Origin of the sequence: Streptomyces sp. NPDC001594, from assembly GCF_042893675.1 — a bacterium.
Lineage (GTDB): Bacteria > Actinomycetota > Actinomycetes > Streptomycetales > Streptomycetaceae > Streptomyces.
In genome coordinates, this window is the sequence record NZ_JBIAVB010000009.1 from 1 (window position 1) to 55,316 (window position 55,316).

Genomic DNA, 55,316 nt, shown 5'->3' on the forward strand with positions numbered 1-55,316 from the left:
CCCGCGGAGCGGGTCCCACAGCGCTGCGCGCTGTGCCAACGAACCGCTTCGCTTCGCTCCAGCGGGAGGGCGCTTCGCGCCCTCAGAGCCGGCCCTTCGGGCCGGTGTCCTGCGCTGCGCTCCGGACGGTTCGAGGTTCCGCTTCGCTCCACCTCGAACGGCCTGCTTCGCAGGCCTGGGTGACCCCGTTTCACGGGGTCCGGTCCTTCGGCCCGTTGGGCGGGTCCGCTCCGCTCCCCCCACCCGATCCTTCCGGCTCCGCCTCCAGGACCAGCCCGCTATCGCGGGCGCCAGCAGCGGAAGGGACTGGTGGCTGGCCTCCCTCAGAAGTACCAGCAGTACAAAGGGTGGCGGAGGCCTGCCGCCGTGCGGGCCAGATCAGCCACCTCAGTCAGGACCTCGACCGCCGCCTCCACCGGAACCCCCTCGTCTTTCATACTGGCAAGTCCGACCCAGGCACCAGCGGCCTCAACGAGCCGGCTCGTGCTCGCCTGCGCCAGGGTGGAACACAGTCTCTCGGGGAGCTCGAACACCGTGAAGCCGTCATTCTTCATCGGCACAACAACACGCGACTCTGTGGCCGCACCCCCTGCCAGCAGAACCTCCCAGTCCCCCACCGCATCGTCGGGGTAAAAGTCCACACACGCGAAAGCCGGAAGACCATGATGGCGATGCCGTGGTCCCATCCCGGAAGCCACCCCGTCATCCGGGGCCACGAAGAACTCAACAGCAATAGGCATGGCCCGATCATGCCAGCTCGCATCCCAAGAGATGCTTCAAAACGTAGTTCGGCTTGATACGGGAAGTGGCGGCATGGTGCGCTCCAGGTCCTCCGACTGCTGTCGTGGACCAGTGAAACTGCGCAATGCTCAATCATCTGCGCAGTTGAATCCCGGCTCGCGGTTCGCGGTGGGCTCGCCGCGGGTCGCAGTCGCATCGTTGCCGGTCTGCGACGCGGTCGTTGTGGGTGCATGAGCGATTCCGCTGCGGAGCTGCACGCGCTGTGTGTCAGCGCCGAATGCCGATGTCAGCTGTCGGTGTGGAGGTGGGCTCGCACGGCGTCGACGAACTCGTCGACGTGTTGGAAGACGCCGCCGTGCCCGGCCCCTGGGTAGATGATCAGCGTGCTGCCGGGAATGCGGGCGTGCATGTCGTGGGACAGCTCGGGGGGGACCATGCGGTCGTGGTCGCCGTTGGCGATGAGCGTCGGGGCGCCGATGCGGGAGAGGTCCTGCGGCTCAGCCCGGCCCCAGCCCCGGATGGTGGTGATCTGGCGGTGAAAGGACGACAGCGTGATGGGGGCGTCGCGGTCCATCACGCGCTCGCGCAAGCGCGCGAGGTAAGCCTTGGCTGCCGCCTTGCCCGCTGGAGTGCGGGGAAAGAACAGGAACTCCTTGGCATCGGTGCGGGCCATCGCGGCACGAGCCATGTCCCAGTAGACGTAGGCTCCACCTGTCGGACGGTCGATGCCAGTGCCCCCGGCGGGGCCGGTTCCGGCCAGGACGAGGCGGCGCACGAGCCCCGGCGCATCGAGGGCCACCTGCTGGGCGACGAAGCCGCCGAGCGAGAATCCGAGCAGGTCCATCTGGGTCAGCCCGAGGGTGGTCACGAACCCCTCCGCCGCACGCGCCATCGCGGCGACGGTGCCTGGGACACGGCCGGTGGATCCGCCGACCCCGGGGAGGTCGAGCGCGACGATGCGGCGGTCGCGGGCGAGCGCGTCGACAAATCGGGGATCCCACTCGTCGAGCGTGGCGCCCAGGTGAGTGAGCAGGACCAGCGGGACGCCGTTCTCGGGGCCGAGGTCGCGGTATACGAGCGTGTTCGAACCTACGACGATGCGGTGGTTGGGCGCCGTGGCCCACGTGGTCGGGCGGGGACGAACGTTGGACTCAGCCACGGCTGGTCACCGCCTTCGGGTCGGTGGTGACCAGGACCTTGCCGCGTGTGCCGCCGGCGAGCGCCTCGTCGAGAGCCCGCGGGGTCTGGTCGAATGGGAGCACCCGGTCGATGATCGGGCGCAGCACCCCGTCGTCGACCAGCCCGGCGACCTGGCGCAGCGCGGCGCTATCGGGTGTGATGAACAGGAAGCGGTAGGTGACCCCGAGGGCGCGTGCCCGGCGGCGGGTATGGGCACTCAGGGCCCGGATGGCGAGCCGGACGACGGGGTTGACGCCGACGCGCCGCGCGAAGGCCGGGTCGGGCGGGCCCGTGATGCCGATGACGGTGCCGCCGGGGCGCAGCACCCCGAGGGAAGCCTGCAGTGTGGCTCCGCCCTGGGTGTCGAGGACGAGGTCGACGGGCGTGCCGGCGAGGCTCTGCGCGAGGTCGTCGTGGCGGTAGTCGATGACGATGTCGGCACCAAGCTCTCGGGCGGCTGCGATGTTCGCCGTCGAGACGGTGGTGGCGACGGTGCAGCCCAGGTGCTTGGCGAGCTGGATCGCGACCGATCCCACGCCACCGGTCCCGCCATGGATGAGGACGGTCTGGCCCTTCTTCACCTTGCCCATCTCGACGAGGGCCTGCCAGGCCGTGAGCGCGACGACTGGAAGCCCCGCGGCCTCGACCAGGTTCACAGACTGGGGCACGGGTGCCATCGTGGCGGCGTCGACCGCGGCGAACTCGGAGAAGGTGCCCGTGGCCGCCAAGTCGACATAGCCGTACACGTGGTCACCGACGGCGACGTCTCGTACCGCGGAGCCGGCCTCCACGACCTCGCCGGAGAGCTCACCGCCCATGACTTTGGGTAGCCGGAACGGGAAGATTGCCTTGAACTCGCCGGAGCGGAGCCGCTCGTCGGCATGGTTGACGCCCGACGCGACCATGCGCACGAGCACCTCATGGGGGGCAGGGACCGGTACGGGCATCTCGACCTCCCGCATGGGGGAGCCGTACCTCTCGAGGACGAAGGCCTTCACGGAGTACTCCTAGTAAAGCGTTTCTGGGGGCGGGTATCTCGGCGGCGGGCGCACCCCGAATGGCCGCCGTACTTTTTGAAATAGTTTGTGTTGTTCTGGCTGTGGCGCGGGCGCGTTGCGTCCTCAGCCGCGTTCACTCATCAGGCGACCGGCAGGGCTGGGGCGATGACGCGGTCCTCGACAGCGCCGACGGCTACCAGTTCGGCGAGTCGGAGGGGGTGGGAAGGCGGCCGCGCCGGGGTGGAGGGGTGGGCGTCAGCCCGCGTTCGGCTGGGGTGCCGCGGACAGGGTCTGCTTGACGTACCGGCTGGTCTCGTCGGCGAGGATCTCGGGCAGGCCGGTCTCGATGCCGGACAGGGCCTGGGCCGCGACGTCGGCGGCGGCGACCTTCTGATCGGCAGGTACGCCCGCGGCCATGTCGGTGTCCATGTAACCGACGTGCAGCGCCGAGACGGTGATCCCGCGCGGTGTCAGCTCCTCACGGGTCGCGTCGCTCAGCGCCCAGGCGGCGGCCTTGGAGGCCGCGTAGGAGCCGAGGCCGGCCGGGTGGAACCAGGACAGGGCGGACAGGACGTTGAGTACGGCGCCGCCGCCGTTGCCCTCGATCACGGGGGCGAATGCGCGGGTCGCGGCGAGCGGGCCGAAGAAGTTGGTCTCCATCTCCCGGCGCACCTCAGCCACGTCGCCTCCGATCAGCGTCACGCCGGTGGAGATGCCCGCGTTGTTGATCAGCAGTGTCGCGTCGGACGCCACGCGGGCGGCCTCCTGTATCGATGCCTCGTCCGTGACGTCCAGCCGCAGCGGGATGACGCCCGGCACGTCAACCGCCTCGGGGCGTCGGGCCGCGCCATACACCTTCGCGCCACGCTCGACGAGCTGGGCTGCCAGGTGCCGCCCGAGTCCCCGGTTTGCGCCGGTGACGACCGCGACTGCGTTCTTGAGATCCATGCCTGCTCCTGCTCCTAACGGGTGCCGACGGCAACCCACACAATTTAGATTACGCACTCAATCTAAACATGGAGTTATGATAGATGCCAGTCGACATCCAACGGGAGGTGGTCATGGGCCGCGTATCGCAGGCGCAGGCGCAGGAAAATCGCCGGCGGGTGGTGGACACCGCCTCCCGGTTGTTCCGGGAGCAGGGCACGCAGGTCAGCGTCGCCGACCTGATGAAGGCAGCCGGTCTGACCCACGGCGCCTTCTACAAGCAGTTCGCCTCCAAGGAGGCGCTCGTCGACGAGGCCACCGCCCACGCCTTCACCGGGCTCGCCCGGCGCTACACCGAGGGACTTGAGCGGTATGAAGGGCGGAGCGACGCCGCCCAGCAGGTGCTGATCGACACCTACCTCTCCGTCGAGCACCGTGACGGCCCGGCGGACGGCTGTCCGGTCGCCGCGCTCGCCTCCGACATTGCGCGCGATGGCGGGGGACGTGAGGCTCGTCGCGTCTACACCGAGGGGGTGGCCGACTTCGCCGACTTCCTCGCCACTGATGACCAGGACGGCATCGTCCGCCTCTGCACCCTGTTCGGAGCGCTGGTCCTGTCCCGGGCCACCAACGGCTCCCCGCTCTCCGAGGAGATCCTGGCCGCCGCGCGCGCAGCCTTGACCGAAGCAGGCTGATCAAGGGCGTGGCGCGGGCGCACATCGACGGCACTGGGCGACGAGGCGTCCGTGGCCGGGCGGAGGCGGTGGGGAGAAGGCCGCCGACGCCTGGCGCACCGGCCTCACCGTGCGCCGGACAGCTGGTCACGCAGGGCCGCTGAACGCAGCCTCCCGAAGAGTCGAGGGTGCGACCTCGCTGGTCGATTGGTCCCTTGAACTTGATCACCCGGGACGGGAACCGCCGGACGTGGAGGCGGCCTTCGTTTGACCCTGGACGCGCGACGGCCCCGACCAGAGGTGTCTGGCCGGGGCCATGTACGGGCCGGGCGCCAGGCCCGGAGCGCATGGCACGGCTGGTGATCTCGGGCGGCCGTGGCGGCGATCCACGACAACGCGCGGATCCCGGCGCACTTCCGGCTCTACCTCACCGCGACCCCGCGGATCCTGACCAGGGCCCGGCCGGCGCGGCGCGCCGGTAGCCAGGAGGCGGGAATCGTGGCATGGCCGACGACCCGAACGGCACGTACGGCGCGTGGCTGGCCGAGCCAGGGCTGTCGGAGGCGATCGAACGGGGCATCCTCGCCGACTTTGAGATCGACGTCCTGGAGATCCGCAACCCCTCCCCCGCCCTCGGCGAATCCGAGGAAGCGCAGCGGGGCCGGCGCCTGGCGCTGCTGCAGACCGCACTCCTGGAACACGCCGCCGCTTACAAGCTGCGCAGCGTCATGACCTTCCACCAGAAGGTCGAAGAGGCGGCCGCGTTCGCGGAGAAGCTGCCGGAGACCGCGGCCGAGTCGTACGTAACCGACGCCTCCGACGCCGACCTGGCGGCCGCAGAGAAGCTCCCCACGTCGTCGATCGAAGCCGAGTTCTACGAGCTGGAGGCCAGGCCGTCACATCGCGCTGGGCCGGGTGTGGTCGGCGTGGCTGTGCGGGGACCACCTCGTGTCGGAGCGGCGAGAGGCCCTGCGGCAGTTCGCCTACGGCATCGACGCTAACAACCGGCGCGTGCACCGGGCGTTCCTCGCCTCCGTACGCGTCCTCGACGAGGGCGTCGACATCACCGGCGAGCGGGGCGTGGAAGCGATCTGCTTCGCCGACACCCGCGGCTCCCAGGTCGAGATCGTCCAGGACATCGGCCGGGCCCTGCGGCTCAACAAGGACGGCTCCACGAAGATCGCCCGGATCATCGTGCCGGTGTTCCTGGAGCCGGGTGAGGATCCGACCGACATGGTGGCCTCCGCGAGCTTCAAGCCTCTTGTAGCGGTCCTCCAGGGCCTGCGCAGTCATGACGACCGTCTGGTCGGGGACTGTAAATCGTTCGGTGTAACTCCCGATCAAGGAAGATGCATCGATGACCAGTGAGAACGTGACCGAGACCGTCGAGCTGTCTGAGCCGAAGCCGTCGAGGGCGGTGGACGACCGGCTGATCGACGAGCTGGTCTCCCGTGCCCAGGCCGAGGGCCTCCAGCTGACCGGCGAGGGCGGGCTGTTGCAGCACCTGACGAAGCGGCTGCTGGAGTCCGCCTTGGAGGGCGAGATCACCGACCACCTCGGCTATGACAAGCATGATCCGGCCGGGAAGAACGGCGGCAACTCTCGCAACGGCGCCCGCGCGAAGACCGTGCTGACGGACGTCGGCCCGGTGGAGATATCCGTGCCCCGCGACCGCGACGGCTCGTTCGAGCCGAAGATCGTCAAAAAGCGGCAGAAGCGTCTGTCCGGCGTGGACGAGATGGTGATCTCCCTTTCCGCGAAGGGCCTGACGACCGGTGAGGTCCAGGCCCACCTCGCGGAGGTCTATGGCGCCGAGGTCTCCCGCCAGACGATCTCAACGATCACCGACAAGGTCATGGACGGCATGGCCGAATGACAGAACCGGCCCCTGGACGCGGTTTATCCGGTTATCTTCATCGACGCGATCCACGTGAAGATCCGCGACGGCGCGGTGGCTAACCGGCCGATCTACGTGGCCCTGGCCGTCACCACGGAGGGCCGGCGCGACATCCTCGGGCTGTGGGCCGGCGACGGCGGTGAGGGCGCCAAGCACTGGATGCACATCCTCACCGAGATCAAGAACCGCGGCGTGAACGACGTGCTGATGCTGGTCTGCGATGGCCTCAAGGGCCTGCCCGACGCGGTCGAGACCGTCTGGCCCCGCACCACCGTCCAGACCTGCGTGGTCCACCTGCTGCGAAACTCCTTCCGCTATGCGGCCCGCCAGGACTGGGACAAGATCGCGAAGGTTCTGAAGCCCGTCTACACCGCCGCGACCGAAGACGCCGCCCTCGAACGGTTCGCCGAGTTCGCCGAAGCGTGGGGCAAGAAGTATCCGGCGATCGTCCGGCTCTGGGAGAACGCGTGGGAGGAGTTCACCCCGTTCCTCCGGTTCGACACCGAGATCCGCCGCATCGTCTGCACCACCAACGCGATCGAGTCCGTGAACGCCAGGATCCGACGGGCGGTCAAGGCCCGCGGGCACTTCCCGAACGAGACCGCTGCCCTGAAGTGCGTCTACATGGCCATCATGTCGCTCGACCCGACCGGCAAGGGCCAGGCCCGGTGGACCATGCGCTGGAAGACCGCACTGAACGCCTTCGACATCACCTTCGACGGCCGACTCTCCGCAGCCCGCCAGTAACCCCAACCACCCTCGCTACACCGTTCGATTGACAGACCCCCTACCGGCCTGGCTCGACGCCGTCCGACAGGACGATCTGCCTAGCCTCCATACCCTCGCCGCCGGCATCGACCGCGACATCGACGCCGTCACCGCCGGATTGACCCTGCCCTGGAGCTCGGGCGCGGTCGAAGGGCATGTCAACAGGATCAAGATGTTCAAGCGCCAGATGTTCGGCCGTGCAGGGTTCCAACTTCTTCGCAAGCGTGTCCTACTGGCGTGACGGAGGGTGGCCGCGTCCCGCGCGTTGAGTCAGAGTCTTCACAGTGGACGAAGCCGAGGGGGTCAGATGCCGGCACATTCGTCTACAACGGCGCAGGCCAGGCGGATGCCGCCCAGGTAGCTGGAGATGCCGTCATCGCCGTGCATGTGGGGCGCGTCCTGGAACCACTGCCGCCACAGGCCGCCCTCCTGGAGGAGGTGGCTGGCCCGGTCGCCGTGCAGGACGGACTCCGTGTAGGCCAGGGCGCCCATGGCTGTCGGCTGGTCGTAGGCGAGATCGGGCCGCCGCAGGTAGCGATCCAGGTAAGCGGCAAGCAAGTCGGCGTCCCGTGCGGTGCCGAAACTCGCCAGTGCCACACAGTAGGCCCCACCCGCACAGCAGACCTCACTCTCCAGCAGCAGCGCACCCAGACGCTCACGGAAGTGGTCACGGCGCGAGACGGCGGCGAGCCATGCCGCGGTCCGCCGCTCGCGCCAGCTGCCTTCGAAGAGGATGGTGAGCTCGGCGTCGGTAACAGCCCTCGCATCAGCGGCCAGGTGCTGAACGAACGGCTCGTACTCCTCGCGCGACATGCGAAGTACCGCTCCGCCGAGCTTCAGGTAGCGGCGCGCGGGGAGGCAATAGCGGCGGTACAGGGCCTGTATCTCGGTGTCGTAGCGGATCACCACCCCATCCTCTCGCGACGAGCATGCAGCTGAGGGCGTGGGGCGAAATACGCCTGCAGTGGTCCCGAGACGGGTGGGGCGCCATCTGGGCCGGGTCGGGTGCGCAGGGGTTTCGACAGCACGCAGGGTTACTGCTCCACAGAAGTTGTGCCAGAACCATTTCTCATGAACAAGCACGAGCGAGTTGATCACCGAACGCTGCTGAAACTCGTCAACAAACGCTGTCGCTGGAGATGAACGAAGCCAGGCGCATCCACGTGCCTGCGGACGCGACGGTCTGCGGGACGCGGATCGTGGTCTGCGTGAGCAAATTCGGCTCCCTCGCCGAGGTCTGCGCCGACAATCCAGGGGCCTTCCTCAGCACGGACGAGGCCAACGAGGAGGGGGCGCTGGACCTCGGCGACCTCGCCACTGTGGAGCAGGCGCTGGCCGACCTCGGCTACGTGAGCGTCCCCGAAGAACTGCTGGAGAGCGACTACGAGGGCCCGAGCGCACTGGAGCACTTCGCGGCACGGCCCACCTTGTGGACACGGTTCTTCGGCCTCTGGTGACCCACCCGCCCGGCCTCCACTCTCAGCCGGCCTCTGCGCGCCGGCTGGGGCCTAGGAACGGACCTGGGCAAGATCTGAAAGGGACGGCCTAACACCTCACGGCTTGACGGCTTAACTGATTCGACGGTGCCGAAAAGGCGCAGCACATACCCCGGGAGACCTCTGCGTGCGGCTTCCGCTCGTGCCTGTTCAGCCTGATCAGCGGGCAGACCCTTCAACCGAGCCTCATCGTCGACGACGAGAGCCTTCGCGTCGCTGTCCTGGACCAGGTACTGCCGATGCTCGATGGTCAGCTTCGAGAGTTCCCGGTTGACCTGGGCCAATTGCGATGCCTGCTCCGGCACCACGGTGGACCCCGCCCGGCGGAACCGCCGCTGCCACAGCTTGATCAGCCTCCGTGACTGTGGAGAACGAGCCTCGGAGACGTCCAGGGCATCGACACGTGCAGCCAGCCGACGGTTACCGGTGATCCGCTCCTCGTGCTGGGTGAGCCGAGCGGTGATGCCCGTCTCCATCGCCACCAGGTCCGGGGCATCACCGGCCATGAGCTGGTGGAAGAACGCATCCGAAACGCAGGTGACGAGCCTTCCCGATACTTCCAGCGGCTCGATCGTGTTGTGGAAGTCAGGCTGCTGCTCGTCGACGGTGATTGCATCGACGACCTCCGACTGCTGGGGCGACAGCGACGTCGAAAGCCTCAGGGTAGTCCGCGCTCCGGATCACCCCGAACGGTGGCATCCCATATGGTCCGTGCCGCCGGCGAGCAGTGGATTCGTCCGGATCCTGCTCATGAGCGTCCCAGGCGGATGGCCAGCTCGGTCAAGGCCCATTCACGCAGGGGCGCCAGGGCAGAGCCCTCGCAAGTGGGATCACTCCAGCGTGGAACAGCCCCGCGCTGGCCGGCTGGCCGCCCGGGCGCCCAGCCGGGGTCAGCAGCGGTATCCGTGGGGAACCTGGAGGATGGCCACGAAGATCCAAAGCATGGTCGCACTACCGAGAGTGCCCACAAGGAGGGCTGCCGCAAGGCTCCGGCGTCCTACATACCCGATGAGAACCCCCCACCATAGGGCCGCCGTGATCGTAAGCAGGGCTCCGTAGAAGATCAACGCGAGGCCATTGGCCGCACCGTTCAAGCCAACATCACATGCCCGCCAGGCCGCTGACAGCAGCAGCGACCCGAGCACGCCAGTGATCACACCAGCAACAGGGCCGGTCACACAACCCCACTGTCCGCGCGTCACTTGCGATTCCTGACCTGCGGGACGTTCTCGCCTCTGTGCTGTGCTTGCTCCATTTTGTCTATCGCGTCGTTGATTCCGTGCCGGAGCTGTTCCTCGGTCAGGTCTTCGCCGTACCTGTCGTAGAGGTCGATCCCGACCCGCATGGTGATCTGGTCACCTTGGTCGTCGTCTCCAGTAAGCAGCGTTTCGCCGAGGGAGGCTCCCTTGATCAGCGTGTCGGCGTCGAAGCCGGCGGCCCGGCCAACGTAACCGTAGTGAATGTTGGAGTAGATGTCGTAGAAGACTTCGCGGTTCGTTCCGGGCTGCTTGAAGTAATAGTCGTCGAGCGTCTGGAGGTCGTAGCGTGCCTGTAGCTGCGGCTTGTGGTCCCAGTCCTGCCCCGGGCCCACCTTCACGCCCCACATCGCCAGAGCCGCGCTGACATCGGAGCCGTAATTCCGGCCCAGTTCATACCATTCCGGCTTGTCGAGTAGAGACTTGATCTCGCGGACGGTGTCGGACTTCGAGTTCCGCTTCATCTCCTCGAAGATCCACTCCCCGGCATCGCTGAACTTCTGCTCGCTGCGCGCCGAGCCGGTCGGCGGGATAATGGGAGTGGCCGAGGCGTTGAAGCCTCCGATGGTGCCGTCAAGAATGTTCCCGTCCACGACGACGGATTCCAGCGCCTGCCTGACTGCCTTGTCGAACTCGTCGACAGCCCGCACTGCTGCAGCAATGTGCGAGGTCCAGGACTCTTCCACAACCTTCAGGTCCGGATCGTGACGCAGGGTCCTCGCCTCCCCTGGATCTTGGACCCGGGTAAAGTCAAAAGTCGCGCGACCCGCTGTCGAGACCGCCATGCCCGCGGCCAACGCATCATCCCGTGCCGATTCGACCTTCTTCTTCAGATCTGCAAAACCGCTGTGCGCATCCCTGAGAAGTTTGGCGACCGCCTTCGCCTCAGTCTGGGCGGAGGTATACTCGCGCCGGGTCGTCGCGAACTTCGTGTGCGCCTCTTCCATGCTGAGCCCGAGCCAGTCCTGGCCGAGGGTTATCTGCTGGACCGTGTCCCCGTAGCGCTCTTCAACCTTAGCCAACTCGGCTGCCATGGATTCCCACTTTCCGGCAGCTGTTGTCAGTACGCCGAGATTTGTCATCATCACTTCCTGGTACGTCAGCACGTGCCCGCCCCCTACATTCCACGCTTGTTGTTCCGGCAAGGCGCACGGAGTTCTTCGCCGCTCCGCATAAAAGGACGCCGAGGTCCCGCGTAGGCAGTCCTTTCCGCGCTGAGCCGTCCCCACCGCACCCACATCCGTTGATCCCTGGTCTCATTCCCTCACAGCAGCCACACCAAGATCATCTCAGTGGCGACCAGGTGGTCTTGACGGGTGAAGCTACAGCTTGATCTGCCCGGTAAACCACCATTCGAGGTATTTGGCTAAGACGTTGTTTCCTTTGGCTGAGGTCCGTGCCGTTGACCGGCGACGATGTATGTCAGTGCCCTGTGAGAGCCTCCGGGCATGAGCTACGACTTGGCTGTGTGGGAAGGCGAGAGGCCGGCGGATGACAAGTCCGCTGGCCGGGTCTTCAGCGACCTGTACGACCGCTATATCGACAGCGAGGTCGAGGAGCCTCCGTCCGAACGCATAGCGGCATACGTCGCGGCGCTTCTTGAGCGGTGGTGCGACCTCACCGAGGACGAGGAGGACACTTCGCCCTGGTCGACGGGCCCGTTGATCGACGAGGCGAGTGGTCCGTTGATCTACTTCCCGATGAGGTGGAGCATGGCCGAGGAGGCATCGGCCTATGCGGTAGCCGTGGCGGAGTCCATGGGTCTGGTCTGTTTCGACGTGCAGCAGGACCGGCTCAGGCCTTGAGAAGGGTCGCCAACCGGCGATAGCCGATGAGAGCTGCGGCTATGCCGACGAAGGCGAGGAAGTGCTCGGCCTTGCGCTCGTATCGCCGGTGGAGCCGACGGCAACCGGCGAGCCGGGACACGGTCCGTTCGACCACCCACCGGTGGCGGCCGAGACGTTGTGAGGACTCGATGCCCTTGCGGGCGATGCGGTGGCGGATGCCACGTTCGCGGAGCCACCGACGGAGGTGGTCGTAGTCATAGCCCTTGTCTCCGTGAAGCTTGTGGGGGCGCCGTCGACGAGGTCCGCGTCGGGACCGGATCGGCGGGATGCCTCGCACGAGCGGTTCGAGAGCGAGGCTGTCGTGCATGTTCGCACCCGAGATGCCCAGCGAGAGCGGCAGCCCATTCCGGTCAGTGATCAGGTGGATTTTCGATCCTGGCTTGCCACGGTCGGTCGGATTCGGTCCCGTCAGAGGCCCCCTTTTGCAGCCCGCATGCTGACGGAGTCGATCGCGCAGCGCGACCAGTCCAGCTCCCCGCAGGCGCCGAGTTCGTCGAGGATGACGCGGTGGAGCCGAGCCCATACGCGGGCTCGGCTCCAGTGGGCGAAGCGTCGGTAGACGGTCTGCCAGCTCGGACCGAACACCGGCGGGAGCTGCCGCCAGGTACAGCCCGAGGTGGCTACGAAGATGATCGCGGCCAATGCTTCACGGTCACCCGCCCTACGCCGGCCGCCGCCCTGCGGGCGTATGACCTCTGTCGGCGGTACCACTCGCCGAAACAGCATCCACAACTCGTCCGGCACCAGCCGCCCGACCAAGTCCGTCATGCACGGACCAACGAACGATCACGCCATAAGAAACGACGTCTAAGCTTGTTCTTTATGGTCTGACCTCGAACGATGCCCCGAACGGGATCGCTCGTCCGGGAGTTCGCCGGACGTGGGAACGGCCTTCGTCTGATCATGTGCTCCGACCAAGGACGCACCTGAACTCGACGAAGGCCGCGGGGAATGAGTCTGCTGCACCACGATGTCCAGCGGGAGCCGTTCGCGGAAGCGTCACACTTCCGGGAGGACTTCTTCGCGTGTCTGACCGCGCGGCGTGACGAACTGTTCGAGCTCGCGGACGCGCTGCTGTGCGCGGAGGGGCCAGTGACCGCGCCGGTGGACCTGACACTGTTGGCCGAGCACCGCCGCGGGCACGGCGCCCTGTACGACGCTCTCAACCACGGCCGCATCGACATCGACGGGCTCCGGCGCACGCTGGCCGCGCTGCCCCAGCCAGGAGCGGCCGATGGCCGGCTCGTCCTGGCTGTGGACGTGACCAACTGGCTGCGGCCGGATGCCGAGTGCAGCGCGGACCGGCTGTTCTGCCACACCTTCGGCCGCGGCCGGGACCAGCACCTGATGATCCCGGGCTGGCCGTACTCGTTCGTCGCCGCTCTCGAAGCAGGCCGCACCTCCTGGTGCCAACTGCTGGACGCCGTCCGACTCGGCCCCGAGGACGACGTGGCCGAGATCACCGCCCGCCAGGGCCGCCGGGTAGTCGAGGACCTGGTCGCCGGCGGACGCTGGCGCGAGGGCGATCGGGACATCCTCATCGTCTTCGACGCCGGCTATGACGCCCCGCGCATGGCCTACCTTCTCGACGGGCTGCCCGTCGAGGTCCTGGGACGGATGCGATCGGACCGAGTCATGCGACGGCCGACACCCACACAGCTGGAGTACGCCCTGGCGTATCCCCAGGGCGGCCGGCCACCCAAGCACGGCAAGGAGTTCCGCTTCGCCAAGCCCGCCACCTGGGGCGAACCAGACGCGGCGACCATCCAGGTCACCGACCGCTATGGTTCCGCCAGGGCGATGGCGTGGGATCGCATCCACCCAAGGCTCACTACCCGCTCCGCGTGGATCGACCACGACAGCGAACTCCCCATCATCGAGGGGACGCTGATCCGCCTGGAGGTTGACCGCCTGCCCGGCGGCGGTGACCCGCTGCCGCTGTGGCTGTGGTCCTCCGCCACCGGCATGGCGGGCCCCGACGCCGATCTGCGATGGCAGGCGTTTCTCCGGCGCTTCGACCTGGAGCACACATTCCGGATGATCAAACAGACCCTCGGCTGGACCCGACCGAAGCTCCGCACCCCACAAGCCGCAGACCGGTGGACCTGGCTGATCGTCGTCGCGCACACCCAGCTCCGTCTCGCCCGGCCGCTCGCCGAGGACGTCCGCCGGCCCTGGGAGCGACCGGTGGAACCGAACAGGCTCACCCCGGCCCGGGTCCGCCGGGGGTTCAGGAACCTCCGCCCGGCCTTGCCCTGCCCGGCCCGTGCGCCGAAACCGTCGCGGCCTGGCCCCGGCAGGCCACTCGGGTCGAAGAACCAGCGGCCAGCCATCCGCTACGACGTGGGCAAAACCGTCCGGCGCCCGGAGACCATCAGCGAACGCGACCAGATCAGACCGTGAGGGGCACGATCAGACAACCCTCACGACATCCGACAAGGGGATGTCGATCCTGGTCGCGTCGCCGAAGATGTCTACCGTCAGCTCGACACGGCCCCGAACATGGTCAACAGCCACGACGGGGCTCGTGAAGTCTGTGAACGGTCCACCGGTAATCCGCACGTCGGCCCCGACATGGAAATCCATCTCGTGCGTCACGCCAGCCCCCTTCGCGCCGTTACGTCAATCAGCCACCGCCGACAGAAGCCAACCTACCTTCGGCGGAGGGGGCCGAACCGCCCGGGGCCGGCTGCGATGCGGCCGTTGGTTAAAGCACAAGTTGAGTACCTGTTCCTGATCCGCACATGACAGATGCTGCACCGCGAGGGGCTTGGCCCTGTCCTGTGGATCATGCGACGACTAGGCTGCAACGATGGAACGCTTGGCCGACGTGCCCGAGAGCTTCGACCAGCCTGCAGATCCCGCCCAGGTGAACGACTACGACAGTTTCGCCGAGGCGTACTCGGCGGAGAACGAGAACAGCCTCGTGAACGCGTACTACGAGCGGCCGGCGATGTTAGCCCTCGCCGGAGACGTGGCCGGCCGGCGGATCCTGGACGCCGGTTGCGGCTCGGGTCCCCTGTCCGCCGCACTGCACAACCGCGGTGCGGTCGTCACCGGCATCGACGTCAGCGCCGGGATGCTGGCGCTGGCCCGGCGGCGGCTCGGTGACGACGTAGCCCTGCATATGGTCGACCTGAGCGACCCTCTACCGTTCGCCGATGGTGCGTTCGATGACGTGGTCGCGTCGTTGGTGCTGCACTACCTGGAGGACTGGGGGCCGACGCTTGCCGAGTTGCGACGAGTGCTCAGGCCCGGCGGCCGGCTGCTCGCGTCGGTGGAGCACCCTTTCGTGGCCTACACGTTCCAGGACCCTCGGCCGGACTACTTCGCGACCACCAGCTACACCTTCGACTGGCCGTTCAACGGGCAGTCCGTGCCGATGAGGTTCTGGCGCAAGCCGCTGCACGCGATGACCGATGCCTTCACCACCGCTGGATTCCGCCTATCTGTCATCAGCGAGCCACAGCCCGACCCGGCCGCCCGTGAGCTGTTCCCCGACGACTTCCATGATCTTTCGACCAAGACCTGCTTCCTGTTCTTCGTCGTCGAGGTACCGCCGTCGGCTTCCGGCTTGGATGAGACGCCGACAGACCCTTCACGAACCTGAGCGACCCTCTACCGTTCGCCGATGGTGCGTTCGATGACGTGGTCGCGTCGTTGTACATGACCGGCACCGCCCGGTCGGTCGTCAGGGCGCAGCCCTCGGCGTGCCCGGTGGCCGCCCGGGCACTGGTGCGCCCGTCCAGCACCCACACCCACGGCGTTGCCGGAGCCGCAGCCGCGCCGTCCTCGGGTGCGGGCTGCTCGCCCGGTGCAGTGCCTCCGACGATCCCCACCCGCCGCCCACCGGGCCGCGACACCACTGGACGACCTCCCGCGCCGCCGCCCTCCTCAGCGGTCCCGTGGCTCCTGGCTCTTCCTCACAGGGCACTACGGGGAGGCCGGCGCCGGGCCCGCGGTGGACTGGCAGGCGGTGTACGCCGCTCCGGCGGGCGCCCGTTCCCCGCTCGCCGCCCTGGAGCCGGTGGTGCCGGGCCGGGACTGGATGCTGCCGGCAGAGGTCGCGCGGATGACCCGGGTGGGCCGGGCCGCGGTGGTCGCCTGGCGGCGCCGATACCCCGACTTCCCCGCCCCCGCCGGTGCCCCCGTGCGTGACATCGCGGCCGGGTGGCCCGCCGAGGTTGCGAACCCCCGCACCGTCGACGCAACCCGCGCATGGGCCCAAAGGGAATCCGCCACCCCTAGTCGCAATTCCCTCCCGCATTGCCAGGGTCGGACCACAGCTGCCAGCGGCCCGGGCCCGACCCAGAGGGCGAAACAGCGAGGCATCAGGGGCGGCCGGTCAGGGCTTGGCGGCGATCCGCTTGCTCACGTCGCCGCGGATGGTGGCTACCTCTGCGGCGAACGCGTCGAGGCTGACGGAGGCCGGCGGAGTGTCCGAGGGGATGGTTCCGGCGAAGCCTCGCGGGGCGAGCGGCTCCGTAGCCGCCCCCACGGGTCGCAAAGCCACCGTTGGCTGCTGCTCTGTGCCCGCCTGCCGGTCTGGCGAAGCGCGGGCCCGCCATCCCCCTATGGCGTGATCGTTTCTGCGGTGAACCGGGCCGCCACCGGAGTGAGGGGCACCCGCGAGTCCCGACCCGACGTCGGCGCCCACCGGTATCCACGACCAGCACTCCCCGATCACGCCGAGGCCGGCGGGCGGGCGCACAGGACCAAGACAGCGAGCCGGGCGCACGCGTCCATTGGCGCAGCAGACAGTGAACGCGTTCTTCAGGCTTCAGATCCCCGACACCCTCACCGAGGCCCTCATCGAGCTCCAGGAGCAGCATTGCGAGCAGGTATCCGCAGGAGCGGCGGCACATCCACATCACGCTCGGGTTCCTCCACGACGCCGACGCGGCGCGCCTGGCCGACGCGGCCGCGCTGCTCTCCGGCCGCGACTGGCCACCCCGAAGATCGCACTGACCGGGTGCGCCACGGCAGCTGGAAACTGTCCAAGGAACCCGGCTACCGCTACCAGGAAGACCTGGTCCAACAGCAGGAGCAGGTCCGTCTCGGCGTCGAGCAGTCATCCGAGCTCGCCGACGTCTACAGCGGCATCACCGAACACCTCCAGATCGCCGAGGACGGCTTCCGGCCCCACCTCACCCTGGGCCTGGCCCGCAAGGACCTCCCCCTGAAGGAGGTCAAGAACCTGCCTCTGCCCACCGTCGGCGCAGCCGCACCGGCCCTCAGCCTTCAGCAGGAACTGACCGCCACCGACTTCCGCGTCCTGGTCCGCAAATAACCTCACGAACAGGGTCTACCGGGTACGCATCCCGGCCCCGTCCTCTTGCGTAGGTAGAGCCGATGGGGGTGCGGCGGGCGGCCGTCTGGCGGGGGCGTGGGCGTGCCTGGCCCGTAGGCGGGTCGTCGCGGTGATGCTGGAGGGGTGACCGAGCCTTCCCTTCCTGTTCGCCGTGTGTCTGCCGGCCAGCTTCCGACAGTGGGGGTGGAGGAGGAGTACTTCCTTGTCGATCCGCGCACGCGCTCGATCGTTCCCGCCGGCCCGGCGGTTGCCGCGCGGGCCGCCGGCGAGGTGGGTGATCTGGTGACGAAGGAGTTCGCCCTGTGTCAGGTCGAGGGGCGTACGCCCCCGTGCCACTCGGCCGGCGAGCTGCGCGGGGAACTCGAGCGGGTGCGTACGGCGCTGGTCGCGGCGGCGCGTGCGGAGGGGCTGGAGCTGTGTGCCTCGGGCACTGCGGTGCTGCAGGAGCCTGGTCCGGTCCTGGTGGCGGATCATCCGCGTTATCAGGCCGGGCGTGCGCAGTACGGGAGCCTGATGGACGACTTCGCCATCAGTGCCCTCCATGTCCACGTCCATCTCCCCGACCGAGGGCTGGCGGTCCTGACGGCCAACCATCTGCGGCCCTGGCTGCCGCTGCTGATCGCGCTGAGCGCCAACTCTCCGTTCCATCGGGGGCGTGATACTGGCTATGCCAGCTGGCGCACGGTCATCCGCAGCCGCTTCCCGTGCCTGGGTCCGCCGCCCTACGCCGGGTCCTTGGCAGAGCATGAGCGGCTGGCCGTCGTCATCGCCGGCACCGAGGCGATGCTGGATGCGGGTATGCCGTTTTGGGACCTGCGCCCCAATCCCAGGCTGCCCACACTGGAGATCCGGGCGATGGACGTGCTGCAGGACGTGGACGACGCCGTCGCGGTGACCCTGCTCCTGCGTGCCCTCGTCGTCACCGCAGCCGGCAGAGCACAGGGTGGGGATCCGGGGCCGGCGTGGGCGGGTGAGGTGCTGCGGGCTGCCTGCTGGCGGGCCGCGCGGGACGGCTGGAGCGGCCAGGGGTTCCATCCGTGGACCGGCCGGTCCCGCCCGATGGCCGACCTCGCCGAGGAGCTGGTGGCGTTCGTGCGGCCGGCGCTTGAGGAGTTCGGCGACCTGGACAACGTCACGGCCCTGTTCCATCGGCTGGCTGCCCGCGGGGACGGCGCTTCACGCCAGCGGGCGTGGGCGGCGGGCGACGGCGGGCAGGCAGCGGTGGTCGACCAGCTCGTGCTCGCCACCGCCCGCGACTGCGGCACCCGCCGGTGAGGTCAGCGGGCGGCGAGCGTGGTCACCAGCACGTCCCGGTATCCGCTGCGGCCGGCATCCTGGGGCTGGAGGGGGGATACGGCGTGCCAGGTGGCCTGGTCATCGCTCAGCAGCAGGCTGCCGGGCTCGCTGAGGGTCGTGGCCGCGATCTCGCGGCCGTCCGCGTCGTAGACCGTGCTGCGGCCGCCGGTGACGTTGTCACGGCCGATGAGCAGTGAGGTCACCAGGGTGACCCCGTCCTTGTGCCGGCCTTCGGGAGTCGGCTCACCCAGGCTGCCTGCCCGCGCCACCACTCTGAACGGGTGCACCCTGACGATCCACTCCCCCGCGACATCCAGACCCGCGGCGACCTCGCCCAGCGCCCGCATCAGCGCCTCCAGGAGCGGCTCAGCCCGGAAGGCGGCGGTGAGCGGCTCGAAGCGGCGCTGGACGTCCACGTAAAGGGGGTTGCTGTCCTGCGGCTGTACGAACACATCGTGCGGGAGCGCGTTGATCTCACCCGACCTCGACAAGAGGAACTGGCCGAAGCGACGCAGACGGTGTGTGCCGCTCTCAGCCGCGTACGCGTCCACAGCAAGGTCGTTCCAGTGCGCGGCGAACCCCTCCCACACATCAGGCGCCACGCCCAGACCGTGGCAGACCGCGGCTGGGGGCATCAGGTGCCAGCCCTTGGCGGCAACCTCTTCACGAGCCCGGTCGAGCAGCTGTCGCCGCCCGCCACCAGCGGGGGCCAGCCGGTCGGTGTCCGCGTGGTGCAGCCCTGACCGAGGGCTGGCGTGTCCTTCGTCCATGACCTCCATCCTCCAGCCGTTCAACATGCCCTGCATCCGCTGAGCACCGTCCGGCCAGCCGTCAGAGGGGCGCCCGCAACGCCCGGCCGGCCCTGTCCCGGAGGTGCCGGCACCCGGCCCGCCGTGCCCGGCCGCCGGTGTCTTCGCCGACGTCCGGGTGCGGCGGCCGCTGTCAGGCCTGGACGCGGCGCAGGTGGATCTGCTTGCTGTAGTAGTCGCCGAGCCAGTCGCGGCGCTGGTCGTTCTTCCCGGCCAGGCGCTGCTTGTCGAACTTGTGTTTGGTGCCGTCGGAGGCGTGGACGTAGACGTGGGCGCGTTCCAAACCAGGGGGCGCTGCTGCCTGATTCCTCCAGGCGCAGGTGGACGGGGTAGGCGGACGTAGGTGGTCTTCGATCCCTGGGCGAAGTCGTCGATGTCCTCGGAGTCCAGGAGGAACTCCCGGCCGCCGATGCCCAGGTAGATGAAGGAGCCGGTGGAGGCTCCGTCCACGTCGGCGGTTTCGATCTTCGCGCGGATCCGGGTGATGTCAGTCCTCTCGCGCCTTCCTGCCCCGACTCAACGGGCGGCTTGGGGGCGTGCCCGCACCCTGGCCGGTCCGCCGGACGGGGATGAGCACCGGCATGGCGGTGCGTGGGCAAGGTCGTGCGGGCACTGGAATCCGGCATGCTTGCGGCACGGCTGGGCGTGTCCCCATCAAGCCCGGCCAGGGGATCGTTTCCCCCTCACCCGGACAGCGCAGCCCCACCGCCAACCGGGGCGGGTCTGCCACCGGCGTGCTTCGCCGCAGGCAGCGCAAGCCCGAGCCGGCCTTCAGGAGCTCGGCAGCCCTTTCCCCCATCACCAAGTTGTGGACCGGCTGGGGGACGTCGACTCGTCATCCGGGCCCGCCCTTCTGTCTGCCCGGTCGCCGATGCGACCTTCCCGTCGGGATTCTGACTGGACGAACGGCGTGATCTTCTCCGGTGAAGCCGCTCCCCCACCCGGGTGAGCCCGCTCCCCGTTCCCTCGCGAAGACGGATCTCAGGACGCGCGGCCGTGGCGGTGGCGGCCGCTTCCATGGTGCTTGGCGCGACGGCCCCTGCGGGTGCCGAAACCCCCACGCACGCGCACGCGGCGGGGCCTGCGCTGCTGCAGGCCGTCGCGCTGCTGCCGGTGGAGGCCGAGCGGCGCGAGGGCTGCAACCAGCTGCGGGAGTTCGGCGACCGGATCGACGCCGATAAGGACGGTTGCACCACCCGCGCCGAAGTCCTCATCGAAGAAGCCGTCGAAGCCCGGCGGGTCGGCGCCAAGTGCAAGATCAGAGCGGCCAGCGCCGCCTCGATCGTGGAGCCGCAGGACTCGCCCAGGTCGAACCGGTGAGCCCGCTGCCGGTACATCACCGAATGGATCGCGGTGAAGACCCGCTACGGCCTGTCCGCCGGCGAAGCCGAGAAGGGCACCCTGACCCAGTACGCCTCCACCTGCGCCAACACCCCCTCACCTGAGGGAGGGCCCCGATGCCTGGAGGAGGCATGCCGGGTGCGGCGCGGGACGCCTACGGGCCGTGGTCGCGGTGAGCGCGTTCGGGTGGGCCTACGCCGTCCGCGCGCTATCAGCCTCTGGGCGCCCACCTCGACCGGGCCGGCGGCACCGACCAGTCCTCTCAACAACCCGCTGGCCGTACCCGGCCCCTTCCGTCCCGCACCAGCTCCTTGGCGGTCTCGGCGTCGAATTCGCCGGCCGGGGTCACCACAGCGGTCCCACCGGACCCCAGCGGGCCACGACGCTCAGGGCCGCCGGGTCGACGACGCCTATTACCAGCCCTTCGCCGACATCGAGCAGGAGATCGTCACCGAGCTGGCGGGCGGACGCGGCCACCTGCACGAGGCCCGGCTGAGGGGACGGCGGCGCACGGCCGGGCACCCCGACCACACGCTGTAGCCCAGCCGCTGCCTGACATGGATGCCCAAAGAGACCGCCTGGCACGCACCTCTGGGGCCGGCCACTTCGCTGGCAGGCCCGCAGCGCTGCGGCCGCGGGCGGAGCCCCGGTGCTGCAACGCCTCAAACGACAACCGGACGCCTGCGAGGTCGCAGATCAGCAGTTCACCGTCCAGGACCAGGCCGTACGGCAGCTGCGCCTCGGCGGCCGCCACCAGGTCCGGCCACCGGTCCTGCACCAGGGGCCGGCTCCGGGTCTGGAGCAGCACCCGCCCACCCGGGCCCGCCAGGATGAACAAGCAAGCGCGATGCCCGTCGAACTTCTCCTCGTAAGCCGCCCCGCCCGCCGGGCGGCGGGCCCGGGAGCGCCTCGGCGGCCTGTGCCGGCATCGGCTCGACCGAGCGGCAGCAGTGCGGCGGCGAGCCCGTGAGGAACCGTCCGCCCGGGCGGAACGCGAGCGGGGCGGGGCCGGCTGGGGGTGACGCTGGCGGAATCCACGCTTCGGGTGCAGGCTGATGGTCCCGGGGGAGGAGGGTGCCGTGCTCGTTGTCAACGCCGTCCCGGTGGCAGGGGCGTGGCTGCTGTTGCTGATCGCCGCCGCCCTGCGCCTGTGTCCGGGCCGGGGTCCGCTGGAGCGGCGGCTCTCCCCCGTCGAGACCGGCCTGCTGCGCGGCGGTGCGCGGGGTGCGGCCCAGTGCGGGCTTGTCGAGCTGTACCCGGCCGGGTCGGTCGCTGCCGGATGGCGGCGGACCGTGGAGCCCGGCAGGGCCCGGCTGCCGCGCGGCTGCTCCGAGGCGGCCCGCGCCCAGTTCCACGTACTGTACAAACCCCTCCACCCGCGCCGCCTCCAGGAGATGGAGCGGGTACGGCGTGCCGTCCGCGGGGTGTCGCAAGAGCTGGAGCGGGCGGGGCTGGTGGTATCCGCCAGGCGGGCGTGGGCCGTACGGATGCTCCTGTTGCCGGTTTTCGCGGCCGCGCCGCTGGCCGCCGCGGCGGGCGGGCCGGACGCGGCGGCGTGGCTGGTGCTCGGCCTCCCCGCCGACGCGGGCGCGGTGGCGTTGTGGGTACGGCCCCGCCGCACCCTGCGCGGGACGGCACTGCTCGCCCGGCTGCGCCACGACCACGCGGGAGTCCGCACGGCGACTCGGAACCGCCCGGACGAGCTCCTGCTGAGCATCGCCCTGTTCGGCGCCCCGGCCCTGCGCACCCAACTCCCCCGGTTCACGCAGGAGAGCGGCCTGCTGACCCGCCCGCCGGGAGCGCCGATGGACCGGGGCGGCGGAGGATCAGGCGAAGCATTCGCGCCTTGCGGGGGCTAGGACGCGTATCGAGTCGTCATCAACCCACCTACCTGGCCCGCCACCTGCGCGAGACCGTCCGTCCATAGGCAGCGACCTGGAACCAACCACGCCTGGAAGGCTGCAGCTTGTCGAGCGGGGAGTTCATACCGGGGCTATCGGCCGACTCGAAGAGCGTCGCGGACGGCGGCCACCCCCACCTTCTCCCCGGGCTGGGCGGGGCGCCTGAGGGCGTAGTCGAGGAAGGAGCGGGCCTGCGCACGGGCCAGGGCGCGGCGCTGGTGCCGCCGCGGACGCAGTGCCGTCCGGGAAGATCCATCTCTCCTCCTCGCTCCTCTCGCAGCGCTGGGATGTTGCGCCGCCCCGGTGCTCGCAGGCCCTACGCCGCCCTGCCCGGCCAAGCCGGCTCCGGCCGGTGGCGTCAACGGCGTGAGCTGGCCCCACTTTTCCCGGCTTGAGTTGGCCCCACTCAGTGAGTGAGGCCACGATGGGTTCGGCTTGAAGCGGCTCCGGCTTCCGGTCTGTTCCGGGCCCGGGGCCCGGCTATCGGCGCCCTAGAGTCTGGCGACGCGGGCGCCGCCAGCTGTCAGACTTCGCGCCATGACCCGATCGGACCTGACCGAGACCGAACACCTGAAGGAGATCGAGAGACTTGCCCGAGAGGTCCAATCCGCGGCTCTTCGGGAGGGATGGCACGCTGGTCGGTGGGGAGGCGGACGGCGCGGCGGGCGTTCAGGCTGACCACCTCGCTCGGTTCCGGCCCGGGCAGAGCTGCCGCCGGCCCGGAGACCGTCACGGTGGGGGAACGGCCATCGCTCTGAGCGGCTTGCGGGCTTCGAGGGCGACGATGTCGCCGGTGTGCGCACCGGCCGAGAGGGCGGATCGGATTCCGGCGATCACATCGCGGTGTGCGAGGTGGCGGTGCACCAGGAGTACGTGGACCAGCTGCTTGGTGCCCTCGGTGCCGGAGCACTTCGTCCGTTCGCCCGCCAGGTCTACCCCTGCTTCCCCGAAGTCGACCTCGGCGTCCATGCCCGGCTGATTGTGGCGGATGACGAACCCGGCCGCCGGTGCCGCACCCGCGGCCACGGCGATCTGCCGACGTCGGCGGGAGACGTAGTCCCAGACCGTGGTGTAGGCGATCTCCGCCCCGCACTCCTGCCGCAGCCGGTTCAAGATCCGCTGGACTGCGTACCGCTGCTTCGGCGGCGCTTCCAGATCCTCGAGCAGCCACTCGTCGATCGTCTTCTTGAACGGGTCCGACCTGGGCGCGGGCCGCATCGGCGTTTTCGAGGCCTGGGCACTGGAGAAGCCAAGGCCTCGCGTACGAGCCGGCGGTGCACGCCGTACTTGCGGGCCAGCGCCCGCAGCGACAGCCCCTCCTGCCACGAGTCACGGCAGATCCGCAGGAACAGCTCTTCCCTCGACAACCCCATCCGGCATCGCCCCCGCACGGTGGCCCACCATGACCGTCCCACCCCCCGCCACCCGGTGGGGCCAGATCAGACCGGAACAACCCCCGAACGCTCCCGTACGCCCCCAAGGGGGGGCCGACCCAAGCCGGAAGGTGGAGCCGCATCAGAGCGTGAATGCCAATCCCGGTCTGCTTCTGCGACCCCGCCAGTCCTGACCGCGGATCGAACGAGAACACGAACGGCCTGATACGGCAGTACTTCCCCAAGGGCACTGACCTGTCCGTCCACAGCCGCGAGCGCCTCGCTGCCGTCGCCGCCGAACTCAGCGGCCGCCCACGCAAGACGCGCCGCCCTCACCGGCCGGGGGTTCCTCCTGGACTGCCGGGCAACTACTGGGTGCTCCACTTCCAGCTGTCCAGCTTCATGAACTCGGCAGGCGTCCGCGCGTCTTTGCCATTCCAGACCAGCCGGGCGGGCGGCTTGGCGGTGGAGCCGATCCATACCGAACACTGGGTGCGGGTCTCGCCGATGTCCCAGCCGAGGTAGACCTCGCCGACGGGGCAGCCGCCCTCCTCGAAGCCGGACACGATGACCGGCTTCTGGGCCGCCTCGTTCCCGTTCTCATCGAGGATGTGGATGGGCAGGTTGAGGTTGGCGTTCGGGTGGTCCGGTTTGCCTTCCTTCAGGGTGTACGTTGCGAAGACGTAGTAGGGGGTGTCGCCCAGTTCGGGGTGCTGGTCGTAGTAGCCGGCCTTCATCTGCTTCGGGCCGCCCTTGACGATCTTCTGCACGGTCACCTGGAAGGTTCCGCCGTCGGTGCCCTCGATGAGATTCGGCGCCGGCTGCCCCAGCGCCAGCGCGGGACCCCACGTGGCGTTCGGGCTCGGGCTCTGGCTCGGGCCGGCCTGCCCGCCCGCGGTCTTCGCCCCGGAGGGGGCGGGAACGGCCGTCGAGCCGCCTTCGCCGCCGCCGCAGGCGGTGAGCGTGACGCCCAGTACGGTGGCCAGGACCCCGTGAACGGCTATGGAATTGCGACGCATGAGTTTCTTTCCCCGTGGAGGTCTCCGGGGGAGAACAGGCATGTGACCACGACGGAGTCCCCCGGGCCACGCTACGCGTGGCGTGCTCATGTTAAGACCGTGTCCCACATGGTGAGGTTCCGGAAGCGTTTGTAGCAGCAGATGGCGGCGGCGAGGCCGAGAAGGGCCAGGTGGTTGCGGGGGTGGCGTTCGTATCGGTGGTTGAGACGGCGGTAGCCGGTGAGCCAGGACATGGTCCGTTCGATCACCCATCGCCGACGCCCGAACCGCTCCGAGGACTCGATGCCCTTGCGGGCGATACGGGCCCCGATCCGCTCGCCCCACAGCCATCGTCGCGGGTGAGGAATGTCGCAGGCCTTGTCCGCGTGGAGGCGTGTCGGCTTGAAGTCGGCCGCGTGGGATTCGTGTCCCATGTGGAAATGGGACAGCATCGGCTTCAGCGCAAGGCTGTCATGGGTGTTGGCCGCGGACAGGCCGACGCGTAGAGGCAGTCCGTTCGCGTCAGACAGGACGTGCATCTTGGTAGGCGCGGTTCTTGCGGGAGGCGAGACTCATCCTTACGGCCTTCGTGCTGAACGTCTGTGTTCCTTGGTCGGAGCACATGTTCAGACGAAGGCCGCCTCCACGTACGGCAGTTACCGGACCGAGCGATCAAGTACGACGCACCGTTCGAGGAACAGCTTCTACCGGCGGCGCAGAGACCCGGACCCGCAGCGAGTGGACCAGTCGCCAGCCGGCCAGAGCCGCTCTCCACTGGCCCGCACGACGACAAGTCTGTCGTCTTCGAAACCGAATCGATCGCCGGTGGCCAGGAAGAGCGGGTTCGCCAGCTCGAAGGCAGGCACCTCTCCCGTGTGCACCCACAACTTGTTGCTGCGGTCGAAGCCGATGGTCAGGTGCCCCCGCGTGGCGGTGTCGGTGAAGTCGTAGCCGTTGCCGTTGCCGTCCTGCTCGTATCGCCAGGTCTGGTTCGCGTTGTCGGTGCCGCAGCCGAGCGGTCGGCGACATGTCGTTCACCCGATCGGCCGCAACCCCGGCGCCCCCGACCGCTAACCCTCGCCGCCCGGCGCCAGCAGGATGCATGTCCGCGACCGGGCCCTGGCCGGCCCCGGCCTCGCCGCGCCGTTGTGGGAGCCCGCCGCGTCAGGTCGTCTCTACCGTGACCTTCCACGGCGTGACGACGAGCGGGCACGTGCGGCCCGGGTCCGGGCGGCAGCTCCTTGCCGAGCTGATGGTGGCGGTGCCGTCCTTCTCGGCGTGGAAGACCGCGGTGGCGCTACCACTGGGGGTCGTGCCGCCCGCCGTCCGGTGGAGCACGGCGGGGTCGCTGCTCTGCGGGACCCTCCAGGTGTAGTTGAGCCCGTTCTGGCGCTGGCCGGTGAGCCTGACCTCGATGTCGTCCCCGGTGTGCACGGACACGGTCCTGCCGTCGTCCGCGTTCGTGAGAACCACGCGCCCGGACCGTAGGTGCGGCGCCTGGCCATGTGCTGCCGCCGGCGCCGCCGCGCAGGCCAGGACGGCCACCAGAGCCGCCCCCACTCCCCAGGGGGCGCCCCGCTTCCAGGCCGCCACGTCTACCTTCACCGTCATCTTCGCGATCTTCATGCACTGACAACACCCAGGCCGCGTCCGAGGTCACGCACGACCACGCACCTCCCCGGCCGCACCGAACGGCGGTCGCGGCGCGGGGCGGGGTGATCTCACGGATGCCGAGTGGGAACGGCTGCGCCAGTCAGCAACAGGCGTGGTGGCCGGTGGCGGGACCACCGGCAGGTGATCGACGGGATCCTGCACCCTGTACGGACCGGAGTCCACTGGCGTGACTTGCCGGAGCGATTCGGGCCGTGGAAGACGGTCTACGAGCGCCACCGGCTGTGGTCGGCTGACGGGACCTGGGAGCTTCTGCTCCAGCAGGTCCAAGCCGAGGCGGACACGTCCTGGGGCATCGACTGGGACATCTCGGTGGACGCCCGCACCGGCCAGCCGCCGGCTCTGGCCTCAAAGGGGCTGTGCCCGGGGAACACCAGGACGAGGCCCTGGTGGAACCTCGCCGCCCGCTTGGCGGAGCGGTGCTGAAGGTGAGGGCCTCGGCCGCTCGTGTGGCGGGTTCACCGCCGAGGTCCCCCTGAGCGCGGACGGCCGCTGCCGCCCGCTGCCCCTGGTCCGTCGGCGCCGGATGCGCCGCCGCTCTGGTGGAGTCGATGCTGACCAGGGACAGGTCCACCTCGCCCCACTTCGCGGCCTCCGCGATCAGGCCTTCCAAGAGGGCTTCAAAGACCCTGGCGTCAGGCCATTGCCGGCCCGGTTGTGGACTGTCGACCAGGCGCCGAATTCCGCTGCGCCGGCATCTCCCGCCGCTGCCCGTCCGTCTTGAACCGCCAGATCACGCCCTCGAACTGCCCGCAGCCGCTCGGGAAAGGGGCCGTATTTGCCGATCGGGGAGTGCGGTCTGATGAACTCCCACTCCATGTCCGCCAGTTGCACTCGCGTCACCCAAGAGGGTCCACCAGTCCAGGGCCTGCCGCGAAGGCAAACCTGGCAGATTGATCACAACGCAATACGCTCCCTAGAGGGCGGAGATGGAGGCCGGTGCGCGTTCGGTGCGGCTCAGAGCGCGCAGCACATCGGTCGCTCCATGGCGTCGCAGTGCGATCCGCGACAGCAGGTCCACGACTGTCTCAACGGCCAGGTCAGGGAACTCCGGTGTGGGCAACCCGACACTCCATGCGAGGTCGTCGGAGTGGACGATGAGCTCCAGGGTCCGGCTGGTGATGAAGTCGTCGAGACTGATCGACCACGGTCCCCAGGTCGGGCGGCGGACGCGTCGATCCGGCACGGCCGGCAGGGTGCCGCGCAGCTCGTCGACGCACGTGGCGACCCGCGCGGCCAGTGCGGCGGGACCATCGGCCGCCTCGTCCTCTCCGCCGGATCGGATGCCCTGATTGAACGGCGTGTCGATGTCCGAGCCGATCCAACTCACCCGCCTGTAGTACTCGTGGATCGAGATGGCGGGCTCGGAAGGTTCCGGCTCGGCCAGGACTGCGGGAATGAAGAAGACCTGCCCGGCCAGGTGGCCCGCCAGCCCACGGACGCTGAGCTTCGCCAGCGCGGAGGGCTGGTGCCAGCCGCCTGCGACCGCCGGCTCGGCCAGCAGCCTCCCCGCTGATTCCGCCACGCTCAGGTAGAGCTCCCTGACCTGTGTCACCATCTCGTCCCCCTGCCGTCGGTGATTGGCTCACCGGTCAACATCGCGAACAGGTGAAGCATTCCGGACGCCCGAGGGTTTGGCATCGGATCGCTCGGACCGTGCCGCGCGGCATCGACTCGCCTCTGATCAAGGACCCGGGCACTCTGCCCGTCATGCAGCATGTAGACCCCATCGAGCAGGCGCGACGTCTCGTCCACAGCCGTTTCCCCGAAGCGCTCTCCGCCATCCTCGGCGGCTCCACCGCTAGCGGAAATGCCACTGCCAGCAGCGACTTGGACATCGTGGTGCTCATCGAGGACGGCGGCCTGACCTGCCGGGAGACGATCCGGTTCGAGGAACGTGTCGTAGAACTTTTCGTCCACACCCGTACCGGTCTCCTGGAGCTCTTCGCCGCAGACGTCGCCACACGGCGGGCGGTGCTTCAGAACATGTACACCTCCGGTCTCGTCCTGATCGACACCGACGGCGAAGCCGGGCGCGCTCGCGCTCTGGCCGAAGCGGGCCTTCGCGAAGGTCCGCCTGCCTTGAAACCAGAGACAGTCGATACGAAACGCTACGGTTTGACGGATGCGCTGGACGACCTCGCTGACGCGCGTGACGCCGTCGAGCGTCTGGCCGTGGCCGGGTACGTGGTCAGCGCCGCCGCCGATCTGCTCTGCGACCACCATCACGCGTGGGTCGGCGGCGGCAAGTGGTTTCCCCGCCGCCTGCGGGAAGCCGAGCCACAGCGTGGAGCCGCCCTTCTCGATGGACACCTCCACTTGTGCGGCTCAGGCGACCCCACAGCACTGATCAGCGCAGGTCCAGGGTGCTCAACCTCGTCGGCGGCCCCCTCCGCGAGGGCTACCACAGGACCTGGCACGGCACCATCGACTCAGTCCATAACTTCTGCTCGTACGCCACCCCCGCCCGCACCGCGGCTGGGCCAGGCACCATCCCCGGGCCCTCCCTTCGGTCACCCCTTCGTCTTCCAGCGTCGGCCAGACCGGCCCGAGGCGGCCCGGGCAGCCCCGTACCTGCATCGTCCATCCGGGGGGTGCCACTGGGCCGTCGGAGCGGTCTCGGGCCCGACTGCGGCACGGTGAGCACCCATGCGCTGCCGGTCCCTCCCTCTGCTCCTCGCCGCGCTACTCGCGGCCTGCCCCGCCGGGGGTGAGGGTCGGAAAGGCTGTTGACCTCCCGCAGGTACAGCGCCCCCCCCCGGCACGGTACGTACCTGTCCGCCCAGTTCGGCCAGCCACTCGACGTAGGTGACTGTGACTGGGACGGCGACGGCACCGTCACCACCACCTCCTACGGCGACACCGGCGACACTCCCGTCACCGGCGAGCCGAGGACCAGGCCGGGTGGTCGACCTGGATCGGCGAGTGCATCAGGAGCGGCTGCTGCGCAACGCCCTCGGCTGGCGCGCTGCATGCAGCGGATCCCGCCCTCGGGGGGCGTCTTCAGTGCTGGCCGGGCTGATAGTGGCCGGCGGGCTGCTGGACGGTGACGTTCAGGCGGTTGAAGGCGTTGATGACGGCTACCTGGGTCACCAGGGCTGCGAGCTGGTCTTCGTCGTAGTGCTTGGCGGCGTTCGCCCAGACCTCGTCGGGGACGCCCCCGGCGGCGTCGGCGATGCGGGTGGCTTCTTCTGCCAGTTCGAGAGCGGCGCGTTCGGCTTCGGTGAAGACGGTGGCCTCCCGCCAGGCCGCGACCAGGTGGAGGCGTACGGCGGTCTCCCCAGCGGCGGCGGCGTCCTTGGTGTGCATGTCGATGCATCCGGCGCAGCCGTTGATCTGGCTGGCGCGGAGCATCACGAGTTCGCGCGTCGCGGCCGGCAGGGTCGAATCACCGAGGGCCTTGCCCGCCGCGATGATGTGCTTCCACGCCTTGGCGGCGACCGGACTGGTGAAGACGTTCAGACGAGCGTTCATCGTGGACTCCTTTGTCATTGCCTGCTGGTGTCCTCAAGACACCGGACCCCTGCCGGCTGTGACAGCGGCGAAGGTGAGGCACGTCACAGGCGCAGGGGCGGGGCAGGCGGGCAAGGTCGACGACGCCGGCGGCCATCGTGTGCGCGCCCGCACGAGTGGATGAACCGGGTCCTCCCCTCCCTGCGGAGCACCCCTCACCTGCGGACGGGCTCCTTCCCGCCCCGGCCGCGGCGTTCTGTGCAGTAGACGCCGCTCCCAGGGTGGTCCTCGCCAACTGGCGCGCGGCCGTGCCGTGGTCGGGGCACCAGGGCCTGACGGGCGGCCATACCCCGCAGCGCGGCGGGTCGGGCCGGCTCCCGCCACAGCCCCATCGTCCCGCCCTGCCGCTTGTCGTCGACGTCCACCGAGCCCACCCGGCACCACCTGATCGAAGCCCGTTCGGTGGACCCCGAGCCGGCGCGCGGCCTGGTCCGGGCCCAGGGGCACGTGCCGGTCAAACAGGGTGGCCAGGTCCCGGCGCCGGGGCAGGGCCGCCACCTGGTCCCTCGCGAGGAACTCGGCACCCTCCTCGACTGTGTCCCGCAGGGAAACGCGGAGAACCGCGGCATCATCGGCATGGTCCTCGACCTCCGCACCGGCACCCCACCCGAGGCCTCCCCCAAGCGCCGGTGGTCTCCGCCCCTTCCAGCCGGGCCTCGCCCGCACACCGTGTATGCCCCGCGACCTGCCATGTGCCCAGCCGGCTGCGGGTACTTCGCACGAGGCTTCTTGCCGAGGCCGGGAGCGTCATGGTTCCTTCGGTCAAGCCTGCTGACCGGGGACGGCGTTGCCGGGAGCCGCCTGCACCGGCCCTTGGCCAAGGGATCTCAGAACGCGGAAAACTGCCGACGGAGTACTGCCTGCCCCAGCAGGGTCCTCCCGTGTCCACCATGAGCCGGCCCGGCCACCTGCGCCGGATGTCTCCCGAAGCCCGACACCGTCGCGATCCGGCCGCCAAGTCGCGTCGATGTGGCACAGGTTATGGAGGGGCCGGGGGGCGGCGTACGGTCGGGTGGCGGGTTGTGGCTTGCCGTCCGGGACGGAGGCCCCACCCGGTTGGAGACCGGTCTTGTCCTTCGATGCCGCCGGAACAGGAGCGCCCCGATGCGCCTTTACGCCCAGACACGAGTACGTCGCTGCCGGCAGATCCTCGCCGATCTCATCGCTGTGGTCCTGTTGGCGGCCGCGGTGAGGTTCGCTCTGGCTGTCCACGATGGGATCATGCTGCTGGCCGAGCCGGGGCGGCAGGTGAAGGACGCGGGGGGCAGTCTGGCTTCCGGCCTCGGCGATGCAGGGAACGCGGCCTCGAACGTTCCGCTGGTCGGCGGCATCCTCAAGAAGCCGCTCCAGTCGGCAGCCGAGGCCAGTAGCGGACTCTCCGATGCCGGGCAGTCCATGCAGGACGTCGCAGGACGGATCGCCAACCTCACCACGTTCGCCCTGATCGTGATCTCGGTGCTGTTCGTGCTGGTGACGTGGCTCCCCCCGCGGGTGCGCTGGATCCGGCGCAGCGCTCTCCTCCAAGGCCTCCGCGACGCTCCCGGCGGTGCCGACCTGCTCGCCCTCCGTGCTCTGACCGGGCCGGTGAAAGCCCTCGCCGCGGTCTCCCTCCCGCCGGGCGGCCTCGCCGATGCCTGGCGCCGGCGGGACGAGCAGGTCATCGACGAACTGTCCCGGCTGGCGCTCGGACAGGCAGGCCTGCGCCCCTGCGGCCCCACAGCGTGCCGCATCGAGTGACGCGACGCAGGCCCGGCCGTCGGGACCTCAGACACCTGGCTTTGCGACCCTGGCCGCCAAGCTGCCGCTCTGGCGCCTGACGGCCATGATGAAGCGGGCTGGCCGTCGCAGGAACATCGAGGCCGATGCGGAGCGTCTGCAGCGGCTCTTCCGCCGGGAGGTGGCCCACCAGGTCCCGCTGGCCGAAGAAGCGATGGGCAAGCAGGCCGCGGCCCTGCTGCTGCAGTTGGACGCCGCCTGCGAAGCAGTCGCCGACCTTGGCCAGGCCACTGAGGAAGCCTTTCGAGCCCATCCAGACGCCCCGATCATGCTGAGCTTTCCGGGCACCGGCGCTCAGATCGGCGCACCGATTCTTGCGGAGATCGGGGACGACCGCACGCGGTTCGCCATCGCCGGAGGGCTGAAGGCATACGCGAGCGCGGCCCCCATCACCCGGGCATCCGGCAAGCGCCACTACGTCGGGCGCCGGTTCGTCAAGAACAACCGGCTCAACCACGTCGGCCACCTGTGGGCCTTCGCCTCCCTCGGCGGCTCATCCGGCGCGGACGCCCACTACCGGCGCCGACGGGCAGGAGGGGACTGGCACATGCAGGCACTGCGGCACCTGTTCAACCGGATGCTCGGCCAGCTCCACCACTGCCTCCTGGCACGCGTCCCATTTGATGAAGCAATCGCCTTCCCCTCAGAGCCCCAGGCAGCAGTGACAGCTACGGCGTGAACAGGACGGCCCTGTCGCTCCGCTCCCGCTCGACGGACGGCAGGATGTGCGGATGTCGAAGAGCGAGACAGAACTGCTGACCCTGCTGCGCGAACTTGATGACCCGGAGCGGCTGGAACGGCCGCTGCACTACGATCCCGCGGCGACCGGCCTCAAGTTTGGCGGGCTGGTGCGCCGGCTCGAAGCAGACTTCGGGGCCTCCTGCGAGTCGGAACGGGACACCCAGGACTCCAGCGAGTACGGGCGCGTCCACGTGCCTGCGGACGCGACGGTCTGCGGGACACGAATCGTGGTCTGCGTGAGCAAATTCGGGTCCCTCACCGAAGTCTGCGCCGACAATCCGGGGGCTTTTCTCGGCACGGACGAGGCCTACAAGGAGGGGGCGCTGGACCTCGGCGACCTCGCCACCGTGGCGCGGGCCCTGGCCGACCTGGATTACGTGAGCGTCCCCGAGGAACTGCTGGAGAGCGACTACGAGGGGCCCAGCGAGCTGAAGCACTTCGCACCACGACCCACCTGGTGGACACGGTTCTTCGGCCTCTGGTGATCCACCTGCCCGGCGGCCACCCTCAGCCGACCCCTGCGTGCCAGCGGGGCCCAGGACGGTCGCCTCGGGCAAGATCCGAAGGACGGGACCAACCCCTGCGCCTTGACGGCTTAACTACATGAGGTGTCTTGGTACGACATGAGCAGTTGCCACCAGAACCGCATGAGGAAGCGGCATTCCTGCGGATCACGGTCGTCGGCAAGGCGATCATGAACGACCTTAAGCAACTGTGTCCGCTCACACTCCCGGCGCCGGCCTCAAGCGCGCGTGCGGCATCTCCCAAGGACCGGGGCAGGAACCACAGGTGCCGGACGGGCGTCTCTGCCGCCGCAAGTGGAGAGCACCGTCCGGCACCGACGACCTGGGGGGCACCCGCGATGGTCCGAAAGACCCGAGGAACCTGGAAGACGTGGAGAGGCTGGAGAGCGGTGACCACCGCTCTCGCCATCCTGGTCTGCCTGACCGCCGCCGGGGCGTCAGCCGCCACCGCCGACCCGGGCGGACCGTTCGCGCCCAACCTGGACCAGCACTGCGCCACGCAGAACAGTGGCAGCGGTCCCATGACGACCGTCATACCCGTCGACCGGATCACCCTCAACCTGGAGACCGTCGGCTACCCCCCGACCGACTCCAACTTCTCGGTGGCCAAACCGCCGCCGGGCGCGACACTGACCGTCACCTACCAGGTGTGGGTGCACGGCGTCTACTACAGCAACTTCGTGAGCGCCCCACTGGCGCCCTGCACCTGGGACAACCCCACCTACGTCGACGCCTCGACGTGGAACGACCACGTCACCGTGACCGGCGTCTCCCAGCGCTGCGAGACCGTCAGCATCGGCGTCGGCGGCAGGCACGCCAGTGTCCGCGAGGACGTCGTGACGGTGAACGTCGCGCACGGTCCGTCCTACGGGCCCTCGTCGTACGCGGGCCGGTCGGTCTGGGCCGACTACTGGGTCGTCGGTCAGAAGGCCTACACCTCGGGAGCGTCCGGCGTCTTCGACGCCGACGGCAAGGCCACGCTGTCGTTCGTGATCCTCACTCCGACCACCGGCGCCGAACTCGACGTGCTGGCAAGCGGCCAAGCGGGTTCGCGAACCTTCCCCGGCCACTCCTGGACCACCATCACCTGCTGAGCCGGCACAGGGCCTTCTCAACCGCCACTGGCTGCGGCGTTCCTGCGCCGCAGCCGGTGCCACCACCGGCTCCGTGGCCGTTGGGTGGACATGGCTGACGCTGTCTCCAGCGCGTTGCGGGTTCTCAAGGTATGCGTGTGCTCGTCGCCCAGGATGCGGACGCGGTCATCGAGGGTTCGGCGCAGCAGGTGTACCGCCTCGGCCTGCTCACCTGTTCTGGTCAAAGCGACGGCGAGGTTGTGGCGACTGGCCAGGGTGTCCGGGTGCTCGGGGCCCAGGATGCGGGTGCGGTCCTTCAGGGTCTGCCGGTGCAGGCGCACTGCTTGTGCGTGTTCGCCCATCCCGTCCAGGGCGAGACCGAGGCTGTCCCGGGTGGCCAGCGTGTGCGGATGCTCGTCGCCCAGAGTGCGGGCGTGGTCGTTGAGCGCCTGCCGCAGCAGCCGTATCGCTTCCGTCTGCTCACCTGCCCTGGTCAGGGCGCCGGCGAGGTTGTGGCGGCTGAGTAGGGTGAGGTGGTGCTCGGGGCCCAGGACACGGATGCGGTCCTCCAGGGTGCGCCGGTGCAGGCGCACCGCCTGTGCGTGCTCGCCCATCCCGTCCAGGGCGAGACCGAGGCTGTCCCGGCTCGCCAGCGTATGCGGGTGCTCGGGGCCCAGCACACGGGTGCGGTCGTCGAGGGTCTGCCGCAACAGGCGCACCGCCTCGGCGTGCTCACCCGTCCCGTCCACAGCACATGCGAGGTCATTGCGGCTGGTCAAGGTATCGGGGTGCGCGGGCCCCAGAATGCGGGTGCGGTCCTCCAGGGTCTGCCGCAGCAGACGTATCGCCTCGGCCGGCTCTCCCATTCCGAACAGGGCATTGGCCAGGTTGTTGCGGCTGGTCAAGGTGTCGGGGTGCTCGGGGCCCAGCATGCGGGTCTCGACGTCGAGGACCCGCTCGTGCAGCAGGCGCGCCGCACCGAACGCGCCAGCCTCCTGCAGCACCTGCGCCAGGGCGTTGAGAGTGGTGCGGTGGCGGGCAGCGGTGCGCGGGTCCGGGCAGTCGAGCAGCAGAGGCAGGTGGGGGGCGAGAAGCACGGCTGCGGGCCAGCCGGCGCGCCCGCGCTGGTCGGCCTCGTGCACGGCCGTGGTCAGCCGCTCGGCAAGGGCCCCGTGCCACACGGCCGGCTCGGAGGTCTCGGCCGTGAGCGCGACAGCGTTGATCTCTCGGATCAGGGGATGCAGCACCACCTGCGCCTCCTCACCGCTGCCCGGCGCCGGTCCGGCGCTGCCGGGAGAACGGGGCAGGCCGAGGAGACCGTAGCGGTGCAGGCCGGCGAACGCGGCTTCCAGGGCCGCCGCGGTGACGTCGTGTCCGGTGGCGGCGGAGAGCAGGTCCGGGGTGATCAGGGACAGGGGGACGGGGGCCTGAGCCAGCAGGGCCAGCAGCCGCAACAGGGGGCGGGCCAAAGCGTTGCCCTCCCCGGCGAGCTGGTCCAAGGACACCTCCCAGGTGTGCCGCACCACGGCGCGGGCGACCCGTGGATGGGAGGCGTTCGGGTGCGCCGCTCCCAACAGGAACCGCAGTTCCTGTTCCAGGGCCTGGTGGTAGGCGGCGAAGGTGCGGTAGCGGCTGGTGGGTGAGGCCAGATAGGTGCCGGCCGCGTGCAACGCCAGTGGCAGCCCGCCCAGTCGCGCCGCCAGCTCCCGGGCCTGCTCGGCGGTGCCGGCCGCGGGAGCAGCGTCCAGCAGGACCTGCCCCGCAGGTCGCAGCGGCAGCGGCTCCAGTGGCAGCAGTTGCGCGCACGGACCCCAGGTCTGCTCGCTGCCGTCCCGGCTGGTCACCACCAGCAGGCCCTGGCCGTCAGGACGGATCCAGCCGCGATAGTCGGCCACCGGCTCCCCTGCCGGGCCGATCTCGTGTGGCTCGTCGGCGTTGTCCACGACCAGCAGCCACCGCCGCGCCCGGCCCAACTGGCGCCAGACCACGTCCGGCAGGGTCGCCTGCCCCGCCTGCGCGGCCTCCAGCTCCGCCTCTGGCAGGCCGCAGGCCAGCGCCGCCTGCACCATCTGGTGTCCCAGCTCGGCACCGTCGCGCCAGCGCACCCAGAACACTCGCCAGCCCGCCGCCTCGGCCTGGGCGGCCAGTTGCGCGGCCAGCGTTGTCTTGCCCATCCCGCCGACCGCGCACAGCACCGCGAACCGGCCTTGTGGGCGCCGAAGCATGCCTGCCAGCACGGCGAGTTCTGCCTCGCGCCCCCGCACGCGCTGAACATGCGGGGGACGTAACGAAGCCTGCCGGCCTCGGGCCGGTCGGCTCACCGGTGCCGGCAGCGCCGGGGGCCTTGCTGCGGCGTCCAGATGCCGGCCCCACAGCAACAGCCCGACGCTTCCCGCCACCAGCACGGCGAACACCGGCCAGATCACCCACGCCTGCGCCGCCCAGCCGGGCACCGCGGCACTGGCGTAGTTGGTCACCGGCCCCAGCACAGCCGCCACCAGTGCGGCCCCTCCCGCTACCGCCGACCCGGCCCACGCACCCCGTCCACGCCACAAGGTCGCCACCCCCGTCCACCGTCACCAGCATGCTCCCGCCTGGACCACGTCCACGGAAGGTGGCCGGTGGTCACGACGCGGGCTGCGATGTTGCAGGCGCCGGACGCACACCGCTCGCGGACGCGCGATGGTCTGCGCAGACGACCCGGTGATGCGGATTGCGCATTCGCCCCCAAGCGGGCGGGGATGGCACCCAGCTGGCGCTGTCACACGCGAGCGCCGCCGCAGCATCGAAGCGTGAGGACCTACGTCCGCCATCGGGGCGTCGTACGACATCAGCGTACGGACCTCCGCGCAGCTGCGCCCCATCCCCGGCGTCGTCCTGGATGGCTGCCACCGGGCTGCACCGGCCCGCGCGAGAGCGCGGCGGCGAGGGGGTGGTTCTTGAATGGTCACTCATGTATGTTTGCCCCATGCCCCGACCCCGCGAGTTCGAACCCGAAGCCGTACTGAACCAGGCCATGCTGCGCTTCTGGGAGCGGGGGTACCGGGCTACCTCCATCGAGGATCTGGTGAAGGCGACCGGAGTGAAGCCCGGCAGCCTCTACGGGGCATTCCCCGGTGGCAAACACACCCTGTTCCTCAAATCGCTGGAGCGTTACTCGAAGCTGGTCGTCCCCGAGAAGTTGGGCGCGCTGGAGGCACCCGATGCGTCGGTGGCCGAGATCCGGGGCTATTTCGACGGGCTTGTGCAGGACCTGCTCAGCCCCGAAGGCCGCCAGGGCTGCCTCCTCGTCAACACGGCGATCGAGCGGGCCGCCGAGGACGACGGGGCGGCGGCTGCCGTCCGGGGCCACCTGGCCCGGCTCGAACGCTGCATGACCCACGCCCTGGAGAACGCGGCGCGCAGGGGGCAGGTGCGCGCGTCAGTGGATCCCGCGGGCAGCGCCAAGCTGCTCGTCGCCACGTGTCAGGGACTGATGGTCGTCGGTAAGGCCAACCCCGACGGAACACTTCTGCGGTCGATCGTCGACAACGCCTTCGCCGCCCTCGTCTGACCTCCCGACATCCGGGCCACCCACGCGGTGGCCCCTTTTTCGGCGCCGATGCTTGAATGGTTACTCAAGAATGGAACCCAAGACATGAAGGCCATCGTCATTTCCGCCCCCGGCGGCCCCGAGGTCCTGACCGCGACTGAACTTCCCGACCCGGTGGCCGCCGAAGGGGAGGTGCTCGTCCGCGTGGCGGCGTTCGGGCTCAACCACGCCGAGTCCTACATGCGCAGCGGAGCATGGGGAACCGTGGCGGCCGTTCCCGGGATCGAGTGCGCCGGGGTGGTGGAACACGACCCCTCCGGCCGACTCCCCGCCGGCACCCGTGTGGTGGCGCTCCTCGGCGGGATGGGCCGCGTCCGCAACGGCAGTTACGCGGAATTGGTGACCGTGCCCGCGACCAACGTGGTGGCCGTGCGGTCGTCGCTGGGGTGGGCCGAACTCGCCGCGATCCCGGAGGTCTACGCGACCGCCTGGAGTGGGCTGTTCGGCACTTTGGACCTGCGTCCCGGCGAGACGGTCCTGGTGCGGGGAGCGACCTCCTCGCTCGGCCAAGCCGCCGTCAACCTGGCCGTCGAGCAGGGCTCGAAGGTCATCGCCACCACCCGCAACCCGGAACACGCCCTGCTCCTGAAGGAACTCGGCGCCGACGACGTCCTCATCGACGACGGCGCGCTCGCCGTCGGGATCACGCAGCTGGGGCTCGCCGTCGACGCGGTGTTCGACGTCGTCGGCAACAGTGTCCTGCGCGACTCCCTGGCCCTCGTCCGACCTCGAGGTCGGGTCTGCCAGCTCGGATTCCTCGGCGGATTCGAACCGGTCCGTGACTTCGACCCGATCGCCGACCTCCCCAGCGGCGTGCGGCTGAGCTTCTTCGGCAGTGCCTTCGTCCTGGGAACCCCCGCGTTCCCGCTCTCCGACGTGCCGCTCGACGAGATCTGCGCCAAAGCGGCGTCCGGAGCCCTGCTCGCCCGGCCCAAGCGGGTCTTCAGCTTCGACGAGATCGTCGAAGCCCACCGGGTCATGGAGGCCGGAAAAGCCCTCGGCAAGTTGGTGGTCGTGCTCGACTGACATCGCTCGCCGCGCGGAGCGGGGCACAAGGAAGCGGACGCCTCGGATCCGGCCTCCCGGGCAAGCCGTCGACGGGCACATCGGCAAGGTCCACCGGCACTCCAGCGAGGTCTCCGACGCCTACCTCGTGGTCGACAGCGGCGTATGGATCTTCGGCAAGGAAGTCCTGCTCCCGGCGGGGGGATCATCCGCGTGATGAGCTAGACGAAAGTTCTATACACTTGTATTGCACAAGCGTATAGGTGTGGGCTAGCGTGGGCTCGCGAGATCGGGGCCGCCACGACGGGCTCCGGGCCGTCCCGGCCCCGGACCGTGGGCCCACGCCACAGGGGGAACCATGCCGCAGCAGACCGTCCTGATATCCGGAGCCAGCGTGGCCGGTGCCACCCTCGCCTACTGGCTGCTTCAGCACGGATTGACTCCTGTAGTGGTGGAGAAAGCCCCCGCCGTCCGCCCCGGCGGCTACAAGATCGATCTCCGCGGCGCCGCACTGAAGGTAGCCGACCGGATGGGCATCCTGGAGGAGGTTCGCCGTCACCGGACCGAGGTCCGAGAGGCCTCCGTCGTGAACGCACGGGGAAACCGGGTCAAAAGCATGGACGCCGACAGCTTCGGCGGCCGGGTCCACGGCGACGCGGAGATCATGCGCGGCGACCTCACCCGCATCCTGTACGACCTCACCAAGGACAAGGCCGACTACCGCTTCGGAGACTCGATCGCCGAGCTGGAGCAGGGCCCCGACGGGGTTCGCGTCACCTTCGAGAGCGGCCGGACCGAGACCTTCGACCTGGTGGTCGGCGCCGACGGACTCCACTCCCGCACCCGGTCCCTGGCCTTCGGCCCCGAGGAGCGCTTCGTCCGCGACCTGGGTTACCACGTGTCCATCTTCAGCGTCCCCAACCACCTCGGCCTCGACCGCGAGGAGTTGACGTACGTCGGCCCGGGCCGGACCGCCCTCACCTATACCACCGCACACGACACCGGCGCCAAGGCGATGTTCCTGTGGTCCTCCCGCCCCCAGGACCACGGCGTCCGTGACACCGCGGAGCAGCAGCGGCTGCTGGCCGAGGCGTACCGCGGGGAGGGCTGGCAGGTACCGCGGTTCCTCGAGGCCCTGCCCGCCGCCCCCGACTTCTACTTCGACTCGCTCAGCCAGGTGCACATGGACAGCTGGTCCACCGGCCGGGTGGGCCTGGTCGGCGACGCCGCGTACTGCGCCTCCCCCGCTTCGGGGCAGGGCACCAGCCTGTCCATGGTGGGCGCCTACGTCCTCGCCGGTGAACTCGCCGCGGCGGGTGGCTCCGCGGAGGGTTTCGCGGGCTACGAACGGGCCGTGCGGCCCTTCGCCGACGCCAACCAGAAGCTCGGTCCCGCAAACGTCAAGCGGATGGTGATGGGCAGCCCCGCGCAGGTGCGGATCTCCCTGCTGATGCTGCGCCTGCTCCAGCACCTGCCCGGCAAGGACCGCATGATGGCAAAGGTCCTCGAACCCATCCAGCGGGCGGCCAACTGCATCGAGCTCAAGGCGTACTGAGCACACGGCGCCGACGGCTACTTGTCAGGCGACGTTCAGAACCCGTTCTGATCCCCAGTCGACGACTAAGAACCCGTGTTCTATCGGTTGTGTGGGCGTTTGGGTGCGAACGGGGTTCTGGGTCGGGTGATGTTCCGGCGGTCCGGACATAAAGACAGGGCCTCTTGGCAACCCGGGGATGCGACCAGGCCTTCTCCTGGTCGTCCACGTCACCCCGGCGTCCGCCGTCGAGGCGGAACCGGACCGTACGGCGGCCGGCAGCGACCATGACCAGCGAGGCCGCCTTGTCGCTCACCGCAGCTGCCGAATCCTTCCCTGGGTTCAACTCAGCTGGTCGCGCACAAGGTCAAGGAATGCCTGTCGGCTCGGATGGATATGCGCCCAGACCTTCTCATCCTGCGGATCTCCCGGATCCTCGGGGCCCTTCCTGATCACCTCCTGCACCGCGAACGCGAGGCTACGTGCCGCTTCGCTGACCTCGGACGCGCACAGTACGTGGATCGTCTTCTGCGTCACCCACACCCTGTCAAGGACCTGCCTTGCCCGGCCCTGCCACTGCTCGTCAGTCAGGTTGTGGTGATACCGGTCCACGGCGACCCGTTCAGCTTCCTGCACCGCGGACAGAAACTCGATGAGGTGGGTGAGACGCTCATTGCGGCGCGCCTCGGCAAGTTCACGGACACTGCGGCGTGCCTCACCGCGTTCCAAAGCGCGTCCTGCCGATCGCTGGGCCAGCATCGACATGAACCCGCCGAGCAGGACGCCGACGAGCGGCGCAAGCGTTGTCCACACAACAGCCGATACTATGACATCGATGGCATGGACACGGCATGGGGTCGGGGGGATCAAGCAGGGACCGGGGACGTGCAGACGGCCAAGTCGTCGCAGCCTTCGACAGCTGAAAGCAGTAGAGCGGCGCATCGGGACGGTCGCCCTGCCACACGAACCGGCCGACCTCGCCGACGTCGTCGACCTCGACCACGTCGTGGACGGTGATGATGTGCGGGTGGTCCCGTAAGCGCGCCGCATTGCGGGACTCCCGTGTCGCCCGGGCCAGGAGCTCCGCGCGCGCCTCGTCGGGGACCGAGCCGAGGCGCACCATCTTCATCGCCACGTCCACGTCCAGAACCGGGTCGTGGGCCTCCCAGACCTCACCGAAACCACCGGCTCCCAGCGGGCGGGGCGGTAGGTGCATGCCGCGGCGGCCCCCGCTACGCCAGACGGACGGCCCGCGGCCAGGCGGGGCAGCCGTGATGAGTGCCGAGCGGGTCGGATCAACAGCCGAGTGCGACCGGGGTGAGGCCGTCAGGCAGTCGGTCCACGGCTGCTGCCACCGCTTCGGGTGCCGTGGCGAATAGAGCCGAGTCCTCGTCCATGACCGTCATGGCGAGCGAGTATCGGTCAATGTCATGGGTGACCAGGCGTGGCGCCACGATGGATAGACGAGGGTGTGTGGTGGTCGAGAAACGCAGCACCCCGTGGCTGGCCAGCGGGAAGAGCGCCCGAAGTACTGGTTCGGCATGGGCCGCCTCGACAAGGACCTGGTACGCAGGCTTCCAGGGGTACTCCAGCTCGCTCGCCTCTGTGCGCAGGTGCTGCCACTCGCTTTGTGTCAGGCGTGCCGGGTCACGGTCGGGGACCTCGAAGCGGCCGGTCAGGTGCACGAACGGCGCGGCTCGACGGATGTCGCTCAACCCTGCTCCGTCGTACCAAGCCCGTGCCACCTTGGCGATCTCCGCCAGATCGTCCGTCGTGCCGTCGATCAGTGCCATGCCAGTAAATGAGTCGGAGCCACAGATGGACCACTGCCGTTCGTGGTGCCGTGCGCTGACCTTCAGAGAACTCCGGTGCGGTAGCGCGCAGCCGACCCTGACACCACGCAGCGGAGCGAGGTCCGGGCCCGTCATCGGAACGGAGTCGAGACGGCCTTCCGCCACGGCCCTGAGCGCCGCGCTGAGGCTGCCGTGCGCCGCAATATCGGGGAACAGAACGGCTGGGTCTGGGGGTATGGCCACGGAACCCGATTGTGCCGGACCTGCGGATGAACAGACACACCTGCCTGACGGCTCAGCGGAGGCGACGACGGCGGGGCCGTGCCTCCTGGCGGAGCCCAGCGCATCCTTCTCCAGCCGTGGTCAACACGGCAGAGCGGTCAGAGCCTCGTAGTTGGCCAGCCGGGCCAACCACGAGCCTCAAAACCCGTGCCTGCTCAGGGCTGCCCGTCGATCCGTCACGGCGGCCCTTCTGCGCCGGTCAACACTCGCGCAGCCCGGGAGCCGGGTCCTGTCCGGTCTTGACGTCGACCGCGGGCACATTGCCCCAGGCCCCGTTGTCGAGCTGGGTCCAGTACCAGATGTCGTTGCCGCCCGGGTGCGGGTCGCCGTGACCCCAGCACTGGAACCAGCTGAACGTGCCCGTGAGCGTGCCGCGGGTGGCCGAGCGGTAGGAGCGGTCCGCGTAGCCCTTGGCTCCGGCCCGGTTGCCGCAGTGCAGCCGGCCGTCGGAACGGACACCGCACTCGGCGGCAGAGGCCGGAGAGCCGATCGCGGCCAGGGCCGCCGTCAGAGCGGTGGTCATGACCAGGACGGTGAGCTTGTTTCGCAGGTTCACGTGGACTCCTTGATGGTGGGGCGCCTTCGCGCGGAGTGGTCGTGCGGGACTCTCGGGGCGGGCAGGACTGGCGGTGGGCATGCCGTGGCGCGCTTCAGCCCCGCTCAAGGGCAGGTGTCGAGCATCTCCTGCAGCCGGTCGCGCTCGGCCTCGGTGAGGTGCACCAGTCGGCCCGGGACGGGGGACTCCACTGGTCCTGGGACTGGTTGCCCTTCGACCGGTTCGACGCCGCCGAAACCGCGAGCAGCTGCGGGCCTTGAACGCGGACAGGATTTTGCCGTCACACGGGGAGAACCAGGTGCCCGAGACGGCACGGCACTGGTCGTCGCGGACGATGGCCTGGCCGTCGCGGGCCAGGACCACCTCACGGGTATCGCACTGCTGCCCCTGCTGCACCCAGTGCGGGAACCTCGCCCGGGAATAGCCCGCCATCGAGTGCGGAGCCTCCACCACCAGCGCGGCCGTCCACGACGGAACCCCGGAGCGCCAGCGGAGACGGCCGCGCGGTCCAGGCCGCGTGAGCGGCGGGCACCGTGGAGAGCAGGGGGCAGAGCGGCGAGAGCGAGCGCGGGCAGACCGCGCGACATCAGCGTCTTGATCACACACCCGGTGTAGCGGCCCCTGGGCCGGCCCCGACACCACATCAGCCGCTGCTCACCCGAGTGGGTGCACCACTTCACCGGGAAAACGATCCAGCTCCAAGCTACCTCTCACCCGGCAGCCGCGGCCGGCCCCGCGGCCGTCACGTCCAGGCGCAGGTGCCATCCCGCCCCGGTTGACGGCCCGATCCGCGCTCAGCTCCGCCAACAGGTCCGGGCGCACCAGCGGGACGTCCAGGACGTCACGGCTCCCCCACGCCGAGGCGAAGGTGACGCCGGTCCAGGGGTGCCCGTCCAGCCGGACCCGCACCGTACGGCGGCCGGTACCGACCGGGACCAGCGACGCCGCCGGCATCGCCACCAGGATCTCGATCTCGTCGTGCTCCAGCAGCCATCGGACCGCCGCCCGGTCGAAGAGCGGGCGCAGCTCCGTTCCGCCGGTTGGTGCGGGGAAGTCGCCGTGCCGCTGCTGCGGGGTGAGGCGGGCGATCGTCGCCACGGACTCGGCCGCGCCCAGGGCGGCCAGGGCGTCGGCGTCCTCGTCGGTGGAGCCGCCGGACAGCACGTCTTCGCCGTCGGCGTCCTCGGCCAGGACCCGGTGCGGGCCGTCGAGCCGGAAGCGGACCGTGCGCGGCCCGGCGCCGACCACCGCAGGCCGCCGCCGGCATCGAGACGGGTACCTCGATCTTGTCGTGGGCCAGCAGCGACGCGACGATCGCCGCCCGATCGGCGCCGGGAGGGGCGCCGGCTGCGGTCGCCGGCCGTGATCGTTACCGGCCTGGCGAGACGTGTCACCGTCACCAGCCGTGTGTTCCGGGCCAGCGCCCTCGAACCCCGGCTCCGGCAAAGGGTTTCAGGTGAGGGCGGTCACCAGCAGGGTGAAGGCGGCGATGATGACGGCCACGCGGGCGTAGTGGTAGCGGTCCCAGCGGTTCATCTGCTCCTTCCAGTCGGCGGGCCGGGCCTCGGGGGTCCACGCCTTTCCCCGGTTGTTGATCGGGACGAGCAGCAGGACCGACATGATCACGCTGACGATCAGCAGCGCGGCTGCGGCGAGGACGAGGCGGGTGCCGTGGTCGTGCCATCCCGCAACGGCCCAGATCGCGGCGAGGACCAGTGAACCGATGTACCAGAACGGCATCAGGGCGCCGAGCATGCGGCCACCGTGGGAGCGGGCCTGCTGATGGGCGTCGTCCGGAAGGGCGTTGAAGATCCGGTTCATGACGAAGGCGACGGAGAACTCCACCCCCACCATCAGGCCGACGACCACGGTGGTGATGACCTCGAGTGCGCTGAGCATGGCGTCCCTCCCGGGAGCTAGCGTTGCTAGATGATGTGAGCAACGCTAGCGCTACTGTCGCTCGCTTGTCTAGCGGTGCTAGGATCCAGTCATGTCAGTACAAAAGGAACGCAAGGCACGCGAACGGGCGGTCCGCGAGCGCCTCATCGTGGCGACGGCACGCGAACTCGCCGAGCAGCAAGGCTGGGACGCGGTGACCACACGCCGGCTCGCCGAGCGCATCGAGTACAGCCAGCCCGTGCTCTACAGCCACTTCCGGGGCAAGCGCGAGATCATCGGCGCCGTCGCCCTCGAAGGCGCCGCCGAAATGGCCGCGGCGGTGCGGGCCGCAGCGGCCGGCGCGGACGGCCCCCGTGAGCGGGTCACCGCCCTTGCGCACGCATACCTCGACTTCGCCGAGGCCAATCCGGCCGTCTACGAGGCCCTGTTCCAGCTCGACGGCGGCCTGGCGTACGCGCGGGAGGACACGCCGGAGCCGCTGAAGGACGCTTTCGCGGCGCTGCTGGAGACCCTGGGCGAGGTCGCCGGGGACGACGTTCCCACGGGACTGTTCACCGAGGTGTTCTGGGCCTCCCTGCACGGGCTCGCGACCCTGACCCGGGCCAGGCGGCTACTGCCGCAGGACGCCGCGCAGAGAGTGGAACTGCTGGTGGACCGGCTCGCCGCTGCCTGAGGCACCATCGCCCGGACTGTGGTCAGTGTGCGTTTGGCCCTGCCCAGCCGAGCTGGAGGAACAGGCCCAGACGGTCGCTGACCGCACGTATCTGGGAGATCTGCCGCGGGTGGGTGCCGGACTGCGTGACCCGTGCGACGACCCGGTCGCCCTCGGCCACGAGCTCCTGCACGCGGTCAACGGGTCGAAGGAAGCCAGCTGCTGGCGCAGGCCGTCGAAGGCCGCGCCCGGTTCGTCGGCCTCGCCGTGGATCGAGGTGGTGTCCGGCGGCCGTAGCCTGCGGCCCTGCCGAGTGCGGGTCCACGGGTGGGGGTACGTCCCGGTGGGGTGGGTGTGCGGCCTTGAGCGGCCCCGCCGTGCACTGTGCTCAGCCTTCGGCTCGGTCAAGCGGTGATGGTGCGGAAGTGAGTGGTCAGGCGGCCGTCGTGGTCGAGGATGTGGAAGGCGAGCGCGGGCGGCTGGTCGAGATGGACGTGATCCTCGGCGTGGTCGTGGTGCTCCCAGGGGAGGCGGAGGACGGAGACCACCCCGGGGGCTACCACGAGCGGGCGGTTCGCGAACGTCGTCGCGGCCGCGGTGTGGGCGTGGCCGCACAGGAAGGCCTTCAGGTTCGGGTGACGCTCGGCGAGCTGCGCAAGACGTCTGGTGCCGAACTGGCGGACGCTGTCGATGTAGGGGTCGTGGAGGTCGGCGGGCGGGTGGTGGAAGGCGGCCAAGACCGGGAGTGCGGTGGGGGTCGCGGCCAGCACGGTTTCCAGCCAGGCCAGTGTGTTGTCATCGAGGAGGCCTTCGTCCTTGCCCGGCACCGAGGAATCGCACAGGGCGATGGCGAATCCGGCGCCGGTGTACACGTGGTTGACCGGGCCGGGGGTCGGGCTCCGCCCCAGGAGATGGCGCTGGAACGCCGCGCGTTCGTCGTGATTGCCGGGACAGAACAGAACGGGGTGGCGGGAGGCGAGGAGGTCGCGGGCCAGCTCGTATTCCTCCGGAAGGCCGTGGTCGGCGATGTCTCCGGTGACCAGGACGGCGTCCAGGTCGTACGGGAGGGTGTCGAGATAACTCATCACGGCTCTCGTGCGTTCGGTGGCGCGCCGGCCGGTGTCGATGTGAGGGTCGCTCAGTTGTGCGATCACGATCACTGGTGGGCTCCTTCGTGAGGATGTTTTGGGTGGGCGGCCAAGGCCCGCTCCGGCTGGGCCCACGCGGCTCGGAGGCGGGCGACGGGCGACGGGCTGCGTTCGTTGGTGATCTTCACCCTAGGTGGGCAGTTGGACCAGAGGTAAGGTCCGGTTTCATGCCGAAATCCTGGTCCGGTTCCTCCGTCGGCCTGCATCTCGACCTCGACGCCACGAGTGGGCGGCGGGCCGGGCTGGAATCCGCGTTGCGGGCCGCCATCCGCGAGGGGCGCCTGAACGCCGGCACCCTCCTGCCCTCCACCCGGGCGCTCGCCCGCCAGTTGGGGCTCGCCCGCGGAACCGTCACAGCCGCCTACGACCAGCTGGTCGAGGAGGGGCACCTGACGGCACGCCCCGGGTCGGGCACGAGGGTGGCCGCGCTGCCGCCCACTTCCCCCGACGGCACCCGACGGCGAGCCGGAGCTGTGGGCGCGGCGTCGACGGGGCCGGCTACTGCCGTGGTGCACGACCTGCGCCCCGGCCTCCCGGATCTCAGCATGTTCCCCAGCCGGGCCTGGCTCGCCGCCACGCGCCGCGTCCTGGCGACGGCCCCACCCGAGGTTCTGGGTGCCGGGGACCCCCAGGGGCGCATCGAACTGCGGACCGCTCTGGCGGACTACCTCGGGCGCGCCCGGGGAGTGACCGCCACCCCGGACCGCATCGTGATCACCTCGGGCTTCTACCACGGCCTGAGCTTGCTCAGCCGTGTGCTCTTCGCGGCCGGCGCACGCAGCGCAGCGATGGAGGACCCCGGCCATGACCTCTACCGCGCGCTGGTGCGACGGGCGGGATTCACGGTCCTCCCGTTGGAAGTCGACACCAAGGGCGCGCGCGTCGACGAGCTCACGGCGGCGGTCGACGTCGCGTTCCTGACTCCCTCGCACCAATATCCCTTGGGCGTGCCGCTCCACCGCGACCGCCGCAGGGGCCTGGTGGCATGGGCCCGCGCCACGGGTGGGCTGATCATCGAGGACGACTACGACGGGGAGTACCGCTACGACCGTCAGCCCGTCGGCGCCCTCCAGGGAATCTCCCCCGACCACACCGTGTACTGCGGCACCGTCTCCAAAACCCTCGGCCCGGCGCTCCGCCTGGCCTGGCTGCTCCTGCCCACCCGGCTGGTGCGGCCGGTTGTCGCCGCCCAGCAAGAGGCCGTCCTCTACACGGAGACGCTGGGGCAGCTCGTCCTGGCCGAGTTCATCTCCACCCATGGCTACGACCGGCACATCCGGGCCACCCGCCTGCGCTACGGTCACCGGCGCCGCCTCCTGCTCGAACGCTCGGCCGCGGTACCGAAACTCGCCGTACGGGGAGTGTCGGCCGGCCTGCACACGACACTGGCCCTCCCCGCCGACTGGCCCGACGAGGAACGGCACATCCTCGCGAGGTGCGCCGATGCCGGCTTGGCATTGCGCGGGCTGGGCGAACTCCACCACCAGCCGACGGAACGCCCGCAAGGCCTCCTGGTCGGCTTCGCCGCCTCCTCCGAACGCGCCTACCCCGCAGCACTCGACGCCCTCTTCAGCGTGCTCACAGCCGCACGCTGAGCGCCACGCCCCCCCTCCAGCCGCTCCATCAAAGCGGCGACTTCACGGGTCCGGCCTGGCGACCCTGCATTGCGCGCTGGGGAAACGTTTCGACGCAAGTGACGACCGCCTGGCTGGGTTGCAGCCCGCATCCCGGCGCGGAATCGCGCAGAAAGCTCGGGCTGTACGAGGCCAGGACGTTGGTTACGCCGTCTCTCGTAGTCGAGTCGCCGGGGGCTGGTTCCCGGCGTCAGCGTGCGCCGGGACGCATCGCAGCCGTGGTGTCCACCGCAACGGCCAGAGCATCGGTGAGCGGTCGGTCGAGCAGTCCCACAAGGTCGGGGCTGGAGTTGCTGAGGAACCCATGGCGGACGCTGGTGGCGATCGAGGCGAGCATCGGCGGCTGGAACGGCAGCAGTGCGTCGTCCGCGAGGAGCCGGGCGCGGTACTCGCTGAGCCCGATCGCTCGGTGGGCGACGTCGAGGCGTTCGGCGACATCGCCGGCGGTGATCCGGTCGCCGACCAGGTCGTAGGTCTTGTCGACGTGCGCGGTCGGGTGGCTGGCAACGATGGCTGCGGCTGCGGCCAGGTCCGCCCGAGCCACCGCAGAGAGAGCGCCATCGCCAAAAGCTGACTCCAGGCCATCGGGTGTCCACGTCAACAACGCCCCGAAGAGCTCGGCGTAGAGGCCATTGCGCAAGATCGTCCACCCGAGACCGCTGGCCTTGACCAGGTCCTCAGTGGCGCGGTGGGCGAGCGCGAACCCGAGATGATCCCCGGCGCCGGTCAGGCTGGTGTAGATCACGTGCGCGACGTCGTCACGGACCGCAGCGTCAAGAAGGGCCCGGTGACGAGCGATGACCTGGTCGTCCTCCGCATACCCGGCCGAGACCAGGACCAGCGTCGAGACATCGGCGAGGTCCAGGCTGGTGGGGTCGTCGAAGTCCAGTCGGCGCTGCCCGTCGGCGGGTGTTCGGCTGCCACCCAGAGCGGGCACCTTCCGGTCGGCCAACTCCTGGAGCGTGAGGGAGGCAAGCTGTCCGTTCGCGCCGGTCACCATGATCATTGCCGTTCAATCTCCTACCGTGGTTCTCTTCAGTAACTACGGCGATCCTGAACCGGCCGCGGTCGGCCCACAAGGAGGCAGTTTCATGTCAGTGACGCACACCGATGTAACCGCTGGCCCCGCAGAGCTGGAACCGTGCGGGCAACCGGACCACCCCGACTGCGGGATCCGCGACGTTCTCGACCGCGTGGGCGACAAGTGGTCGGTCCTCGTGATCGTCGAGCTTGCGAACGGGGCGCGGCGCTTCCGGCAACTCCAGCGCGCCATCGATGGAATCTCCCAGCGGATGTTGACGCTCACCGTCCGCCGGCTGGAACGTGACGGGCTGGTCATTCGGACCGTCTACCCAACCGTGCCTGCCCAGGTCGACTACCGCCTGACCGAGACCGGCGCAAGCCTGACCCACCTCGTCAAGGCACTGGCCGACTGGTCACTCGAGCACCGAGACACCATCGCCCAAGCCCGCCAGGCCTACGACGCGCAGCGATGATGCTGCCGGCCTCGGTCGGCGGCAGCACGGTCCCGGTCAGCTTGTTCTTTGTCTGCCAAGACCTTCCGGGTTTGCCGATGGCCTTGAGGGTCTCGGGGTTTGGGAACACGGGCCGGGCAGGCGAGGTGAGCGCAGACGCTCCTGAACCCTCGGACCCGTGCCTGTGTGAGCCGCTCGGGCAGGGCGGGTTTCTCCCGGGGCCGGCGGAGGTCCGCGGCAAGGGGCGGGCGAGCCGGAGCTGGGTGTGAGCGACGACCAGGATCCAGGTCCAGCGGTCCGCAGCCTCGGAAGTACGGAGCATGCGTGTCGTCCAGCCCAAGGTCTGCTTCGCGAAGCGGAAGGTGTGCTCCAGATCGAAGCGGCGGAGAAACCGCATCAACGTTCCCTCGACCACAGGCAGTTCGCCCCCGTGGTCGAGCCATGAGGAGCGGTGAGTGAGCCTTGGGCGGACCCGGTCCCATGCCTGGGCCTCGGCCTTGCCGTAGTTGGCAGTGTCCGTGACCGTGGTGATCGCGGGCTCGGGCCAGGTCTCTGGCTCCGTCCTTGGGCGGCCGACCGTTGATGCCGTGCTTGAGCGGACCCTGCCGGCCATCTCCACCGGTAGATCGCGCAAGACCCTCGCGAGACGGGTGACGTCATAGCCGGCATCGCTCACGACCACGGTGGGCCCTGCGGCGATGAGCCGTTCAACGACTCCTCGGAGCTGGTCGGCGGTGACCGCCGTCGCGTCGTCGACCGGGCCGAGCCGGACCGCGTCCAGGATCGCGGTCCAGGACGCGGGACCCGGTTCCAGCACAGCGACGAAGGAGTAGGGCCGGCCCGGAATGAACTGCGATGCCGTCTTCGCACGGCCGTAGATGTGACAGAACAGCCGATCAGCTGAGCACGGTGCGTCCGAGCGACGAACGGACCAACGACCCACCGACTTTGCGGAGACGACCTAGTCCTCGATGACCTTGATGTCGGTGATCAGGGGGCCGCAGGCGTGGGGGGTCGGAGATGAACTGCAGGCGGCTGAAGCGGTCGGTGCCGTAGAGGGTGGCGCGGCGCAGGTTCCAGGTGGCGTTGCGGCCGGGGGCCTCGACGGTGCCGAGGCGGAAGGAGACGGCGCCGGCGGGGTCGGCGGCGAACTGGACGTGGAAGTTCTGCTCGACGGTGCGGGCGCCGGCCACGCAGTCGGGGTGGTCGTTGATCTTGACCTTGAAGGTGACGTTCTCGGTGGCGTCCTTCTCGGTGGCGATGGTCTGCTCGATGCCTCCACGTTCGCTGCCGCCCAGGTCGATGGCCTGGGAGCCGTCGGTGGTCCTGGAGACCTGCCGGCCGAAGACGTCGACGCTGCCCAGGACCACCCGCCAGCCGGGGATGGCGTTGCTGCCGACACCCACGCGGACAAAGTCGCGGTCGCTGGCGGGGTCGACGTAGGGCTGGATGAACGACGGGTTCGTGACCGGGATGAGAGTGGCGGCGTTGGCACTGGTGGAGGTGGTCGCCAAGGCCGTCGCGGCCAGGGCGGCGATCAGCGTGGTGCGGATCAGCCGGCGGCCCGCCTGGGCAGAGGGCATGGATACTCCTGGAGGGTGCGGGCGACAGCGGGGCTGTCGGCCTCCTGCGGTGGGGCACCCAACACACCACCGGACCGCCGTCGGACGACAGCGGTGATCGTTTCTGCATCCGTCAGGGTCACCTCCCTGGCCGATCACGGGCGTGAGCAAAGCGTTTCCGCAGGTCAGAGCAGGTTCAGGCGGGTTCGAGGTCGGGCTCAAGGACGCCGGTCAGGGTGTGACGCCGTTCGGGTGAGGCGGAAACGATCCACTTGGAGCGGGTGTTCCGCATGGGTCGGCTGCGGCGCGAGCCTGGTTCCCGCGTCCGCGCAGAGAACTCCTGGCGCGGGCGCGAACATCCACCCCACCCCCCACCCCAGAAGGGACACGCCTGTGGCTTTGACCGCCCAATACGTGGCACAGGAGCTGGAAGCGGCGGGCAAGTTCGGCGACCCGAAGGCCGACCAGCTGGTCTCGGACCTGATCGACAACAAGGAGATCGACGGGGTCAACGCCCTGTTCCGCACCATCGGCACCCTCAAGCCGGGCCAGGATCTGTCCACCCTGCCTCCGCGGCTGGCGGAGTTCCTCAAGGAGGCCGCCGCCCCGCCGCCGGACTGGTCCGAGGCCGACGTCAAGGCCGCGGAGAGCTTCTTCGCCCACCACCACGGCGAGGTGTCCATGCTCCAGGGCACGGTCGGCCTGATCGGCACCTACCTCTCCCCGACCGGGGCGTTCACCCTGCGCTCCACCGGCCGCCTCGGCGGCGTCGAGGGGCCCGGCCGCCGCCTGTCGCAGTCCTCGCGCCTGTTCGTCGACATGGGCAACAAGAACGCCATGCGCGACGGCACCCTGGCCGCGAACGTCACCAAGGTCCGCCTCGTCCACGCCTCGGTCCGCCAGCTCCACAAGAAGTCCGGCGAGTGGGACTACGCCAAGTGGGGCGAGCCGGTCTCGCAGAAGTACACCACCGGAGCCGCCTGCGTCTTCTCCACCCAGATCCTCCAGGCCATGGACCGCCTGGGCATCCACGTCGCCAAGGACGACGCCCGCGGCTTCATCTGCGCCTGGCACTACGTCAACCACTACCTCGGCACACCCGAGAAGTGGCTCCTGCCCAAGGACGCCGACGAGGTCGAGCGCCTGTGGAACCAGGAACGCGACAAGGAATGGTCCAAGACCGACGACGGTGTCTTCATGACCAAGCAGGCCACCGACTTCTACAAGAAGTTCTACCCGCCCGGCGCCCACGACGCCTTCATCGCCATGGTCCGCCACGCGCTGACCGACAAGTACGCCGACATGGCCGGCCTGCCCAAGAGCGTCCTGGGCACGGCCGCCCAACCGCTGGCCGCCGGCAACAAGCTCGTCAGCGGCGTCGGCGGCGGCCTCCTCGGAGGCGCGGCCAAGGACACCGTCGGCGTCAATCCGTACAAGGAGATCATCGGCGTCGCCTCCAAGGCCTTCAACGAAGTCCAGAAGTACGCCCTGACCCACGACCAGGACGACCAGCCCCAGATGCACCAGGAACTCCACGACAACCGCTGACACACTCGTAGCCCGTCGGCGAGCGGCCTACCGGCGACGGCCTCTGGCCCGCACCACCGGGCCAGAGGCCCAAACCCGCAACCGCTCCCGCCAGCTCTATCCCGCGGACGGGAGTCAGACGGGCGCCTCGCGGAACCGAGCACCGCGCCGCGGTCTACGCGCACGTGGCCGCCACACCGGCCGGCCTACGAGTCGATGAGACCGCCCGACCCGATCGTGGCTGTCGTGCCGTCGTCACGGCGCAGCGTGTAGGAGGTCGTGTAGTCCGGAAGCGCGCCAGTATCCGCGAGTCGTGTGGCACGGCCCTCGGACCTGCTGCTGGGCTCATGGCGCCGTGAAGTCCTTGATGGCCTGTCCGGCTGCCTTCTTCATGGACTCGGTGACCGTGATTTGGCCCCCACCGGGGCGTCGATGTAAGGCTGCTGCGCCCACTGGGCAACCATCCGCGGGCCTTCTTCACATGCCACCAGCCCCGGCATGCTGATGCCGTTAGCGTCCTTCCCAAAACCGCGATCAAACGGGGCATTCGACCCTCGCTCTCCGCCACTCGGCGCGCCAGCACACAACCCCCACCAGGGGGCCCAGTCCCATGCCCATCCCCCGCACGCCCCACACGCCAGACCCCGTCACCCATCAGGACCAAGCAGAAACGACACCCCCCATCCGGCCGTCGGCCGGCGGGTAAAGGCCGACGGCCTGCCGCTCGCGACCGCCGCGGCGGTCAGAGTGGACCCATGCCCGACGCGCCCCTGTTGAAGGCATCGCCAGCTGCGCTAACCCCCTCAGAAGGGATAGAGAAGACCGGTGCCTGGAAGCCGGGGGCTTGAACCTGCTGCACCGCCTTGCCCAGAGCCGCGGCCTTCGGGTCACCGCTGGCCAGCAGCATTTCCACCACCGACTGCGGCACCTCGGCAGCCGCACGCACCAGACCGGCAACCACGTTCACTGCCTCACTCATGACACTCCCCCTTGGATCATTGACGTCGAACACACCTCACCACCAGCGCAACTCGCACGCTGCCCACGGCGAGAGCAAACGGAACGTTCCTTCACCCATCAAGCCACCTCACTTACTGCCGCCGACCCGGCGGGCCAGTCCCGGGACACGCGAAAGGGCCGCCACCCGAGAGGTGGCGGCCCGGACCTTGTCAGACGGGCCGCCCGGGCGCCTGTCGGCTTCACGCGGTGCGCCGGCTGACCGTCGCCGTCGTGCTGGGTGATCGTCAAGTCTGGCGGGCTTCCCCTCGGCCATGATGTCGTTCACCGAGCCGGCGGCCTGCTTCCCCTCGCTGCGCCCGCTCCAGCAGCCGAGCCGAAACCATGGTGTCGGCCTGCCACCCGAGCAGGTGGCAGGCGGCCGAGGGGTCAGGACGGCGGGTAGGGGGCGTACTTGAGGCGACGTGCCAGGTGGGCGGTGTTGGCCGCGAGCGTGGCGGTGGTGGCGGCCGTCTTCTCCGGGGTCTTGTCGAGGTCCTGATAGTCGGTGCCCTGCATGGCCTCTCCCACCCAGTAGGTCACCGCGTTGGCCGGCAGGGTGAAGCCGCAGTCGTTGAGACCCTGGAACAGCTCGGCGCTGACGTGGTGGGCGCCGTCCTCGTTGCCGACCACGCAGACTCCGGCGACCTTCCCATAGGTGAGCATCCTGCCCTCCTCGTCACTCTCCCCGATCTCCGCGTTCAGGCGCTCCATGACCCGCTGCGCGACGCTGGAGGGGTGCCCGAGCCAGATCGGGGTGGCCAGGATCAGGATGTCGGTGCCGAGGATCGTCTCGCGGATCTCCGGCCAGAAGTCCCCCTCCCCCATGTCGACGGCCACACCTGGCCGGACGTCGTGGTCGGCGATGCGGATGACCTTGCCGCTCACGCCGTGGCCGGCGAGCGCTTCCATGGTCTGCTCGGCCAGCAGTTGGGAGGAGGACGGCTTCGGGGACGGGGACAGGGTGCACACCAGGGCGACGGCCCGCAGCGGAGTGGTCTCGTTGGCTTCCATGCCACCCGCCTACCCAGACGAGCCCGCTGCGATCAGATGTCTCAGCATGTGGCACGCACTCCTGCGGTTCGGGCCCGTCTGGCGGTTGGCGGGCCGCGCAGGTGGATGGAATTGACGACCGCACCTGACGCCTCAGGCGACAGACTCGGGCCCGCGACCCCCAGCTGGGGCGCGGGCCCAGCTCGCCGGCGGTGGGGGTCCTCTATCGGTGCCCTCCACCGACGCAACTGCCCCGGCACGCGCGCGGCCTGTCGTCCGTCCCACCGCCGGGGCGGTCCCGCCCCCGGTGGACTCGTTGGACGTTGTGGGCGGTCACCGGCAGGCTGGTGCGCAGGTTCAGGGGGTGCCGGTGGCAAGGGCGACGAGCCGCTGGTAGGCGAGGTGGTCTGGCCTGCGGGCGGTGAGGTGGATACGGACGTCGGCCAGGGCGTCCTTCAGGGTGTCGTAGGCGCGGGTGTAGTCGTCCTGCTGCTTGGCGGCTGCGGGCGGCATCCACAAGATCAGCAGGCGTTCGTGGCGGTGTGCGCCGTCCTTGTC

Annotated in this window: 51 protein-coding genes and 8 pseudogenes (1 of these 59 running past the window's edge); 27 read left to right on the top strand and 32 right to left on the bottom strand. The window is 69.6% G+C overall.

Annotated features, from left to right (window positions below; genetic code table 11):
* Positions 1-323 precede the first annotated feature (323 nt).
* From ACFY0O_RS18905 to ACFY0O_RS18920, 4 genes are all read right to left on the bottom strand, one after another.
* Positions 324-740, bottom strand: a complete 417-nt coding sequence (locus ACFY0O_RS18905; protein WP_388947786.1) for a hypothetical protein — start codon at positions 738-740, stop codon at positions 324-326.
* 287 nt (positions 741-1,027) lie between these two features.
* On the bottom strand, positions 1,028-1,900 hold the full coding sequence (locus ACFY0O_RS18910) for an alpha/beta fold hydrolase (RefSeq protein ID WP_388947787.1): 873 nt from the start codon (positions 1,898-1,900) through the stop codon (positions 1,028-1,030).
* Positions 1,893-2,918: an NADP-dependent oxidoreductase gene (locus ACFY0O_RS18915; protein ID WP_388947788.1), complete on the bottom strand. Its 1,026-nt coding sequence runs from the start codon at positions 2,916-2,918 to the stop codon at positions 1,893-1,895. Before ACFY0O_RS18915 ends, ACFY0O_RS18910 begins: the two co-directional genes overlap by 8 nt.
* Before the next feature lie 255 nt (positions 2,919-3,173).
* Positions 3,174-3,866, bottom strand: coding sequence for an SDR family oxidoreductase (locus ACFY0O_RS18920; RefSeq protein WP_388947789.1), 693 nt, complete (start codon positions 3,864-3,866; stop codon positions 3,174-3,176).
* A 113-nt stretch (positions 3,867-3,979) separates the two neighbouring features.
* Here ACFY0O_RS18920 and ACFY0O_RS18925 point away from each other — a divergent pair, with 113 nt between their 5' ends.
* The 4 genes and pseudogenes from ACFY0O_RS18925 to ACFY0O_RS18940 form a co-directional block, all read left to right on the top strand.
* A complete protein-coding gene (locus ACFY0O_RS18925) occupies positions 3,980-4,540 on the top strand; it encodes a TetR/AcrR family transcriptional regulator (protein ID WP_388948220.1) in 561 nt (186 codons plus the stop codon).
* Positions 4,541-4,862: 322 nt separating this feature from the next.
* A pseudogene (locus ACFY0O_RS18930) lies at positions 4,863-5,854 on the top strand (helicase); the annotation flags it as partial.
* A 22-nt stretch (positions 5,855-5,876) separates the two neighbouring features.
* Positions 5,877-7,163, top strand: a pseudogene (locus ACFY0O_RS18935) (IS256 family transposase).
* Positions 7,164-7,203: 40 nt separating this feature from the next.
* Positions 7,204-7,425, top strand: a pseudogene (locus ACFY0O_RS18940) (transposase); the annotation flags it as partial.
* Between the two features lie 62 nt (positions 7,426-7,487).
* Here ACFY0O_RS18940 and ACFY0O_RS18945 read toward each other — a convergent pair.
* Complete coding sequence (locus ACFY0O_RS18945) at positions 7,488-8,090, bottom strand: DUF6000 family protein (RefSeq protein WP_388947790.1); 603 nt, start codon at positions 8,088-8,090, stop codon at positions 7,488-7,490.
* Between the two features lie 233 nt (positions 8,091-8,323).
* On the opposite strand from ACFY0O_RS18945, the gene ACFY0O_RS18950 reads away from it, so the two are divergent.
* Entirely contained in the window at positions 8,324-8,641 is a 318-nt protein-coding gene (locus tag ACFY0O_RS18950; RefSeq protein WP_388947791.1) for a hypothetical protein, read from the top strand.
* 1,237 nt (positions 8,642-9,878) lie between these two features.
* Here the strand turns inward: ACFY0O_RS18950 and ACFY0O_RS18955 are convergent.
* A complete protein-coding gene (locus ACFY0O_RS18955; RefSeq protein WP_388947792.1) occupies positions 9,879-11,042 on the bottom strand; it encodes a polymorphic toxin type 44 domain-containing protein in 1,164 nt (387 codons plus the stop codon).
* Between the two features lie 342 nt (positions 11,043-11,384).
* On the opposite strand from ACFY0O_RS18955, the gene ACFY0O_RS18960 reads away from it, so the two are divergent.
* Positions 11,385-11,741, top strand: a complete 357-nt coding sequence (locus ACFY0O_RS18960; protein ID WP_388681297.1) for a hypothetical protein — start codon at positions 11,385-11,387, stop codon at positions 11,739-11,741.
* On the opposite strand, the gene ACFY0O_RS18965 is transcribed toward ACFY0O_RS18960, so the two are convergent.
* A protein-coding gene (locus ACFY0O_RS18965) for an IS5 family transposase (protein ID WP_388947793.1) occupies positions 11,731-12,551 on the bottom strand; the annotation gives its coding sequence in 2 pieces (ribosomal slippage) (positions 11,731-12,209 and positions 12,209-12,551; 822 coding nt in all). The two genes, ACFY0O_RS18960 and ACFY0O_RS18965, sit on opposite strands and share 11 nt — an antisense overlap.
* Before the next feature lie 183 nt (positions 12,552-12,734).
* Between ACFY0O_RS18965 and ACFY0O_RS18970 the strand changes: the two genes are divergently transcribed.
* Positions 12,735-14,186: an NF041680 family putative transposase gene (locus ACFY0O_RS18970; RefSeq protein ID WP_388947794.1), complete on the top strand. Its 1,452-nt coding sequence runs from the start codon at positions 12,735-12,737 to the stop codon at positions 14,184-14,186.
* Positions 14,187-14,195: 9 nt separating this feature from the next.
* Here ACFY0O_RS18970 and ACFY0O_RS18975 read toward each other — a convergent pair whose 3' ends face one another.
* Positions 14,196-14,381 (bottom strand): hypothetical protein, encoded by a 186-nt coding sequence (locus tag ACFY0O_RS18975; protein ID WP_388947795.1) that lies wholly within the window; start codon positions 14,379-14,381, stop codon positions 14,196-14,198.
* A gap of 214 nt (positions 14,382-14,595) precedes the next feature.
* Between ACFY0O_RS18975 and ACFY0O_RS18980 the strand changes: the two genes are divergently transcribed.
* Complete coding sequence (locus ACFY0O_RS18980; RefSeq protein WP_388947796.1) at positions 14,596-15,393, top strand: class I SAM-dependent methyltransferase; 798 nt, start codon at positions 14,596-14,598, stop codon at positions 15,391-15,393.
* Positions 15,394-16,128: 735 nt separating this feature from the next.
* Here ACFY0O_RS18980 and ACFY0O_RS18985 read toward each other — a convergent pair.
* Positions 16,129-16,296 (bottom strand): hypothetical protein, encoded by a 168-nt coding sequence (locus tag ACFY0O_RS18985; RefSeq protein ID WP_388947797.1) that lies wholly within the window; start codon positions 16,294-16,296, stop codon positions 16,129-16,131.
* 459 nt (positions 16,297-16,755) lie between these two features.
* Here ACFY0O_RS18985 and ACFY0O_RS18990 point away from each other — a divergent pair, with 459 nt between their 5' ends.
* Positions 16,756-17,073: a hypothetical protein gene (locus ACFY0O_RS18990; RefSeq protein WP_388947798.1), complete on the top strand. Its 318-nt coding sequence runs from the start codon at positions 16,756-16,758 to the stop codon at positions 17,071-17,073.
* A 144-nt stretch (positions 17,074-17,217) separates the two neighbouring features.
* A complete protein-coding gene (locus tag ACFY0O_RS18995) occupies positions 17,218-18,369 on the top strand; it encodes a glutamate--cysteine ligase (RefSeq protein WP_388947799.1) in 1,152 nt (383 codons plus the stop codon).
* Positions 18,370-18,371: 2 nt separating this feature from the next.
* Here the strand turns inward: ACFY0O_RS18995 and ACFY0O_RS19000 are convergent, their stop codons facing one another.
* On the bottom strand, positions 18,372-19,160 hold the full coding sequence (locus ACFY0O_RS19000; RefSeq protein WP_388947800.1) for a 2OG-Fe dioxygenase family protein: 789 nt from the start codon (positions 19,158-19,160) through the stop codon (positions 18,372-18,374).
* A 172-nt stretch (positions 19,161-19,332) separates the two neighbouring features.
* On the bottom strand, positions 19,333-19,482 hold the full coding sequence (locus ACFY0O_RS19005) for a hypothetical protein (protein WP_388947801.1): 150 nt from the start codon (positions 19,480-19,482) through the stop codon (positions 19,333-19,335).
* 734 nt (positions 19,483-20,216) lie between these two features.
* On the opposite strand from ACFY0O_RS19005, the gene ACFY0O_RS19010 reads away from it, so the two are divergent.
* Complete coding sequence (locus ACFY0O_RS19010; RefSeq protein WP_388947802.1) at positions 20,217-20,519, top strand: hypothetical protein; 303 nt, start codon at positions 20,217-20,219, stop codon at positions 20,517-20,519.
* A gap of 1,100 nt (positions 20,520-21,619) precedes the next feature.
* Positions 21,620-22,399, top strand: coding sequence for a TIGR04222 domain-containing membrane protein (locus ACFY0O_RS19015; protein ID WP_388947803.1), 780 nt, complete (start codon positions 21,620-21,622; stop codon positions 22,397-22,399).
* Positions 22,400-23,170: 771 nt separating this feature from the next.
* On the opposite strand, the gene ACFY0O_RS19020 is transcribed toward ACFY0O_RS19015, so the two are convergent.
* Positions 23,171-23,659 carry a hypothetical protein gene (locus tag ACFY0O_RS19020; protein ID WP_388947804.1) on the bottom strand — a complete coding sequence of 163 codons (489 nt, stop codon included), beginning with the start codon at positions 23,657-23,659 and terminating at the stop codon, positions 23,171-23,173.
* Positions 23,660-23,973: 314 nt separating this feature from the next.
* Between ACFY0O_RS19020 and ACFY0O_RS19025 the strand changes: the two are divergent.
* Positions 23,974-24,138 (top strand): annotated as a pseudogene (locus tag ACFY0O_RS19025) (transposase); the annotation flags it as partial.
* Between the two features lie 44 nt (positions 24,139-24,182).
* Here ACFY0O_RS19025 and ACFY0O_RS19030 read toward each other — a convergent pair.
* The 3 genes and pseudogenes from ACFY0O_RS19030 to ACFY0O_RS19040 form a co-directional block, all read right to left on the bottom strand.
* Positions 24,183-24,833: a hypothetical protein gene (locus ACFY0O_RS19030; RefSeq protein WP_388947805.1), complete on the bottom strand. Its 651-nt coding sequence runs from the start codon at positions 24,831-24,833 to the stop codon at positions 24,183-24,185.
* An 86-nt stretch (positions 24,834-24,919) separates the two neighbouring features.
* Positions 24,920-25,381, bottom strand: a pseudogene (locus ACFY0O_RS19035) (transposase); the annotation flags it as partial.
* A gap of 595 nt (positions 25,382-25,976) precedes the next feature.
* Entirely contained in the window at positions 25,977-26,285 is a 309-nt protein-coding gene (locus ACFY0O_RS19040) for a hypothetical protein (RefSeq protein WP_388947806.1), read from the bottom strand.
* A gap of 261 nt (positions 26,286-26,546) precedes the next feature.
* Between ACFY0O_RS19040 and ACFY0O_RS19045 the strand changes: the two genes are divergently transcribed.
* On the top strand, positions 26,547-26,909 hold the full coding sequence (locus ACFY0O_RS19045) for a transposase (RefSeq protein WP_388947807.1): 363 nt from the start codon (positions 26,547-26,549) through the stop codon (positions 26,907-26,909).
* A 100-nt stretch (positions 26,910-27,009) separates the two neighbouring features.
* Here the strand turns inward: ACFY0O_RS19045 and ACFY0O_RS19050 are convergent.
* A pseudogene (locus ACFY0O_RS19050) lies at positions 27,010-27,326 on the bottom strand (transposase); the annotation flags it as partial.
* 73 nt (positions 27,327-27,399) lie between these two features.
* Positions 27,400-28,041 (bottom strand): maleylpyruvate isomerase N-terminal domain-containing protein, encoded by a 642-nt coding sequence (locus tag ACFY0O_RS19055; RefSeq protein ID WP_388947808.1) that lies wholly within the window; start codon positions 28,039-28,041, stop codon positions 27,400-27,402.
* Between the two features lie 152 nt (positions 28,042-28,193).
* On the opposite strand from ACFY0O_RS19055, the gene ACFY0O_RS19060 reads away from it, so the two are divergent.
* Positions 28,194-29,126, top strand: a complete 933-nt coding sequence (locus tag ACFY0O_RS19060) for a nucleotidyltransferase domain-containing protein (protein WP_388947809.1) — start codon at positions 28,194-28,196, stop codon at positions 29,124-29,126.
* A gap of 360 nt (positions 29,127-29,486) precedes the next feature.
* Here the strand turns inward: ACFY0O_RS19060 and ACFY0O_RS19065 are convergent, their stop codons facing one another.
* Positions 29,487-29,957 carry a carboxymuconolactone decarboxylase family protein gene (locus ACFY0O_RS19065; protein WP_388947810.1) on the bottom strand — a complete coding sequence of 157 codons (471 nt, stop codon included), beginning with the start codon at positions 29,955-29,957 and terminating at the stop codon, positions 29,487-29,489.
* Between the two features lie 1,143 nt (positions 29,958-31,100).
* Between ACFY0O_RS19065 and ACFY0O_RS19070 the strand changes: the two genes are divergently transcribed.
* The 4 genes from ACFY0O_RS19070 to ACFY0O_RS19085 all read left to right on the top strand — a co-directional run bounded on the left by ACFY0O_RS19070 (position 31,101) and on the right by ACFY0O_RS19085 (position 34,131).
* Entirely contained in the window at positions 31,101-31,733 is a 633-nt protein-coding gene (locus tag ACFY0O_RS19070; protein WP_388947811.1) for a hypothetical protein, read from the top strand.
* 85 nt (positions 31,734-31,818) lie between these two features.
* Complete coding sequence (locus ACFY0O_RS19075; protein WP_388947812.1) at positions 31,819-32,451, top strand: transposase; 633 nt, start codon at positions 31,819-31,821, stop codon at positions 32,449-32,451.
* A 52-nt stretch (positions 32,452-32,503) separates the two neighbouring features.
* Positions 32,504-32,998, top strand: a complete 495-nt coding sequence (locus tag ACFY0O_RS19080) for a hypothetical protein (protein WP_388947813.1) — start codon at positions 32,504-32,506, stop codon at positions 32,996-32,998.
* A 428-nt stretch (positions 32,999-33,426) separates the two neighbouring features.
* Complete coding sequence (locus ACFY0O_RS19085) at positions 33,427-34,131, top strand: hypothetical protein (RefSeq protein WP_388947814.1); 705 nt, start codon at positions 33,427-33,429, stop codon at positions 34,129-34,131.
* Between the two features lie 17 nt (positions 34,132-34,148).
* Here ACFY0O_RS19085 and fxsT read toward each other — a convergent pair whose 3' ends face one another.
* Complete coding sequence (gene fxsT / locus ACFY0O_RS19090) at positions 34,149-36,587, bottom strand: FxSxx-COOH system tetratricopeptide repeat protein (RefSeq protein WP_388947815.1); 2,439 nt, start codon at positions 36,585-36,587, stop codon at positions 34,149-34,151.
* A gap of 491 nt (positions 36,588-37,078) precedes the next feature.
* Here fxsT and ACFY0O_RS19095 point away from each other — a divergent pair, with 491 nt between their 5' ends.
* The 4 genes and pseudogenes from ACFY0O_RS19095 to ACFY0O_RS19110 all read left to right on the top strand — a co-directional run bounded on the left by ACFY0O_RS19095 (position 37,079) and on the right by ACFY0O_RS19110 (position 40,262).
* On the top strand, positions 37,079-37,663 hold the full coding sequence (locus tag ACFY0O_RS19095) for a TetR/AcrR family transcriptional regulator (protein WP_388947816.1): 585 nt from the start codon (positions 37,079-37,081) through the stop codon (positions 37,661-37,663).
* A gap of 84 nt (positions 37,664-37,747) precedes the next feature.
* The gene (locus tag ACFY0O_RS19100) at positions 37,748-38,728 is read left to right on the top strand and encodes a zinc-binding dehydrogenase (RefSeq protein ID WP_388947817.1); all 981 of its coding nucleotides are present in this window, start codon (positions 37,748-37,750) and stop codon (positions 38,726-38,728) included.
* 1 nt (position 38,729) lies between these two features.
* Positions 38,730-38,909 (top strand): annotated as a pseudogene (locus tag ACFY0O_RS19105) (hypothetical protein); the annotation flags it as partial.
* A 156-nt stretch (positions 38,910-39,065) separates the two neighbouring features.
* Positions 39,066-40,262: an FAD-dependent monooxygenase gene (locus tag ACFY0O_RS19110; protein ID WP_388947818.1), complete on the top strand. Its 1,197-nt coding sequence runs from the start codon at positions 39,066-39,068 to the stop codon at positions 40,260-40,262.
* 321 nt (positions 40,263-40,583) lie between these two features.
* Here ACFY0O_RS19110 and ACFY0O_RS19115 read toward each other — a convergent pair whose 3' ends face one another.
* The 5 genes from ACFY0O_RS19115 to ACFY0O_RS19135 all read right to left on the bottom strand — a co-directional run bounded on the left by ACFY0O_RS19115 (position 40,584) and on the right by ACFY0O_RS19135 (position 44,771).
* Entirely contained in the window at positions 40,584-41,054 is a 471-nt protein-coding gene (locus ACFY0O_RS19115) for a hypothetical protein (RefSeq protein ID WP_388947819.1), read from the bottom strand.
* Positions 41,055-41,536: 482 nt separating this feature from the next.
* Positions 41,537-42,034 carry a DUF6193 family natural product biosynthesis protein gene (locus tag ACFY0O_RS19120; protein ID WP_388947820.1) on the bottom strand — a complete coding sequence of 166 codons (498 nt, stop codon included), beginning with the start codon at positions 42,032-42,034 and terminating at the stop codon, positions 41,537-41,539.
* 481 nt (positions 42,035-42,515) lie between these two features.
* Entirely contained in the window at positions 42,516-42,872 is a 357-nt protein-coding gene (locus ACFY0O_RS19125; RefSeq protein WP_388947821.1) for a hypothetical protein, read from the bottom strand.
* 654 nt (positions 42,873-43,526) lie between these two features.
* Entirely contained in the window at positions 43,527-44,120 is a 594-nt protein-coding gene (locus ACFY0O_RS19130) for a hypothetical protein (protein ID WP_388947822.1), read from the bottom strand.
* 204 nt (positions 44,121-44,324) lie between these two features.
* Entirely contained in the window at positions 44,325-44,771 is a 447-nt protein-coding gene (locus ACFY0O_RS19135) for an anthrone oxygenase family protein (protein WP_388947823.1), read from the bottom strand.
* Positions 44,772-44,862: 91 nt separating this feature from the next.
* Between ACFY0O_RS19135 and ACFY0O_RS19140 the strand changes: the two genes are divergently transcribed.
* Complete coding sequence (locus ACFY0O_RS19140) at positions 44,863-45,444, top strand: TetR/AcrR family transcriptional regulator (protein WP_388947824.1); 582 nt, start codon at positions 44,863-44,865, stop codon at positions 45,442-45,444.
* A gap of 22 nt (positions 45,445-45,466) precedes the next feature.
* Here ACFY0O_RS19140 and ACFY0O_RS19145 read toward each other — a convergent pair whose 3' ends face one another.
* Both ACFY0O_RS19145 and ACFY0O_RS19150 read right to left on the bottom strand, forming a co-directional pair.
* The gene (locus tag ACFY0O_RS19145; protein ID WP_388947825.1) at positions 45,467-45,616 is read right to left on the bottom strand and encodes a hypothetical protein; all 150 of its coding nucleotides are present in this window, start codon (positions 45,614-45,616) and stop codon (positions 45,467-45,469) included.
* Between the two features lie 211 nt (positions 45,617-45,827).
* Positions 45,828-46,583 (bottom strand): metallophosphoesterase, encoded by a 756-nt coding sequence (locus tag ACFY0O_RS19150; RefSeq protein WP_388947826.1) that lies wholly within the window; start codon positions 46,581-46,583, stop codon positions 45,828-45,830.
* Positions 46,584-46,738: 155 nt separating this feature from the next.
* On the opposite strand from ACFY0O_RS19150, the gene ACFY0O_RS19155 reads away from it, so the two are divergent.
* Entirely contained in the window at positions 46,739-48,166 is a 1,428-nt protein-coding gene (locus ACFY0O_RS19155; RefSeq protein WP_388947827.1) for a PLP-dependent aminotransferase family protein, read from the top strand.
* Positions 48,167-48,395: 229 nt separating this feature from the next.
* Here ACFY0O_RS19155 and ACFY0O_RS19160 read toward each other — a convergent pair whose 3' ends face one another.
* A complete protein-coding gene (locus tag ACFY0O_RS19160) occupies positions 48,396-49,211 on the bottom strand; it encodes an NAD(P)H-binding protein (RefSeq protein ID WP_388947828.1) in 816 nt (271 codons plus the stop codon).
* 85 nt (positions 49,212-49,296) lie between these two features.
* Here ACFY0O_RS19160 and ACFY0O_RS19165 point away from each other — a divergent pair, with 85 nt between their 5' ends.
* The gene (locus ACFY0O_RS19165) at positions 49,297-49,701 is read left to right on the top strand and encodes a winged helix-turn-helix transcriptional regulator (protein WP_388947829.1); all 405 of its coding nucleotides are present in this window, start codon (positions 49,297-49,299) and stop codon (positions 49,699-49,701) included.
* Between the two features lie 55 nt (positions 49,702-49,756).
* On the opposite strand, the pseudogene ACFY0O_RS19170 reads toward ACFY0O_RS19165, so the two are convergent.
* Together ACFY0O_RS19170 and ACFY0O_RS19175 are read right to left on the bottom strand one after the other, a co-directional pair.
* Positions 49,757-50,641, bottom strand: a pseudogene (locus ACFY0O_RS19170) (transposase); the annotation flags it as partial.
* Positions 50,577-51,263 (bottom strand): DUF642 domain-containing protein, encoded by a 687-nt coding sequence (locus ACFY0O_RS19175; RefSeq protein WP_388947830.1) that lies wholly within the window; start codon positions 51,261-51,263, stop codon positions 50,577-50,579. The pseudogene ACFY0O_RS19170 and the gene ACFY0O_RS19175, both read right to left, overlap by 65 nt.
* 372 nt (positions 51,264-51,635) lie before the next feature.
* On the opposite strand from ACFY0O_RS19175, the gene ACFY0O_RS19180 reads away from it, so the two are divergent.
* The gene (locus ACFY0O_RS19180) at positions 51,636-52,790 is read left to right on the top strand and encodes an oxygenase MpaB family protein (protein ID WP_388947831.1); all 1,155 of its coding nucleotides are present in this window, start codon (positions 51,636-51,638) and stop codon (positions 52,788-52,790) included.
* Between the two features lie 721 nt (positions 52,791-53,511).
* Here ACFY0O_RS19180 and ACFY0O_RS19185 read toward each other — a convergent pair.
* From ACFY0O_RS19185 to ACFY0O_RS19195, 3 genes are all read right to left on the bottom strand, one after another.
* Positions 53,512-53,748, bottom strand: coding sequence for a hypothetical protein (locus ACFY0O_RS19185; protein WP_388947832.1), 237 nt, complete (start codon positions 53,746-53,748; stop codon positions 53,512-53,514).
* Between the two features lie 407 nt (positions 53,749-54,155).
* Positions 54,156-54,779 carry a flavodoxin family protein gene (locus ACFY0O_RS19190; RefSeq protein ID WP_388947833.1) on the bottom strand — a complete coding sequence of 208 codons (624 nt, stop codon included), beginning with the start codon at positions 54,777-54,779 and terminating at the stop codon, positions 54,156-54,158.
* A gap of 336 nt (positions 54,780-55,115) precedes the next feature.
* Positions 55,116-55,316, bottom strand: the end of a protein-coding gene (locus ACFY0O_RS19195; protein ID WP_388947834.1) for a cofilin family protein. Its footprint extends 225 nt past the window's final position; only the last 201 of its 426 coding nucleotides appear in the window; the start codon falls outside the window, past its right edge; the stop codon is at positions 55,116-55,118.

Bases quoted from the DNA above. Each gene is read 5' to 3' on its own strand.
- ACFY0O_RS18905 (WP_388947786.1), bottom strand. From the start codon at position 740: ATGCCTATTGCTGTTGAGTTCTTCGTGGCCCCGGATGACGGGGTGGCT.
- ACFY0O_RS18920 (WP_388947789.1), bottom strand. From the start codon at position 3,866: ATGGATCTCAAGAACGCAGTCGCGGTCGTCACCGGCGCAAACCGGGGA.
- ACFY0O_RS18925 (WP_388948220.1), top strand. From the start codon at position 3,980: ATGGGCCGCGTATCGCAGGCGCAGGCGCAGGAAAATCGCCGGCGGGTG.
- ACFY0O_RS18950 (WP_388947791.1), top strand. From the start codon at position 8,324: ATGAACGAAGCCAGGCGCATCCACGTGCCTGCGGACGCGACGGTCTGC.
- ACFY0O_RS18960 (WP_388681297.1), top strand. From the start codon at position 11,385: ATGAGCTACGACTTGGCTGTGTGGGAAGGCGAGAGGCCGGCGGATGAC.
- ACFY0O_RS18970 (WP_388947794.1), top strand. From the start codon at position 12,735: ATGAGTCTGCTGCACCACGATGTCCAGCGGGAGCCGTTCGCGGAAGCG.
- ACFY0O_RS18980 (WP_388947796.1), top strand. From the start codon at position 14,596: ATGGAACGCTTGGCCGACGTGCCCGAGAGCTTCGACCAGCCTGCAGAT.
- ACFY0O_RS19000 (WP_388947800.1), bottom strand. From the start codon at position 19,160: ATGGACGAAGGACACGCCAGCCCTCGGTCAGGGCTGCACCACGCGGAC.
- ACFY0O_RS19010 (WP_388947802.1), top strand. From the start codon at position 20,217: ATGGTGCTTGGCGCGACGGCCCCTGCGGGTGCCGAAACCCCCACGCAC.
- ACFY0O_RS19020 (WP_388947804.1), bottom strand. From the start codon at position 23,659: ATGCGGCCCGCGCCCAGGTCGGACCCGTTCAAGAAGACGATCGACGAG.
- ACFY0O_RS19030 (WP_388947805.1), bottom strand. From the start codon at position 24,833: ATGCGTCGCAATTCCATAGCCGTTCACGGGGTCCTGGCCACCGTACTG.
- ACFY0O_RS19055 (WP_388947808.1), bottom strand. From the start codon at position 28,041: ATGGTGACACAGGTCAGGGAGCTCTACCTGAGCGTGGCGGAATCAGCG.
- ACFY0O_RS19060 (WP_388947809.1), top strand. From the start codon at position 28,194: ATGCAGCATGTAGACCCCATCGAGCAGGCGCGACGTCTCGTCCACAGC.
- ACFY0O_RS19065 (WP_388947810.1), bottom strand. From the start codon at position 29,957: ATGAACGCTCGTCTGAACGTCTTCACCAGTCCGGTCGCCGCCAAGGCG.
- ACFY0O_RS19070 (WP_388947811.1), top strand. From the start codon at position 31,101: ATGCGCCTTTACGCCCAGACACGAGTACGTCGCTGCCGGCAGATCCTC.
- ACFY0O_RS19075 (WP_388947812.1), top strand. From the start codon at position 31,819: ATGATGAAGCGGGCTGGCCGTCGCAGGAACATCGAGGCCGATGCGGAG.
- ACFY0O_RS19080 (WP_388947813.1), top strand. From the start codon at position 32,504: ATGTCGAAGAGCGAGACAGAACTGCTGACCCTGCTGCGCGAACTTGAT.
- ACFY0O_RS19095 (WP_388947816.1), top strand. From the start codon at position 37,079: ATGCCCCGACCCCGCGAGTTCGAACCCGAAGCCGTACTGAACCAGGCC.
- ACFY0O_RS19100 (WP_388947817.1), top strand. From the start codon at position 37,748: ATGAAGGCCATCGTCATTTCCGCCCCCGGCGGCCCCGAGGTCCTGACC.
- ACFY0O_RS19110 (WP_388947818.1), top strand. From the start codon at position 39,066: ATGCCGCAGCAGACCGTCCTGATATCCGGAGCCAGCGTGGCCGGTGCC.
- ACFY0O_RS19120 (WP_388947820.1), bottom strand. From the start codon at position 42,034: ATGGCACTGATCGACGGCACGACGGACGATCTGGCGGAGATCGCCAAG.
- ACFY0O_RS19135 (WP_388947823.1), bottom strand. From the start codon at position 44,771: ATGCTCAGCGCACTCGAGGTCATCACCACCGTGGTCGTCGGCCTGATG.
- ACFY0O_RS19140 (WP_388947824.1), top strand. From the start codon at position 44,863: ATGTCAGTACAAAAGGAACGCAAGGCACGCGAACGGGCGGTCCGCGAG.
- ACFY0O_RS19155 (WP_388947827.1), top strand. From the start codon at position 46,739: ATGCCGAAATCCTGGTCCGGTTCCTCCGTCGGCCTGCATCTCGACCTC.
- ACFY0O_RS19160 (WP_388947828.1), bottom strand. From the start codon at position 49,211: ATGATCATGGTGACCGGCGCGAACGGACAGCTTGCCTCCCTCACGCTC.
- ACFY0O_RS19165 (WP_388947829.1), top strand. From the start codon at position 49,297: ATGTCAGTGACGCACACCGATGTAACCGCTGGCCCCGCAGAGCTGGAA.
- ACFY0O_RS19175 (WP_388947830.1), bottom strand. From the start codon at position 51,263: ATGCCCTCTGCCCAGGCGGGCCGCCGGCTGATCCGCACCACGCTGATC.
- ACFY0O_RS19185 (WP_388947832.1), bottom strand. From the start codon at position 53,748: ATGAGTGAGGCAGTGAACGTGGTTGCCGGTCTGGTGCGTGCGGCTGCC.
- ACFY0O_RS19190 (WP_388947833.1), bottom strand. From the start codon at position 54,779: ATGGAAGCCAACGAGACCACTCCGCTGCGGGCCGTCGCCCTGGTGTGC.